The 57,671-nt window shown below is 73.4% G+C and carries 48 protein-coding genes, 1 pseudogene and 1 riboswitch (1 of these 50 only partly in view); of the genes and pseudogenes, 17 read left to right on the forward strand and 32 right to left on the reverse strand.

What is annotated here, in order from left to right:
• From BN344_RS20400 to BN344_RS16245, 4 genes and pseudogenes are all read right to left on the reverse strand, one after another.
• Positions 1-236, reverse strand: a pseudogene (locus tag BN344_RS20400) (lytic transglycosylase domain-containing protein); the annotation flags it as partial.
• 75 nt (positions 237-311) lie between these two features.
• A riboswitch (cyclic di-AMP (ydaO/yuaA leader) is annotated at positions 312-464 on the reverse strand.
• A gap of 126 nt (positions 465-590) precedes the next feature.
• The gene (locus tag BN344_RS16235; protein ID WP_231486929.1) at positions 591-1,241 is read right to left on the reverse strand and encodes a class I SAM-dependent methyltransferase; all 651 of its coding nucleotides are present in this window, start codon (positions 1,239-1,241) and stop codon (positions 591-593) included.
• A gap of 5 nt (positions 1,242-1,246) precedes the next feature.
• Positions 1,247-2,092, reverse strand: a complete 846-nt coding sequence (locus BN344_RS16240) for an SDR family NAD(P)-dependent oxidoreductase (protein ID WP_081788699.1) — start codon at positions 2,090-2,092, stop codon at positions 1,247-1,249.
• On the reverse strand, positions 2,092-3,573 hold the full coding sequence (locus BN344_RS16245) for a flavin-containing monooxygenase (protein WP_040339580.1): 1,482 nt from the start codon (positions 3,571-3,573) through the stop codon (positions 2,092-2,094). The genes BN344_RS16240 and BN344_RS16245 overlap by 1 nt, the downstream gene beginning before the upstream one ends.
• A gap of 160 nt (positions 3,574-3,733) precedes the next feature.
• Here BN344_RS16245 and BN344_RS16250 point away from each other — a divergent pair, with 160 nt between their 5' ends.
• Positions 3,734-4,384, forward strand: a complete 651-nt coding sequence (locus BN344_RS16250) for a TetR/AcrR family transcriptional regulator (protein ID WP_040339581.1) — start codon at positions 3,734-3,736, stop codon at positions 4,382-4,384.
• A gap of 10 nt (positions 4,385-4,394) precedes the next feature.
• On the opposite strand, the gene BN344_RS16255 is transcribed toward BN344_RS16250, so the two are convergent.
• On the reverse strand, positions 4,395-4,904 hold the full coding sequence (locus BN344_RS16255; RefSeq protein WP_040339582.1) for a universal stress protein: 510 nt from the start codon (positions 4,902-4,904) through the stop codon (positions 4,395-4,397).
• Between the two features lie 108 nt (positions 4,905-5,012).
• Positions 5,013-5,888: a DivIVA domain-containing protein gene (locus tag BN344_RS16260; RefSeq protein WP_040339583.1), complete on the reverse strand. Its 876-nt coding sequence runs from the start codon at positions 5,886-5,888 to the stop codon at positions 5,013-5,015.
• 296 nt (positions 5,889-6,184) lie between these two features.
• Between BN344_RS16260 and BN344_RS16265 the strand changes: the two genes are divergently transcribed.
• Complete coding sequence (locus BN344_RS16265; RefSeq protein ID WP_040339584.1) at positions 6,185-7,309, forward strand: LLM class flavin-dependent oxidoreductase; 1,125 nt, start codon at positions 6,185-6,187, stop codon at positions 7,307-7,309.
• Positions 7,306-7,923, forward strand: a complete 618-nt coding sequence (locus BN344_RS16270; RefSeq protein WP_040339585.1) for an FMN reductase — start codon at positions 7,306-7,308, stop codon at positions 7,921-7,923. The genes BN344_RS16265 and BN344_RS16270 overlap by 4 nt, the downstream gene beginning before the upstream one ends.
• Here BN344_RS16270 and BN344_RS16275 read toward each other — a convergent pair.
• The 7 genes from BN344_RS16275 to BN344_RS16310 form a co-directional block, all read right to left on the reverse strand.
• Positions 7,920-9,494, reverse strand: coding sequence for an FMN-binding glutamate synthase family protein (locus tag BN344_RS16275; protein ID WP_040339586.1), 1,575 nt, complete (start codon positions 9,492-9,494; stop codon positions 7,920-7,922). The two genes, BN344_RS16270 and BN344_RS16275, sit on opposite strands and share 4 nt — an antisense overlap.
• A gap of 29 nt (positions 9,495-9,523) precedes the next feature.
• A complete protein-coding gene (locus BN344_RS16280; protein WP_040339587.1) occupies positions 9,524-11,014 on the reverse strand; it encodes a GntP family permease in 1,491 nt (496 codons plus the stop codon).
• A 101-nt stretch (positions 11,015-11,115) separates the two neighbouring features.
• Positions 11,116-12,477: an MFS transporter gene (locus tag BN344_RS16285; protein WP_231486931.1), complete on the reverse strand. Its 1,362-nt coding sequence runs from the start codon at positions 12,475-12,477 to the stop codon at positions 11,116-11,118.
• Between the two features lie 30 nt (positions 12,478-12,507).
• Positions 12,508-13,731 carry a DUF4185 domain-containing protein gene (locus tag BN344_RS16290; RefSeq protein ID WP_166518261.1) on the reverse strand — a complete coding sequence of 408 codons (1,224 nt, stop codon included), beginning with the start codon at positions 13,729-13,731 and terminating at the stop codon, positions 12,508-12,510.
• Positions 13,732-13,759: 28 nt separating this feature from the next.
• A complete protein-coding gene (locus BN344_RS16295; protein WP_051516033.1) occupies positions 13,760-18,067 on the reverse strand; it encodes an alpha-(1->3)-arabinofuranosyltransferase in 4,308 nt (1,435 codons plus the stop codon).
• A gap of 24 nt (positions 18,068-18,091) precedes the next feature.
• A complete protein-coding gene (locus BN344_RS19220) occupies positions 18,092-19,060 on the reverse strand; it encodes a PorA family protein (RefSeq protein WP_051516034.1) in 969 nt (322 codons plus the stop codon).
• A 261-nt stretch (positions 19,061-19,321) separates the two neighbouring features.
• The gene (locus BN344_RS16310; RefSeq protein WP_040339591.1) at positions 19,322-20,050 is read right to left on the reverse strand and encodes a class I SAM-dependent methyltransferase; all 729 of its coding nucleotides are present in this window, start codon (positions 20,048-20,050) and stop codon (positions 19,322-19,324) included.
• A gap of 75 nt (positions 20,051-20,125) precedes the next feature.
• Between BN344_RS16310 and BN344_RS16315 the strand changes: the two genes are divergently transcribed.
• Together BN344_RS16315 and BN344_RS16320 are read left to right on the forward strand one after the other, a co-directional pair.
• Entirely contained in the window at positions 20,126-21,394 is a 1,269-nt protein-coding gene (locus BN344_RS16315) for a glycosyltransferase family 4 protein (RefSeq protein WP_197022357.1), read from the forward strand.
• Between the two features lie 67 nt (positions 21,395-21,461).
• Entirely contained in the window at positions 21,462-22,742 is a 1,281-nt protein-coding gene (locus tag BN344_RS16320) for a lipopolysaccharide biosynthesis protein (RefSeq protein WP_051516035.1), read from the forward strand.
• Between the two features lie 58 nt (positions 22,743-22,800).
• On the opposite strand, the gene BN344_RS16325 is transcribed toward BN344_RS16320, so the two are convergent.
• A complete protein-coding gene (locus tag BN344_RS16325; RefSeq protein ID WP_197022358.1) occupies positions 22,801-23,532 on the reverse strand; it encodes a class I SAM-dependent methyltransferase in 732 nt (243 codons plus the stop codon).
• A gap of 243 nt (positions 23,533-23,775) precedes the next feature.
• Here BN344_RS16325 and BN344_RS16330 point away from each other — a divergent pair, with 243 nt between their 5' ends.
• Positions 23,776-24,180, forward strand: coding sequence for a cupin domain-containing protein (locus tag BN344_RS16330; RefSeq protein ID WP_040339592.1), 405 nt, complete (start codon positions 23,776-23,778; stop codon positions 24,178-24,180).
• A gap of 61 nt (positions 24,181-24,241) precedes the next feature.
• Here BN344_RS16330 and BN344_RS16335 read toward each other — a convergent pair whose 3' ends face one another.
• The 3 genes from BN344_RS16335 to BN344_RS16345 all read right to left on the reverse strand — a co-directional run bounded on the left by BN344_RS16335 (position 24,242) and on the right by BN344_RS16345 (position 28,785).
• Positions 24,242-25,183 carry a universal stress protein gene (locus BN344_RS16335; protein ID WP_166518262.1) on the reverse strand — a complete coding sequence of 314 codons (942 nt, stop codon included), beginning with the start codon at positions 25,181-25,183 and terminating at the stop codon, positions 24,242-24,244.
• A gap of 69 nt (positions 25,184-25,252) precedes the next feature.
• Positions 25,253-26,350 carry an acetate/propionate family kinase gene (locus BN344_RS16340; protein WP_040340039.1) on the reverse strand — a complete coding sequence of 366 codons (1,098 nt, stop codon included), beginning with the start codon at positions 26,348-26,350 and terminating at the stop codon, positions 25,253-25,255.
• Positions 26,347-28,785 carry a phosphoketolase family protein gene (locus BN344_RS16345; protein ID WP_051516037.1) on the reverse strand — a complete coding sequence of 813 codons (2,439 nt, stop codon included), beginning with the start codon at positions 28,783-28,785 and terminating at the stop codon, positions 26,347-26,349. Before BN344_RS16345 ends, BN344_RS16340 begins: the two co-directional genes overlap by 4 nt.
• A 122-nt stretch (positions 28,786-28,907) precedes the next feature.
• Between BN344_RS16345 and BN344_RS16350 the strand changes: the two genes are divergently transcribed.
• The 3 genes from BN344_RS16350 (at position 28,908) to BN344_RS16360 (ending at position 35,456) form a co-directional block, all read left to right on the forward strand.
• A complete protein-coding gene (locus tag BN344_RS16350) occupies positions 28,908-31,619 on the forward strand; it encodes a cation-translocating P-type ATPase (RefSeq protein ID WP_051516038.1) in 2,712 nt (903 codons plus the stop codon).
• Positions 31,620-31,645: 26 nt separating this feature from the next.
• A complete protein-coding gene (locus BN344_RS16355; protein ID WP_040339593.1) occupies positions 31,646-32,506 on the forward strand; it encodes a universal stress protein in 861 nt (286 codons plus the stop codon).
• An 88-nt stretch (positions 32,507-32,594) separates the two neighbouring features.
• On the forward strand, positions 32,595-35,456 hold the full coding sequence (locus BN344_RS16360) for an FAD-binding and (Fe-S)-binding domain-containing protein (RefSeq protein WP_051516039.1): 2,862 nt from the start codon (positions 32,595-32,597) through the stop codon (positions 35,454-35,456).
• A 3-nt stretch (positions 35,457-35,459) separates the two neighbouring features.
• Here the strand turns inward: BN344_RS16360 and BN344_RS16365 are convergent, their stop codons facing one another.
• From BN344_RS16365 to BN344_RS16380, 4 genes are all read right to left on the reverse strand, one after another.
• Entirely contained in the window at positions 35,460-36,080 is a 621-nt protein-coding gene (locus BN344_RS16365; RefSeq protein WP_040340043.1) for an SGNH/GDSL hydrolase family protein, read from the reverse strand.
• A gap of 49 nt (positions 36,081-36,129) precedes the next feature.
• The gene (gene fabG, locus BN344_RS16370) at positions 36,130-36,894 is read right to left on the reverse strand and encodes a 3-oxoacyl-ACP reductase FabG (protein WP_040339594.1); all 765 of its coding nucleotides are present in this window, start codon (positions 36,892-36,894) and stop codon (positions 36,130-36,132) included.
• A gap of 123 nt (positions 36,895-37,017) precedes the next feature.
• A complete protein-coding gene (locus tag BN344_RS16375) occupies positions 37,018-37,437 on the reverse strand; it encodes a DUF350 domain-containing protein (protein WP_040339595.1) in 420 nt (139 codons plus the stop codon).
• A 42-nt stretch (positions 37,438-37,479) separates the two neighbouring features.
• Positions 37,480-38,922 carry an AI-2E family transporter gene (locus BN344_RS16380; protein WP_081788703.1) on the reverse strand — a complete coding sequence of 481 codons (1,443 nt, stop codon included), beginning with the start codon at positions 38,920-38,922 and terminating at the stop codon, positions 37,480-37,482.
• A gap of 242 nt (positions 38,923-39,164) precedes the next feature.
• Here BN344_RS16380 and BN344_RS16385 point away from each other — a divergent pair, with 242 nt between their 5' ends.
• Entirely contained in the window at positions 39,165-40,787 is a 1,623-nt protein-coding gene (locus BN344_RS16385) for an HNH endonuclease signature motif containing protein (RefSeq protein ID WP_040339596.1), read from the forward strand.
• 87 nt (positions 40,788-40,874) lie between these two features.
• Here the strand turns inward: BN344_RS16385 and BN344_RS16390 are convergent, their stop codons facing one another.
• Genes BN344_RS16390 through BN344_RS16405 form a run of 4 tightly spaced genes read right to left on the reverse strand, consistent with a single transcriptional unit; the run spans position 40,875 to position 43,144 of the window.
• Complete coding sequence (locus BN344_RS16390) at positions 40,875-41,273, reverse strand: ankyrin repeat domain-containing protein (RefSeq protein WP_040340045.1); 399 nt, start codon at positions 41,271-41,273, stop codon at positions 40,875-40,877.
• 40 nt (positions 41,274-41,313) lie between these two features.
• Positions 41,314-41,712: an ankyrin repeat domain-containing protein gene (locus tag BN344_RS16395; protein ID WP_040340046.1), complete on the reverse strand. Its 399-nt coding sequence runs from the start codon at positions 41,710-41,712 to the stop codon at positions 41,314-41,316.
• Positions 41,713-41,722: 10 nt separating this feature from the next.
• Entirely contained in the window at positions 41,723-42,220 is a 498-nt protein-coding gene (locus tag BN344_RS16400; RefSeq protein WP_231486933.1) for a GNAT family N-acetyltransferase, read from the reverse strand.
• 6 nt (positions 42,221-42,226) lie between these two features.
• On the reverse strand, positions 42,227-43,144 hold the full coding sequence (locus BN344_RS16405) for an SDR family oxidoreductase (protein WP_040339597.1): 918 nt from the start codon (positions 43,142-43,144) through the stop codon (positions 42,227-42,229).
• Positions 43,145-43,245: 101 nt separating this feature from the next.
• On the opposite strand from BN344_RS16405, the gene BN344_RS16410 reads away from it, so the two are divergent.
• Positions 43,246-44,829, forward strand: a complete 1,584-nt coding sequence (locus tag BN344_RS16410) for a DHA2 family efflux MFS transporter permease subunit (RefSeq protein WP_197022359.1) — start codon at positions 43,246-43,248, stop codon at positions 44,827-44,829.
• Here the strand turns inward: BN344_RS16410 and BN344_RS16415 are convergent.
• Positions 44,795-45,412, reverse strand: coding sequence for a TetR/AcrR family transcriptional regulator (locus BN344_RS16415; RefSeq protein WP_040339598.1), 618 nt, complete (start codon positions 45,410-45,412; stop codon positions 44,795-44,797). The two genes, BN344_RS16410 and BN344_RS16415, sit on opposite strands and share 35 nt — an antisense overlap.
• A 124-nt stretch (positions 45,413-45,536) precedes the next feature.
• Here BN344_RS16415 and BN344_RS16420 point away from each other — a divergent pair, with 124 nt between their 5' ends.
• From BN344_RS16420 to BN344_RS16445, 6 genes are all read left to right on the forward strand, one after another.
• Positions 45,537-45,977, forward strand: a complete 441-nt coding sequence (locus tag BN344_RS16420; protein ID WP_051516040.1) for a PaaI family thioesterase — start codon at positions 45,537-45,539, stop codon at positions 45,975-45,977.
• 49 nt (positions 45,978-46,026) lie between these two features.
• A complete protein-coding gene (locus tag BN344_RS16425; protein WP_051516041.1) occupies positions 46,027-46,518 on the forward strand; it encodes a MarR family winged helix-turn-helix transcriptional regulator in 492 nt (163 codons plus the stop codon).
• A gap of 5 nt (positions 46,519-46,523) precedes the next feature.
• On the forward strand, positions 46,524-48,128 hold the full coding sequence (locus tag BN344_RS16430) for an AMP-binding protein (protein ID WP_051516137.1): 1,605 nt from the start codon (positions 46,524-46,526) through the stop codon (positions 48,126-48,128).
• Positions 48,129-48,169: 41 nt separating this feature from the next.
• Entirely contained in the window at positions 48,170-49,432 is a 1,263-nt protein-coding gene (locus tag BN344_RS16435) for an acyl-CoA dehydrogenase family protein (protein ID WP_040339599.1), read from the forward strand.
• An 82-nt stretch (positions 49,433-49,514) separates the two neighbouring features.
• Positions 49,515-50,621, forward strand: coding sequence for an acyl-CoA dehydrogenase family protein (locus BN344_RS16440; protein ID WP_081788789.1), 1,107 nt, complete (start codon positions 49,515-49,517; stop codon positions 50,619-50,621).
• Positions 50,622-50,737: 116 nt separating this feature from the next.
• Positions 50,738-51,490, forward strand: a complete 753-nt coding sequence (locus BN344_RS16445) for a dienelactone hydrolase family protein (protein ID WP_040339601.1) — start codon at positions 50,738-50,740, stop codon at positions 51,488-51,490.
• Positions 51,491-51,568: 78 nt separating this feature from the next.
• On the opposite strand, the gene BN344_RS16450 is transcribed toward BN344_RS16445, so the two are convergent.
• The 6 genes from BN344_RS16450 to BN344_RS16475 form a co-directional block, all read right to left on the reverse strand.
• Positions 51,569-52,594 carry an ABC transporter ATP-binding protein gene (locus BN344_RS16450; RefSeq protein ID WP_051516042.1) on the reverse strand — a complete coding sequence of 342 codons (1,026 nt, stop codon included), beginning with the start codon at positions 52,592-52,594 and terminating at the stop codon, positions 51,569-51,571.
• On the reverse strand, positions 52,594-53,694 hold the full coding sequence (locus tag BN344_RS16455) for an ABC transporter ATP-binding protein (RefSeq protein WP_040339602.1): 1,101 nt from the start codon (positions 53,692-53,694) through the stop codon (positions 52,594-52,596). Before BN344_RS16455 ends, BN344_RS16450 begins: the two co-directional genes overlap by 1 nt.
• On the reverse strand, positions 53,691-54,620 hold the full coding sequence (locus tag BN344_RS16460; protein ID WP_051516043.1) for an ABC transporter permease: 930 nt from the start codon (positions 54,618-54,620) through the stop codon (positions 53,691-53,693). The genes BN344_RS16455 and BN344_RS16460 overlap by 4 nt, the downstream gene beginning before the upstream one ends.
• A gap of 42 nt (positions 54,621-54,662) precedes the next feature.
• Entirely contained in the window at positions 54,663-55,625 is a 963-nt protein-coding gene (locus BN344_RS16465; protein ID WP_040339603.1) for an ABC transporter permease, read from the reverse strand.
• Positions 55,626-55,630: 5 nt separating this feature from the next.
• Complete coding sequence (locus tag BN344_RS16470; RefSeq protein ID WP_040339604.1) at positions 55,631-57,241, reverse strand: ABC transporter substrate-binding protein; 1,611 nt, start codon at positions 57,239-57,241, stop codon at positions 55,631-55,633.
• A gap of 407 nt (positions 57,242-57,648) precedes the next feature.
• Positions 57,649-57,671 carry the end of an ABC transporter substrate-binding protein gene (locus BN344_RS16475; protein ID WP_040339605.1) on the reverse strand. Its footprint extends 1,627 nt past the window's final position, so the window shows 23 of its 1,650 coding nt (coding positions 1,628-1,650); its start codon lies beyond the right edge, outside the window — the gene reads right to left on this strand; the stop codon is at positions 57,649-57,651.

A 57,671-nucleotide genomic window follows, 5' to 3' on the forward strand; every position in this document is an offset into this window, starting at 1 on the left:
AGCGGTGCGACCACCGCGGCGTCGAGCGAGGCGGGCGCCTCCGCCGTGATGCCCAGCTGCTGCGCGACGCTCATCGGCTCGGGCTGCGCCTCGGCCTGCGCGGCGGGTTCGCCCGCGGTCAGGACGCCCAGCGTCAGGGCGCCGGCGGCGGCCGCCCCGACGAACAGGGCCGGACGGCGGGTGCCCACGGGCGGACGGCGGAGGAAGCGGCTGTTCACGGTGGTGCGCAGGTTCATGGGGAGGTGTGCTCCGGGTGTCAGGGCGCAGCGAAGCCGCCGCCCGCTCAGGGGCGACCGGCACTCCGGCTGTCCAGTTCTTCCGTGAGCCGCCTACCGAGTTAGCTGACGGGTTCGGGCGGGAAGCAGCCCTACCCGCCCCGGACTGGAGGTCCGGGGCCGGGATTCACCCCAGTACTGCGGTGGGTCCCCGGCTCGCCCCGCAGGACGACTCGGCGGCGTCCGGCGCGGCAGCTCTCGGTTGAGGCCGCCGCTCGCCGGACAGACCCAACGTACGGCCGTGACCTGTTCGTGACAAACCCCTGCGCGGGATTTCCGGCGTGATGCATGTCCCCTTGACGGACGAGGGAACCGTCAGGGCAGGCGCCACACGGTTGTGCGGCGGATCCGTGCGGGCCGGCCGGCCGAGGAGTCGGCGTCCGCGATGTCGTGGACCGCGGCCTCGACGAGCCGGTCGTGCGGCAGGTAGGGCCGGCCGGGGTCCCCGACGAGCACCTCCGCGCCGGCGGTCCGGGCGGCGTCGAGGAAGGGCAGCACCCGCTCGGTCATGATCCGGTCGTAGCAGACGTCACCGGCCAGGACGACGTCCACCGCGGGAGGCGGCTCCCCCAGCAGGTCGCCCACCGGCTCGATCCCGGAGACACCGTTGAGCGCGGCGTTCTCCGGGATGGCGGCCAGGCCGAAGGGGTCGATCTCGCTGGCCACCACCCGTTCCGCGCCGGCCAGGAGCGCCGCGACGGCCACCAGCCCGCTGCCGGCCCCGAGGTCCAGGACCGAACGACCGGCGACCACATCGGGGTGGTCGAGCACGTACCGGGCCAGCGCCTGCCCACCGGGCCAGGCGGCGGCCCAGAACGGCGGCTCCTCGTCGGTCCGGCCCTGCTCGACCGCCATCGCCTCCCAGAGCGCGACCACGTCCGCGGCGACCAGGAGCTGGATCTCCGGCACCAGCGGTGGCCGCTCCGGCCGGGTGTGGGCGCGGATGAACTCGGCGGGGACGGTCACCTGCGTCAGCCGCGCCCGCCCGCCGCCGCCCGACGGCCGACGACCCGGGCGATCGGCCGCCAGTACGTGCCCGGACGGAGGCGGACCAGCGCGTCGGGCACCTTGGCGCTCGCACCGATGAGCAACCGGGGCCGGCGCTTCTCGATCGCCGCCACGATCCGGGCGGCTGCCTTCTCCGGCGGGATGCGGAGCAGCTTGTCGAACTCCTCGCGCCCGGCCGCCATCTCGGGCGGCACGCCGGAGCCGATGCGCGCGCTCTCGGCGATCCGCGTCCTGATCCCACCCGGGTGGACGACCGTCAGGCCGACCTCGTCGTCGACCAGCTCGTGGCGCAGCGACTCGCTGAAGCCACGGACGGCGAACTTGCTGGCGGCGTAGGCGGCCTGCCCGGCCGGGGCGAAGATGCCGAAGATGCTGGAGACGTTGACCAGGTGCGACCCCGGATGGGCCTGGAGAGTCGGGAGCAGCGCCGCGGTCAGCCGCACCACCGCCCGGAAGTTGATCGCCATCACCCACTCGAACTCCTCGACCGTGACCTGGTCGAAGCGGCCGCCGAGGGCGACGCCGGCGTTGTTGACCAGCAGCGTCGTCTCCGGGTGGGCGGACGCGAGGGTGGCCCCGAGCTCGTCGGTGGCCCGCTCGTCGGCGAGGTCGACGACGTAGGTCCGGACGGCCAGCGCCGGGTGCGCGGTGCGGATGCCCTCGGCGACGGCGACCAGCCGCTCGGCGTCCCGGTCGACGAGCACCAGGTCGCTGCCGCGGTCGGCCAGCTGCCCCGCGAGCGCCTCGCCGATGCCGCTGGCCGCACCGGTGACGACGGCCGTTCCGCCGGCGAACTCGTAGGGGCCCATCAGGCGACCGCCCGCTCGGCGCGCACCGGGGCGGAGCTGAACCGGATGCCCTCGTCCTCGAGGGGACCCCGGCGCATCAGCCGGACGTCGCGGATGTAGTTCTGGTGCAGCTTCCACGGGGTGCGCCGGCCCTGCTTGGGCAGCGCGGCGAGGCTGCGTTGCACGTAGCCGGACGCGAGATCCAGGAAGGGCAGGTCCGCGCCCTCGGGCGGGGCGACCGGCGTGGCCACGGCCTGACCGCGCTCGTCCATGTGTCGCAGCAGCCGGCACACGTACCGGTTGACCAGGTCGGCCTTGAGCGTCCACGAGGCGTTCGTGTAGCCGATGACCATGGAGAAGTTCGGGACGCCGGAGAGCATCATCCCCTTGTAGGAGACCGTCTCGGAGACGTCGACCTGCTCGCCGTCGAGGCTGAGCGTCATCCCGCCCATCGGCAGCAGGTTCAGCCCGGTCGCGGTGATGATGACGTCGGCGTCGAGGTGCTGCCCGGACTCGAGCTGGATGCCCGTCTCGGTGAACGTGGCGATCCGGTCGGTCGCGATCGAGGCCGTGCCGTTGCGCAGGTGGCGGAACAGGTCGCCGTCGGGGACCAGGCACAGCCGCTGGTCCCACGGGTCGTAGGGCGGGTTGAAGTGCGTGTCCACGTCGATCGATGCCGGCAGTTGCTTCTCGGTGAGCCGGCGGAGCACCTTCTTCACCGCGCCGGGCCAGCGCCGGCTGGCCTGGAACAGCGCGGTGGTGGCCAGCACGTTCTTCCAGCGCACGATCGGATACGCGACGTTCGCGGGGAGCCGGCTGCGCAGGATCCGCGCCAGCGGGTCGGTGCCCGGCTGGGTCAGGATGTAGCTCGGCGTGCGCTGCAGCATGGTGACGTGCGCGGCGTCGTCGGCCAGGTTGGGCACCAGCGTGACGGCGGTGGCCCCGCTGCCGATGACGACGATCCGCTTGCCGGTGGCGTCGAAGTCCTCCGGCCAGTGCTGGGGGTGGATCACCTCGCCGGGGAACCGCTCCTCGCCGGGGAACTCGGGGCGGAAGCCCTCGTCGTAGCGGTAGTAGCCCGAGCACACCTGCAGCCACGAGCAGGTCAGCCGCACCGTCTCGCCGGTGTCGGTGCGCCGGGCGGTGACCGTCCAGCGGGCGTCGGCGCTCGACCAGTCCGCCGAGAGCACCTCGTGGTGGAAGCGGATCTTGTCCTCGACCCCGTACTCGCGCGCGGTGTCCTCGATGTACTCGCGGATCGAGTGCCCGTCGGCGATCGCCTTGGCGCCGGTCCACGGCCGGAACGCGTAGCCGAGCGTGAACATGTCGGAGTCCGACCGGATGCCCGGGTAGCGGAACAGGTCCCAGGTGCCGCCGATGGCGCCCCGGGACTCCAGGATCGCGTAGGTCTTGTCGGGGCACTCCACCTGCAGGTGGCAGGCGGCGCCGACACCCGACAGTCCGGCGCCGACGACGAGGACGTCCACGTGCTCCGAGCTCATGTCCACACTCCTGGAACGGGCCGGTGTTCACCGGGCTGCTGCGTCGGCGCTGCCGCGGAACTCAACTTCTCAGATGCAGGCACCGCCGACGCTATCGACGCACTGTTGAACGAGTCAACGCCGTGTCGAGAAACGGATGCGCGCCGGTAATCTGCGAGGCATGTCGGAGGGCGCGGAGCAGTCGCCGGTGCGCGCGCGCGGCCGGCGTGCCGCGCGGACGTCCGGCGACGACCGCGAGCAGGCCATCCTGGCGACGGCCGAACGCCTGCTCGACGAGAAGTCGCTGGGGGCGATCTCCGTGGACGACCTGGCCCGCGGGGCCGGGATCTCGCGGCCGACGTTCTACTTCTACTTCCCGTCCAAGGACGCCGTCCTGCTCACCCTCCTCGACCGCGTGGTCGCGGAGGCCGACGAGGCGATGCGCACGGTCTTCGAGGCGCCGGCGGCCGGCCCGCGCGAGGGATGGCAGCGGGCCCTCGCCGCCTACCACGACACCTTCCGCTCGCACCGGGCGCTGACCGTCGCCTGGGCCGAGGCACGCTCCACCAGTGCGGCGGTGCGCTCGCTGTGGGCCGAGGTGTTCGAGCGCTGGGTGCAGCGGTGCGCCGCTGCGATCGAGGCCGAGCGGGCGCGGGGCGCCGCGCCCGCCGGCGTCCCGGCCCGCAACCTGGCGGTGGCGCTGACCTCGATGAACGAACGGGTCATCTACGCCTCGCTCAGCGGTGACGGGCCGGCGCTGGCCGAGTCCGACGTCGTCCCCGTGCTGCTGCAGGTGTGGCTCACCGCCGTCTACGGGAGAGCCCCGGAGTGACCGGGGCCGGTCAGCCCGCGTCGAGGACGGTGCCCTGGGCGGCGGCGATCTCCTTGCCGGTCGCGCCGGTGCGGACCACGGTGACCGGGCAGGGCGCGTGGTGCACGAGCTGGTCGCTCACCGAGCCGAGCAGCAGACCCGCGAAGCCGCCCCGGCCGCGGGCACCCATGACCAGCAGGTGCGCGTTCTCCGCCGCCTGCATGAGCCCCGGCGCCGCCGGCCGGTGGACCACGTGGCAGGTCACCCGGACCTCCGGGTCCAGGCCCGCCGCGGCGACGTGCGCGGTCAGCTCGTCGTGGACGGCCTTCTCGAAGTCGGCCAGCGGGGGTACGTAGCCGTGCTCCCGGGTGGCGGGCTGCGGCGCCGTGGTCATCTGCCAGGCGCGGACGACGTGGACGTCGATGTCGGCCCGGGCGGCGAGCCTGCCCGCCCAGACGAGCGCCTCCTGCGCGCACTTGGACCCGTCGTGGCCGACGACGATCCCGCCGTCGATCCGGACCGTCTTCGCGACCTCGTCCACCGCTGACCTCCCATGTTCGCTCCGGCGGCGATCTACCCGCGCCCCCTGAAGCCTCTCACCAGAGGACGAACGGGAGCCGTCCGGAGTCCCCGTGTCCGCGCCGGACGGTCAGGAGGCGACCGTTTCCGGTTGCCGCACGAGCACGACGGCCTCCCCCGGGGCGGGGTCGTCCGGGACGTCGTCGGACGTCATCCCCTCGACCGCCACGTTCGTGCCGCTCATCGCGTCGGGAACCGTGGCCGCCACAGCCTGGAGGGCCTCGCCGATGCGACTGCTCAGCCCGCGGAGCGACTGGCGGGCCTGGTCGCGCTGCCGGCGCAGGTCGGCGACCTCCTCCTGCAGCTCCACCAGCCGCGCCGTGGCCGCGGCGGCGGCCTGCTCTCGTGCCTGCGCCGCCTCCGCGTCGAGCCGCTCCCGCTCCTCCGCCGCGGCCCGCAGCAGCTCGGCGGCCTCGCCCCGTGCCCGCTCGATCATCGCGGTGGCCTCGGCCTGCTGCCGGCGGGCGTGGTCGCGCAGCTCGTCGGCCGCGAGAACGGCCAACTCCTTGATCTCGTGCGCCTTGCGCAGCCGGGCATCGGCCTCGCTGCGGGCCTCCGCCACCAGGTGCTCGGCTTCCCGGGCGCCGGCGTCGGTGATCGCCGCGGCCTCCTCGACGGCCAGCCGGAGCATCTCCTCCACGCGGTCGGACACCGGGAAGACCCGGCCGCGGGGTGCATCGGCCAGCAGGCGCCGGGAGATCTCGAGCTCCGCGGAGCAGGCGCCGAACCGGCCCAGCAGGTCGTCGACCTGGCGCCGCACGGTGCGCAGCTCGGTCTCCGCCCAGCTGACGTACGTGTCGACCTCCAGCGGGTCGTAACCCCGGAGGCGGCTGCGGAAGACGGGTCCCGAGCCGAGCAACTGGTCCAACGCGCCCGTGAAGGCCGGCGGAGCCTTCGGGCCGCCCTCCGCCCGGTCGCCGGCCCCGGTCTCCGTCCGCACCGTCATCGAGCCACCCCTTCGCGCCCCGGTCGCCGACCGCACCCCGGCCTCCGGGATGTGGCGGGTCGATCGTTCCCCACTGGTTCCGATCCGGACAGTGCCAGAACGCCGCGCGCCGAGCCGCGCGCCGTGACCGGACCGTGAACTGCCACCGGCGTAGTTCGGCTGCCCGTGGCGAGTCGGCTACGCACCGGGGTCGGTCGGTACCGCTGGCCGCCGTGCACCGGGACCGGGAATGCTCGTGACCATCGGTAGGTTGAGCCGATCAGTAGTTGCACTCTCAACTAGCGACGGAGTCGGTCATGCAGTTCGGGATCTTCACGGTCAGCGACATCACTCCTGACCCCACCACCGGCCGGACGCCGACGGAGGCCGAGCGGATCAAGGCCGTCCTCGCGATTGCCCGCAAGGCCGAGGAGGTCGGCCTCGACGTCTTCGCGCTCGGCGAGCACCACAACCCGCCGTTCTTCTCCTCCTCCCCCACGACCACGCTCGCCTGGATCGCGGCGCAGACCTCGACGCTCCAGCTGTCCACCTCGACGACGCTGATCACCACCAACGACCCGGTGAAGATCGCCGAGGACTACGCGATGCTGCAGCACCTCGCCGACGGCCGGGTGGACCTCATGATGGGCCGCGGGAACACCGGCCCGGTCTACCCCTGGTTCGGGCAGGACATCCGCAACGGCATCGAGCTCGCCGTCGAGAACTACGCCCTGCTGCGCCGCCTCTGGACCGAGGACGTCGTCGACTGGCAGGGCAAGTTCCGCACGCCGCTCCAGGGCTTCACCTCGACGCCCCGTCCGCTGGACGGCGTCCCGCCGTTCGTGTGGCACGGCTCGATCCGCTCCCCGCAGATCGCCGAGCAGGCCGCGTACTACGGCGACGGTTTCTTCCACAACCACATCTTCTGGCCGCCGGAGCACACCCAGAAGATGGTCGAGTTCTACCGTCGCCGCTTCGAGCACTACGGCCACGGCAGCGCCGACCAGGCGATCGTGGGCCTCGGTGGGCAGGTGTTCATGCGCAAGAACAGCCAGGACGCGGTGGACGAGTTCCGGCCCTACTTCGACAACGCGCCGGTCTACGGCCACGGCCCCTCGCTCGAGGACTTCAGCACGCAGACTCCGCTGACCGTGGGCAGCCCGCAGCAGGTCATCGAGCGGACGCTGGGCTTCCGCGACTACGTGGGCGACTACCAGCGCCAGCTGTTCCTCATCGACCACGCCGGCCTCCCGTTGAAGACGGTGCTCGAGCAGCTCGATCTCCTCGGCGAGGAGGTCGTCCCGGTGCTCCGCCGCGAGTTCGCCGCCCTGAAGCCCGCGCACGTGCCGGACGCGCCCACCCACGCCTCCCGGGTGACGGCCCGGGGTGCGAAGGACGCCACGGTGCACGCCCCGTCCCGCGAGGAGGTGCAGTCCCGATGAGCACCCGCACGCTCGCCGTCGTCAGCGCCGGGCTGAGCAACCCCAGTTCCACCCGGCTGCTGGCCGACCGGATGACCGCGGCCACCGTCGCGGCCCTGGCCGGGCGCGGCATCCCGACCACCGTCGAGACGGTCGAGCTGCGCGAGCACGCCCGCGACCTCGCCGACAACCTGCTCACCGGATTCCCGAACGAGCCGCTGCGGCGGGCCGTCGGCACCGTGACCGGCGCCGACGCGGTCATCGCGGTGACGCCGATCTTCTCGGCGTCCTACAGCGGTCTGTTCAAGACGTTCTTCGACGTGCTGGACAAGGACGCGCTGGTGGGCACACCCGTGCTCATGGGCGCGACGGCGGGCACGGCTCGGCACTCGCTGGCACTGGAGCACGCGATGCGCCCGCTGTTCGCCTACCTGCGGGCCACCGTCGTCCCCACCGCGGTCTTCGCCGCCTCGGAGGACTGGTCCGGCGGCTCCGAGGCCGGCACCGGGCTGGCCCACCGGGTCGACCGCGCCGCGGCCGAACTGGCCGACGTCGTCGCGGGGAGGGCCCCGGCGGCGCCGGTGGACCCGTTCGCCGACCCGGCGAGCTCCTTCGAGGACCTCCTCCGCGGTTAGTCGGCGGCCGTGGCGGACGGCGGTGCGCTGCCGCCCTGCTCGGACTCCGGCAGCATGATCCGGCCGATCTCGGCGCGGTCGTCCGCGGAGGGCAGGCCCCACCCGGGCTCGTACCCGTAGACCTCGTGCAGCGGCCGTGACTCGCTCCGGCCGGTGAGCACCTCCACCGAACCCGAGTCGATGAGCCCGGGGTGCTCGACCCCGCAGGCCTCGGCCACCTTGAGCAGGTCTCGCCGCAGCGTGCGCACGTAGTTGGCCGTCCGCACCGACTTCAGCGCCGGATCCAGCCCGCGGGTCAGCCACGGGTTCTGCGTCGCGACGCCGGTGGGGCAGGTGTCGGTGTGGCACTTCTGCGCCTGGATGCAGCCGATCGCCAGCATCGCCTCGCGGGCCACGTTGATCAGGTCGCAGCCCAGCGCGAACGCCACGACCGCGTTGTCCGGCAGCCCGAGCTTGCCGCCGCCGATGAAGACGACGTCCTCCTGCAGGCCCTTGCGGGCGAAGGTGGCGTAGACGCGGGCGAAGCCGAGCTGGAAGGGCAGCGACACCGAGTCGGTGAAGATCAGCGGTGCCGCGCCGGTGCCGCCCTCGCCTCCGTCGATGGTCACGAAGTCGACCCCGCGGCCGGTCGCAGCCATGAGGTCGGTCAGCTCCTCCCAGAAGGCCATGTCGCCGACGGCGGCCTTGATGCCCACCGGCAGCCCGGTCTCCTCCGCCAGCAGCTCCACCCAGTCGAGCAGGCTGTCGGCATCGGAGAACTCGGCGTGCCGCGACGGGCTGATGCAGTCGACCCCGACCGGGATCCCCCGGGTCTCGGCGATGTCGTCCGAGACCTTCGCGGCGGGCAGCACGCCGCCGAGGCCGGGCTTCGCGCCCTGGCTCAGCTTGATCTCCAGCGCCCGCACCGGAGCGCCGGCGACCAGGGCCTTCAGCCGCTCCAGGTCGAACCGGCCGTGCTCGTCGCGACAGCCGAAGTAGGCCGTCCCGAGCTGGAACACCAGCTCACCGCCGTGCCGGTGGTGCCTCGACAGCCCTCCCTCGCCGGTGTTGTGCAGGCAGCCGGCCAGCGCCGATCCGCGATTGAGCGCCTCGACCGCGGCCCCGGAGAGCGAGCCGTAGCTCATGGCCGAGACGTTGACGACCGAGGCGGGCCGGAAGGCCTGCCGGCGTCCCCGGGCCGCGCCGAGCACCTTGGCCGACGGCAGCGCGACATCCTGCCCCGCGTGCACGTTCGTCGCCGGCACGGCCCGGCCGAACGTCCGGTGGTTGATGATCGGGTAGCCGGCGGTGAACTCGAGGTCGTTGTCGGTGCCGAAGCCGAAGTAATTGTTCTCGCCCTTCGCCGAGGCGTACACCCAGCGCCGCTGGTCGCGGGTGAAGGGCCGCTCCTCGTTGTTGCCGGCCACCAGGTACTGGCGCAGCTCGGGGCCGATGGACTCCAGCAGGTAGCGCGCGTGCCCGATCACCGGGAAGTTGCGCAGCAGCGAGTGCTCCCGTTGCAGCAGGTCACGGGCAGCGACGGCCATCAGCGCCGTCAGTCCGGCTCCCGCCGCGCGTCCCATGCGTGCCATGCCGACTCCTCCGGTCGTCCAGGGGGTGGTCAGAGGACGAGGCTGAGCAGCAGCGCCAGCACGAAGCCGATCGTGCCCAGGAGCGTCTCCATGACCGTCCAGGTCTTGAGCGTCGTCTTCTCGTCCATCTTGAAGAAGCGGCTGACCAGCCAGAAGCCGGAGTCGTTCACGTGCGAGAGCACCGTCGCCCCGGCCGCGATGGCGATGACCACGAGCGCGAGGTCGACGCTGGAGAGGCCGTCGCTCGCCTCGACGACCGGCGCCATGAGGCCGGCCGCCGTCGTGAGGGCCACCGTCGCCGAGCCCTGCGCGACCCGGAGCAGGACCGAGATGACGAACGCGGCCACGATGACCGGCAGGCCGATGTCGCCGAGCACGTCGGCGAGCGCCTCGCCGATGCCGCTGGCCCGCAGCACGCCGCCGAACATGCCGCCGGCGCCGGTGATCAGGATGATCGCGCAGACCGGTCCCAGTGCGCTGTTCACGACCGACTCGATCTCGGTCGCCGAGCTGTCGCGGTGCCGGCCGAGCACGACCATCGCCACGAGCACGGTGATCAGGAGTGCGATCGGCGTCGCGCCGATCAGTTGGGCCACGCGCACCACGGTCGACTCCTCGTCGACCGTGCCCGCCGTGGCCAAGGTGCTCATGCCGGTGTTCAGGAAGATGAGCAGCAGGGGCAGCAGCAGCAGGCCCAGCACGGTGCCGAACGAGGGGGGTCCGGGCGCCGTCGACGCCGGATCGGTGGCCACGGCGGTGTCGCCGTAGCCGCCGGCGGGTGCCGGCGACGTGCCGGCGACCGGCGTCGCCCCCTCCGGGCCTCCGGCCGGCACCGCACCCTCGACCGGTTCGCCGCCGGAGAGGATGTCCGGCACGGCGACGTCGTAGCGGCGGCCGGCCCACAGCCCGAACAGGTAACCCCCCAGGAACCACGTCGGCAGCCCGATCAGCAGCCCGAAGACCAGCACCAGGCCGATGTCGGCACCGACGAGCTCGGCGGCCGCGACCGGCCCGGGGTGGGGCGGGACGAAGGCGTGCATGACGGCGAACGCCCCGGCCACCGGCAGCCCGTACGTGAGCAGGGAGCCCCCGAGACGGAGCGCGACGGTGAACACGATCGGCAGGAAGACGACCAGCCCGGCGTCGAAGAAGATCGGGAAGCCGAAGAGCAGCGCCGCGACGCCCAGCGCCAGGGGTGCCCGCTGCTCGCCGAACCGGTTGATCAGCACGTCGGCGAGCACCTGCGCTCCCCCGCTGAACTCCAGCAACCGGCCCAGCATGGCGCCGAGGCCGACCAGCAGTGCCACGCTGGCCAGGGTGCTGCCGAAGCCGCCGGTGAGCGTGGTGACGACGTCCTCCAGCGGCACACGCGCGGCCAGCGCGACGAGGAGGCTGACCAGGATCAGCGCCACGAAGGCGTGCAGCTTGAAGCGGATGATCAGCAGGAGCAGCAGCAGCACGCCCGCGGCGGCGATGAGCAGCAACGGCCCCGCCCCGAGGGTGGGCTCGACCTCGGTCATGGCATCTCCCCAGGCTGTGGTGGGCCGGCGGTGTCGCGGTGCCGATCACGCTCGGCCCGGCCGCGCCCGGCGACCCGAGCGCCGTACCCGGCGCTCCGGCGTCAGCGGTAGGCCGAGTCGCCGCGGAGCCGGGCGCGGACGGCGGTGTGCAGCGGGGCCAGCACCACGCCGTCGCGGGCCAGCCGGGCGCGCAGTTCCCGGCGGTGCCGGAGCACCCCCGCCAGGCCGATCGCCCAGAACAGGTACTGGACGGCGAACGCGGCCCGGAAGGCGCCCAGGTCGTAGTCGGTCGACGCACCGGGCGTGAGCAGGTCCAGCACGGCGCCGATGGCCAGGATGGTCAGCAGCGAGGCGACGAAGCCACCCACGTTCACCGCCCCGCTCGCGCTGCCCAGCCGCTCGGCCGGGTTCTCGGTGCGGGCGTAGTCGAACCCGATCATCGAGCCGGGGCCGTTGGTGCCGAGCACCATGACCAGGACGACGAGCAGGGGCAGGGGCGCGCGGCCGGGCCATGCCAGCACGACCGTCCACACGGTGGCGGTGGCGCCGAGGATGGTGAAGACCAGCACCGAGCGGCGCAGCGGCCAGCGGCCGCACAGCCGCCCGAGCAGCGGGCCCACCGCCATGCCCACCAGCACGAGCAGGGTGAGCAGCCCGGCCGCCGTCGACGGCGAGAGGCCCTGGCCGACCACCAGGAAGGGATAGCCCCACAGCAGGGCGAACACCGTGCCGGAGAACTGGGTGACCAGGTGCGTGTACAGGCCGATCCGCGTGCCCGGTTCCCGCCAGGTGTCCGCGAGGGTGCGCCGCAGCTCGGCCAGGCCGGCGGCCGGGCCGCGCACCGCCCCGCCCGGGGCGTCCCGCAGCGCGACCAGCACCAGGACCGCCACCAGCAGCCCGGTGGCCGCGGCACCCAGGAATGTCGCCTCCCAGGAGGTGCTGTGCAGCAGCGCCACGAGCGGATAGGCCGCGAGCACCGACCCCAGCTGCCCGAGGATCCCGGTGAGCTGGGTGAGCAGCGGGACGACGGAGCCCGGGAACCAGAACGACACCACGCGCAGCACGCTGATGAACGTCATCGCGTCACCGGCCCCGACCAGGACCCGCGCGGCCACGGCGGTCGGGACGTCGCCGGCCAGCGCGAGCAGCAGCTGCCCGGTCGCCATCGTCACCGCCCCCGCGAGGATCAGCCGGCGGGAGCCGAACCGGTCCAGCGCCACGCCCACCGGGACCTGCAGGCCCGCGTACACGGCCAGCTGGAGGACGAGGAACAGCGAGACGGCCGAGGCGCCGGCGGAGAACCGCTCCTGCGCGTCGACGGCCGCCACGCCCAGCGACGACCTATGGAACACCGCGACGACGTAGGAGAGCAGCGCCACCACCCACACCGCGTAGGCCCGGGCGGGTGGCGGCGCGGTCATACCGAGTCCGACGCCGGGCACGCCGCCGATCTTCCGGGACACGCGGTGACCTCGCTCACCGCGCCGCGCGGGTCAGACGAGCGGGACCTCGTGGAAGAGCACCCGGCCGGACTGCGGCCGGTCGTAGAGCTCCTCGATGTCGGTGGTGTTCCGGGAGACCGAGACCAGGAGCGAGCCCGACGCCGTGCGGATGTCGGGATGCGAGAGCGGCGTGTAGGTGAGGTGGTCGACGTCGTCGGGGTCGTCGTCGTGGCCGCCCGGCGAGGAGACCACGTCGATCGCGGTGTCCTCGAACGGTCCGGTGGGCGAGTCGGCGGTCCACATGGTGATCCAGTCGGCCAGGTCACCGCCCCGCTTGGAGATGATCACCCACCGTTCGCCGATCTTGTCCACCGAGAGCGTCTGCGACGTGCCGTTCTCCGCTTCGATGATCGGTGCGGCCGCGGTCTCCCTGTCCTGCCACTGGCTGCCGTCCCAGAACTGCCTGGCCTTGGCGTTCGTGGGGTCGTCGATCGGCAGCCGCGACACGTAGAGCTCGCGGCCGGTGATGAACGCCTCGTTGGTGTACCGGGTGCCGTAGAGGTACAGCCACTCGCCGTCGGGCGCCACCGCGGCGCCCCAGTTGATCTGGTCGAAGTCCGCGCTGTCGGAGGTCAGCTCGACCGTCCGGTCCAGGCGGGGGACGCCGTCCGCGCCGACCAGGACGACGGCGACCGACGTGCCGCGGAACAGGAAGTCCCACTGCCGGTCACCGCGCTGGATGCGCGAGAGGTAGACGATGACCTTGTCGCGAATGCCCTCGCCGTCCGCGGCGGTGGGCTCGAGCCGCACCACGGTCATGGGCCAGTGGGTGAGCTCCTTCGGGTCCCGGGGGAAGAACTCGCTCTCCCCGTCGGTGAGCACCTGCGAGACGCAGGCGCCCGAGGTGACCCAGACGGAGTTGTCGATCAGGCGCGGGTCGTAGTCCTTCGTGCGGCCGGTGTCACCCCAGGCCCAGAAGACGCGACCGTCGCTGAGCATCGCGCTGGCCCCGAGGTCGGCCGACTGCCAGGTCGGGAAGTCGACCCGGTCCATCATCCGGTTGAACTGGGCGGCCGTCACGGTGCCCTCCGGGTCCGGCGCGGGGCAGGACGGCTCCAGGCGCGCCGTGGCGGCGTCGGCGTCGGGGGCGGTGGACACCAGCGCCGGCTCGCCGTCACGGGGAGGACCCGGCTCGGGGGCCGGCGCCGAGAGCCGGACGCACCCGGTCAGCAGCAGGAGAACTGCCGGGAGCAGCACGGCGGATCGACGGAGCACACCCCCATGGTGACTCATGGGTGCCACCTCACCCGCCAGCCGTCGCCGTGCGGGGCGGGCGGGGCGTCCGGCGGAGCAGCAGGCGTCGCACCGGCACCACCGGCAGGATGCCGGCGACGACCGCGGAGAGCGCCACGACGGCCAGCAGCTGACCGGGAGTCGAGCCGTCCGGCTCGGACACCAGGGTGGCCCCGGCGGCGAGGAGCGCGCCGGTCGCCACCGCGCCGAGCACGGCCGGGCCCCACCGCCCGGTGATCTGGCGCAGCAGCCACAGGACGGCGAGCGCCGCGAGGCCGGCCAGCCCGCCGACGAGGGCGGTGCCGAACAGGGCGGACCCCACCACGAACGCGGTTCCGAAGACCGCGGACAGAGCCGCGGCCACGCGGGGCGCCCGTCGCGGACGGTCCCGCAGGGGCCGCGCCGGCCACGCCGCCACCAGCACGAGCAGGAGCACCGCGCCGGCGCCCACGGCCAGCGCCGTGCGGTAGGCCGGGCCCGGCGTGAAGTCCAGCTGGACGGTCCCGGCCGATCCGGCCGGCACGATGTAGCCCTGCTGCCACCCGTCGATGGTGACCGGGGTGAGCGTCTGACCGTCGAGGGTCGCCGTCCAGCCCGGGTTGATGTTCTCGGGGATGACGAGCAGGGTGTCGCCGTCGCCGGCGTCGACCTCCACGGCACGGTGCTCGGCGTCCCAGCGGCTGATCCCGGCCGCGGTCCGGATGCCCGGGTCGATGTCGCTCGGCGAGCCGGCCCGCTGGAGGGTGACCGAGTCCGTGCCAAGGATCTCGCTGCTCCGGGCCAGCAGGCGGTGCTCCCCGCCGGGGATGAGCATCGAGGGCACCGCGTCGCAGAACTCGAGGGTCGTCGGGCGGAGCGTCTCCAGCGTCCCGACGGTGGGCCGGGCGCGGGTGAGCATCACCGCTCCGTCGACCTGCACGTCCGGGCCGGAGCCGCAGGCGAGCTCGCCGGTCTCCGGGTCGAAGAGCTCGGCGGTGTCCGGGTCGCGGAACGCGTTGCCCGGCTCGACCCGGACGGGGGTGTCCGACGGGGTGACCGGGTTCGGCCCGCCGACCTCCAGCTCGCTCACGCCGACGCCCAGCCGCTGGTCCCAGCGGGTGAAGGGGTCGAGGGACTCCAGCTCCTCGGGCAGCTCGAAGGTGACCGCCAGCCGATCGGTGACGACCGGCGCGAACTGCACGCTGCCGTCCTCGGTGAGCCGCAGGCTGCGCGGCAGGCCACCGGCGTCGATGGTGACGGCGGTCGGCCTCGCGGCGACCAGCCCGGGGTCGGTGACCACGCGCAGCGAGTCCACCGTGCGGGGCTCGGGCCAGGTGAGCGTCAGCGTCGGGCGGCGGTCGTCGCCCGCGGCCAGCCAGGCGGTGTTCGGGTCGCCGTCGACCGCGGCGATGGCGCTGCCCCGCGGATCGGACACCGGCGAGCTGGAGGCCTCGACCAGGGGGGTTCCCCGCGCCTCGGTGAGCAGGGCGTCCAGCGCCAGTCCGGGACGCGCCACCGCGGTCCCGAAGATGTCGTAGTCGCTCCAGCCGGGCACGGAGAACGTCCGGTCCAGCCAGACCGCCTCCTCGGAGCCGGTGATGAGCGCGGGGGTGCAGAGGGGGGTCCCCTCGCTGCCGGTCACGCAGCCCGACCGCCCGCGCTCGGCGTCGAAGGAGAACACGGTGGCGCCGTGCTCGGGCACCGGCGTGACGGCCGACCGGTGCACGTTGATGCCCAGCACGCGCACCTCGGCGAGCGCGAGGGCCGGTGCGTCCGGATCGTTGGCCGGAACGGTCGAGCTGATGGTCAGCTGCGAGGTGTAGCCCTGGGGAATCGGCAGGACCTGCTCCTCGCCGGTGTCGGCCACCGGCACCACGAGCTCACCGGCGTCGGTCGTGATCTTCAGCTCGCTGGGCCGGGCGACACCGGGCTCCTCGCCCAGCGAGACGACGATCTCGCGGCCCAGGAACTGCCGCTCGGTGGTCAGCCGCCACCAGGGCGGCTCGGAGCTCTCGTCCCAGGGCGCCGGCCGCCAGGCGGTCATCGGGTCGACGTCCACGGCGGACCAGGGCTGGGTGTCCATCCGCGTGCCGTTGAAGCCGTCCGGGTCCGACGCGGAACTGGACGCGCTCGGGGTGCCGCCGATGTAGCGGATCACGCTCTCGGCGAGGGCGAGGTTGGGCAGGACGTAGTCGCGCACCGGGGCGTCCAGTCGCAGCGGGTCGTCCTCCGACAGCCCGCCCGAGGCGGCGTCGGCCAGGCGGCCGAACGTGCGCTCCCGGCGCAGCAGCGCGTCGGTGACCATCGCCGGGTCGGTGGGCGCCGCGGTGGAGCCGGCCATCATCGCGGGCCGGTCGGTGATGACGCCCCGGTCCTCCAGCGGCAGCAGCGCCTCCGGCCCGCCGTGGACGCCGACCGCCGAGGACATCGGCGTCGTCCACGCCCGGGGCGCGGGGTCCGCGACCGCGTAGATCTCGATGGGCGGAGCCGGCTCGTCGAGACCGGAGTCGAGCACCCGGCCGTCGGAGAGCCCGTCGGCCTCCGACACCGGGCCGAAGGAACCCACCGGGGAGATGCCCGGCGAGTCCCGGAGCGCCTGGCGCACGAGCACGGAGCGGGTCGCTCCGGTCGCACCGGTGTCGACGTCGTTGCGGAGCACCAGGTGCGAGATGCCGGCCCGCGCCAGGTACCGGGACAGGCCCGCGGCCCCCTCCCCCTGCTCCAGCCGGGACTCGACCGCGTCCAGCATGCGGATGTGGCCCTCGGGGGTCAGCGGGATCGCGTTCCGCACGTCCCACGGCGAGTCGGCCAGCGCCTGCAGCGGCTCGTCGGTGGGCGAACCCCACTCGTAGGTGGGGAACGAGGAGCCGGGCAGCACCAGCGCCCGGCCGCTGGGCTGCTGGTCCTCGAGGAACGCGGCGGTCTGCCGCCAGTACCCCGGGATCTCGGTGAAGCCGTTGGGGGGCGCGAGCCGCCCGGCGAGCGCCGGGACGATCCCGGCCACCAGCGCCAGGACCAGCAGGCCGAGCGTCGCGCGGGAGCCGATCCGCGCGGCGCTGCGCAGCCGCCCCGAATCGGGCTGCCCGGCCCGTCCGCGGCGGGCCCGCGCCAGCAGGACGGCGCCGAGGTGGGCCAGGCCCAGCACGAGGGGCAGCCGGAGGACCGGGTCGAACTTGTGCACGTTGCGCAGCGGGGCGAGGAAGTCGTCGAGCCCGTCGTGGAGCCGGTCGGCCCAGAGCCCCTGGACCTCGGCGAGGTGCCCGAGGGAGACCAGGCCGACGCCGGCCAGGACGCCCAGGACCAGCCAGGTGCGCTCCGGCAGGTCGCGCCGGCACAGCGCCGCGAGTCCGGCCGCCGCGAGGAGCACCGTGCCGGCCACCGGGACGACGTCGTGGACGAGGGACCACCCGGCGGGCCAGGTCGGGCCCGACGGCGAGGCCAGCGTCGCCACCCAGTGCGACGTCCCCCGCAGGACGCTGAGGACGTCGGTCGGCCCGGTCGTGGCGTCGGCGTTCTCGATGTAGAAGAGGAACGGGGGGCTGAACCGGCCCAGGAGCACCAGCGGGCCGGCCCACCAGACGCTGGCCAGGCCGACGCAGATGCCCCACCAGACGACCAGGCGGCGCCGGAAGGGGCCCGCGGGCCGGGTGAGCAGGTACAGCACGGCCAGCGGGAGGACGGCGGCGGTCGCCACGGCGTTGACGCCGCCGACGCAGAACACCGCCAGCCCGGACAGCGCCGCGGCCCGGCGTGCGGAACCGCGCTCCTCGGCACCGACCAGCGGGATGAGCACCCAGGGCGCGAGCGCCATCGGGATCAGCTCGACCGAGGTGGTGCCGATGGCGGTGAGCATCCGCGGCGCCAGCGCGTAGGCGATCCCGGCGACGAGGGCAGTGGCCGGGGTGCCGATCCGCAGCCGGCGGGCCAGCACGACGACCCCGAGGAAGGCGACGCTCATCAGCGCCGCCCACCAGAGCCGCTGCACCACCCAGACGGGCAGCCCGGCGAGCTGACCGAGGGCGAAGAACGGCCCCATCGGGAAGAAGTAGCCGTACGCCTGGTTCTGCAGCTGCCCGGCGGCCCCGACCGGCTCCCAGAGCGTGAGGGCCCGGCCGAGGAAGGACAGGGGGTCGACCGCCAGGTCGAGCTTGGTGTCGCCGATGATCCGGCCCGGCTGCTGCAGCAGCGCCAGCACCAGGAAGCCCGAGCAGACCAGCGCCAGCCGGAGGCGCACGAGCACCCCGACCACGCGCGCCCTCAACGGCTCGCGCGGCCCCGTGGACGCCGGCACGTCCGCGGAGGACGGCGCGGCGGAGGTGCCGGTGACCATCGTCGCCATGTGCTGCCTTCCCCGCCCGTCGACTCAGGCGCTCGGGACGGGAACCCGTGCGGGCTCGTCCTGCGCGTGGTCGGGCCGGGCCGGGCGACGGCGGGCGGCGAGGAGCGCACCGGCGGCGAGCAGCGCGGTACCCGCGCCGATCCCGGTCCACCGCACGAGGGGCCGCAGTTCCGCGCGCTCGTCCCGGATGTCCTCGGCCCGGGCGACGGCGTCCTCGACGGTCTCGTCCGACCAGCCGAACGTGCCGGCCAGCAGGACCGCGCCCGCGGCGCCGTCGGGGCCGCGCAGCTCGGTCAGCGGGCTCTCCTCGACGGAGACGATGACGCCGCTGAGGGGCTCGACGAGCAGCGACCTGGAGTTGCTGTGCACGACCTCGGCGGGGAACTCGGCCTCGGACGAGCCGACCAGGGTGCCGGGCACGGGGACCGTTCGGATCACCTGTGCGGGGACCTCCTGCTCGAAGCGGTACACCGGCAGCCCGTCGAGGCGCTCGCTGCCCACGAAGCGGGCGGGGAGCGACTGCCTCACCGTGGTGTCCCAGAGATCGTAGTCGCGCTGCTCGGTGTCGGACGGGAAGCGCACGGTGAGCCCCTGGATGTCGGTGCGCTCTCCGTCGACGGACTCCGCGACGCAGTCCACGGCCTCGGCGCTCCGGCGGTCCAGGCACGCGACGGCGCTGCTGGTGCCGACGAGGGTGCCGTTCGCGTCGTCGATGGTGGCCAGGTACTCCCAGACCGCGGTGTCGTCCCCCGCGTCCCCGGCGTCCTCGTCGCCGCGGACCCGGACCGACACCGACACGTCCTCGCTCGTCACCGGCGCGACCGGGACCGGGTCGAGGTAGCTGACCTGCGCGCCGAGGGCCACGGTCTCGAAGGACTCGTCGAGGCGCAGCTCCACCGCCGACAGCGGGACCCAGCCGTCCGCGGTGATGCCGGCGGCGAGGACGAGACCCCCCAGACCGATGACGGCCAGCCCGACGACACGCGCCCGCATGCAGCTCCTCCTCGCCGCAGCGGCTCGCGCGGCACAGGGTGCGACGGTACGTGATGTCCAGGGCTCGGAGGCGTCGACGCCCCGGCGTCCGCCACAGGGATCCGCGGACCCGCCGGACGCCGCCGCGACACGCCCGGGAGGCCCCGGGGGTGGACGGGTCGGAAGATTTTTCCGAGCCCGGCGGGCCGGTCGTGCCCGCCGGGCCGGACGGGTCGCACGATGCCTGGTGGGACGGGTGTGAGGGAACCGTGCGGCGCCGGCTCAGGCCTTCCGGCGGAGCACCAGGACGAAGTTCCAGCTGGCGAACTCCCGGAGCCCGGGCACCCGTGCGACCCAGGCGGCCCACCACGGGTGGTAACGGGGCAGCACGGCGAGCAGGTCGGCGTCCGGGCAGTTCCGGGCCCAGCGTGCGGCTGCTCCGGCGGAGGTGGCGAAGAGCGACTCGCCGAACTTGTTCTTGGGCTCCGCGCCGGTGCGGCGGCGGTAGCGACGCCGGGCCCGGTGGCCGCCGAGGTAGTGCCAGGGCGCCGTCTCGTGCCCGCCCCACGGGGAGAGCCAGGGGGTGAAGGAGAGGTAGACGATGCCGCCGGGTTTGGTCACACGCACCATCTCGTCGGCCATCGCCCAGGGCCGGCGGACGTGCTCGAGCACGTTCGACGAGTAGCAGACGTCCAGCACGCCACTGCGGATCGGCAGCTCCTCGCCGCTGCCGCGCAGCGTCCCGGGCTCGGGCTCCCCGCGGGCGGTCATCTCGCCGGCGTCCGGCTCGAGGCCGATGTAGGTCGATCCGGCGCCGCGGAAGGCGTCGGCGAAGTAGCCCGCGCCGCCCCCCACGTCCAGCACCGTCGCCCCCTGCAGGTCCGCCCACCGGGCCAGTTGCGCGACCGAGTCGGCAGCGAGGACGCTGTAGAAGCCCTCGGGATCGTCCTGTTCGTGGAGGAAGGCCCGGAAGAGCCTGACCGACCGGGAAAGGGTGGCCGATCGGTTCATCTGTGTGCACTCCAAAGGGGTCGTGGATCACATCGCCGGTCGAAGCGGCTGCTCGGGTGCATTAGTGTGCCGCTGGTGTTGCAACGAATGACGGACATCGACGTTCTCTTCGTCAACTGGCGAGACGTCAGCCACCCCGAGGGCGGCGGATCCGAACGGTACGTGCAGCGGATCGCCGAGGGACTGGCCGCCGCCGGTCTACAGGTGACCCTGCTGTGCGCCGAGCACGGCCGGGCTCCCGCCGAGGAGGTCGTCAACGGTGTCCGCATCATCCGGCGCGGTCGCCGGCTGAGCGTCTACCCCCGCGCGTTCGCGTTCGTGCGCCGTCACCGCCCCCGCCTCGTCATCGACGTGCAGAACGGGATCCCCTTCTGCAGCACGCTGGCCACCGAGGCCCCCGTCACCACCGTCGTGCACCACGTGCACAAGGAGCAGTGGCCGATGGTCTTCGGCCGCATCGGCGGGCGCATCGGCTGGTGGCTGGAGTCGAAGGTGGCTCCGAAGGTCTACCGGCGGGTGCCCTACGTGACGATCTCCGAGGCGACCAGGACCGAGATGACCGGTCTGGGCATCGCCGCCGACCGGATCACGCTGGTCCCCGTCGGCACCGAGCCGATCGTCCCCGTCGAGACCCCCCGCTCCCCCAGCCCGCGCCTGGTCGTCCTGGGCCGGCTCGTACCGCACAAGCAGGTGGAGCACGCCCTGGAGATCCTGGCGCGGCTCAGCGACCGCTGGCCCGACCTCTCCCTCGCCGTGGTCGGCGAGGGCTGGTGGGAGGAGCAGCTGCGGGCCGAGGCCGAGCGCCTGGGCGTGGCCGACCGGGTCGAGTTCACCGGCTTCGTCGACGAGCGGGCCAAGCACGAGCAGCTGGCCGCATCGTGGGTCCACGTGTGCCCGTCGGTGAAGGAGGGCTGGGGCATGGTGGTGATCGAGGCCGGCGGCCACGGCGTTCCCACCGTCGGCTACCACGCCTCCGGCGGCCTGCAGGAGTCGGTCGTCGACGGCGTCAGCGGTGTCCTCGTCGACGATCTCGACGGGATGACCGCGGCTGTCGCCCGCCTGCTCGAGGACGAGGGGACCCGCCGGGCCATGGGCGAGGCCGCCACGCGGCACGCGGCGACCTTCGAGTGGTCGGCGAGCGTCGCGACCTTCGCCGGGGTCCTGACGAAGGCGCTGCACGACCAGACCACGGAGGAGTTCCGCTCCGGCGAGCAGGGCCGCGCGCTCGTCGCACTGCTCGAGCGCGCCCGCACCAGGACCGGCCGCGACGAGTCGATCACCCTGCGGCCCCTGCCGATCGCTGCGGCACCGGCGCGCCAGCCGGCCGCCTCAGGTCTGGCATGAGCGGCGGCGGCCACCCGGGTTCCCAGCGGCGGGGGGCCCGCCAGGGCTCTCCGCGCGGGGTGCGCGGATGACCGCCCTCGGAGCACCGCCGGCCCCCAGCGTGCTGCGCCGACGGCGGGAGGCCGCCGTGCCGGCGGCCCTCGTGTCGCTGGCCCTGCTCGGCGTCAACGCGCTGGCCTACGTCTTCACGGTGGGCGCCGCCCGCCTGCTCGCGCCGGAGGCCTACGGCGAACTGGCCGCCCTGCTCGGCGTCATGTTCATCGGCGTCGTCCCGGCGACCGGTCTGCAGACCGCGGCCGCGCTGAAGCTCGGCAAGTCGCTCCCCGAGGAGCGCCCGCTGCTCCTGGCCCGGCTGCACGCCGCCACGTGGGTGGGCGCCGGCGCCGTCGGCGTCCTCGGCCTGCTCGCCGTCGGCCCCCTCGTCTCCCTGCTGCACCTGTCCGGCCCGGCGACCGTGCTCTGGCTGATCGCGGTCCTCGTCCCGCACACGCTCGTCGGCGGCTACGACGGGCTGCTGCAGGGCACCCGCCGGTACGGCCGGCTGGCCTTCGTCAACAGCACGTTCGGCGTGCTCAAGTCCGGGGGCGGTATCGCCGGCCTGCTCATCGGCGGCACTCCGGAGGCCGCGCTCATCGGCATGGCGCTGGGCTGCGTCGCCAGCGCGGCCGTGGGCTGGCTGGTCTCCGGGCGGCCGGGCATGGCCCGGGGCATGCGCACCCACATGCTGGGTGCCGCGCGGGCCTCCAGCGCCCTGCTGGGCCTCGTGCTGCTGGTCAACCTCGACCTGCTGCTCGCCCGCCACCACCTGTCCCCCGAACTGGCCGGCGAGTACGCAGTGGCGTCGATCTTCGCCAAGGTGGCGTTCTGGCTCCCGCAGGGGGTCAGCGTCGTCCTGCTGCCCCGGCTGGCGTACCAGCGAGCGCGGCGGCGGGTGCTTCCCGTGGCCGTCGCCCTCGTCGCCTTCGTCGGTGCCGTGCTCACCGCCATCACGGCGGTGCTCGGCGCGCGTGCCCTCACCCTCGTCGGGGGCGCCGAGTACGGGACCGCGCTGGGCGGCGCGACGTGGGCGTTCGCGATGCTGGGCACCCTCTTCGCCCTGGCCCAGCTGCTGCTCTACTCGGGGATCGCCGCCGCCGACCGGATCGCCGCGGTGGCAGTCTGGTGCGCGGTCGCCCTGGAGGCCATCGCCGTCGAGGTGCTCGCCGCCGGCGCCGGGCTGACCGTGCTCACGGTGGCCTGGATCGCGCTGGGCACCAGCATCCTGCTGGTGGGAACGGGGCTGCTACGGCTCTGGCTCGCCCACAAGGGCGACGTCGTGCTCGAGCCGGCCGGCAGCCCAGCCCGCTAGCCGCAAAATCCACCGGCCGCGCGGTGGGCCGGCTGCCCGGCCCACCGCGCGGCGCGGATCAGTACGGGTCGTACGGGGAGTCGTGCTTGAACACGATCTTGGCCACGGGGCGCAGCCGGAGGCGCAGCAGGACCTTGACGAGGACGTTGCGGATCCACCACGGCATCTCGGCCAGGATCCGCATGCGGTCGGCGCGGGTCGGCTTGCCCACCCGGAACAGGGCCATCGACCCGGCGCGGCGCTCGTAGCGGAGGTCCTTGGCCGGCAGCACGTGCAGCAGGGTGCCGAGGGTGACGCCGATCGACGAGAAGCAGTCGTGCACCAGGACCGGGGCGCCCTCGGGCAGGTGCACCCGCCACTTGAGGTCGTCGGAGTAGGTCCAGTAGTCGTGCTTGCCGTCGATGTAGAGCATCTGGAACGGCCGGTCCCACGACGTGCGGATCTTGGTGGAGTAGTCGCACACGAGCTCCACGGTGTCGGTGACCCCGGCCTCGGCGATGTGCGCCTCGAAGGAGTCCCGGGTCTTGCGGCCACCGAAGAGCTTGCCGTCGATGAACGGGTCGACCGCGTAGACGCGGCCACCCTTCGCCTGCATGACGCGGCCGATCATCACCGTCGAGCGGCCCTGGTGGGAGCCGATCTCGAGCACCGCGGAGCCGTCGGGCAGGCGGCGGGCTTGCTCGTCGAGCATCTCGGCCTGGGCCTTCGTCATCCATCCGGGGATCCGGTCCGCGACCGCCCACACCTCGTCGAACGACTGGCCCGAGGGCGTCAGGGAAGACTCCGGCACCGTACCTCCATCACAGGGCAATCACGATCGCGGGAACGGTACATGGCCGAGGGAGCCGGGTCGCACCCCGACCGGCGTGTCGGCCCCCCGGGGAACGACGGCGCGACCGGCCGGCGCGCGCCGCCATCAGCTGTCCGGGGGACCGCAGGACTACTCGGCGGGCTGCGGGGGCAGGAGGAGCGCAGCCGCCCGCCCGGTCACCCGGCGGGTCCCGAGTCAGCCGAGACGAGAGGAGCGCCGTCCATGGCGTCCGTCATCCACTACACGATCGAGACCGAGGCCGAGAAGAGCCCGGACTTCCGCCGGGTGCTCTGGACCGGCACGAAGACCCAGCTGGTGGTCATGACGATCCCGCCGGGTGGCGAGATCGGCGAGGAGACGCACGAGGACATCGACCAGATCCTGACCTTCGTCAGCGGCACCGGGAAGGCGATCGTCTCCGGCTCGGAGAAGAACGTCGCCTCCGGTGACCTGGTGGTCGTGCCGGCCGGCTCGAAGCACAACTTCGTCAACACCGGCCCCAACCCGCTGATCCTCTACACGGTCTACGGCCCCCCGGAGCACGCCGACGGCGCGGTGCACGCGACGAAGGAGGAGGCCGACCGGCTCGAGGAGGAGGGCAAGGACGAGCCCCCCACGTCCGACTGAGCCGCCTGCAGGAGGGGCCGCCGTCCGTCGACGGCGGCCTCTCCGCGCGTCGGGGGTCCGGTCAGCCGTCGGCGGAGTGCCGCCCGGTCTCGCCCGCCTCCGGGACGACCATGACGGGGCACCGCCCGGCGAGCACGCAGTGCAGCGCGACCGAGCCCATCAGCAGGCCGCGCACGGCGCCCTGGCCGTGTCCGCCGACCACCAGCAGCCGGGCACCCGCCGCCGCCTCCACCAGCACGTCGCCGGCCGGGCCCTCCAGGCACTCGACGCGGACGCTCAGCCCGTCGGGAATCCGTGCGGCCGCCACCTGCTGCTCGGCGCCTGCCCGCACCTCGCCGGCGAGCTGCTCCGGCGGCGGGAGGGCGACGGCGTAGGCGTCGCTCCAGTAGGCGGCCGCCGAGTACGCCGCCACGGCCACGAGCTCGGCTCCCAGCAGCTGGGCCTCGCGGGCCGCGCGCTCCAGCGCGATACCCGACGCCGCCGATCCGTCGAGGCCGACGACCACCCGGAGGGGCTCGGTCCCGGCACCGGCCCCTTCGCCGTCGTCGGCTCCCGCGTGGACGACGACGACCGGCACGCGGGCGTGGGTCACGGAGCTGAGCGCGACCGAGCCGAGGACGAGGCTGCGCACGGCGCCACGCCCCCGGCTCCCGACGACGAGCATCCCGGCGTCCTCCGAGGCGGCGAGCAGCATCGGCGCCGGCGGTCCGGCCACCGCCAGGACGTCGACCGGCACCTCGGTGTGCCCCGTCTCCGCGCGCACCTGCTCGACCTGGGCCCTCGCCCGCTCCAGGGTGTCGGCGCGCACCGCCTCCAGCTGCCCCTCGTCGAGCAGGAACGGGTCGGAGAGGTGCAGCTCGACGGGGAAGCTGCTGACGGCCTCCAGCGGCACGCCGCGCCGGGCGGCGTCGGCCAGCGCCCACGCCAGCGCCTCGCGCGCCCCGGGTGAGCCGTCCACCCCGACCACGGTCCGCTCTGCCCTGCCCTGCCCTGCGTCCGCCACGACCTGCTCCTCCGCTCGGTGACCGGAGAGCCGAGGCTGCCCCGTGCGCGGCCGGGGCACAAGGGCCGGTCAGCCGTCGAGGAGCTCCAGGACCTGCCGGCGGATCTCCAGGTCCTCGCGGGAGGTGACCACCACGGTCCGGGCGGCCGCACCGTCGGCGCTGATGTCGGCGTCGCCGGCGGCTGCCGCGTTGCGTCCGGGGTCCACCCCCAGTCCCAGGTGGCCCAGCGCGGCCCCCACGCCGGCGCGCACGGGCACCGAGTGCTCCCCCACTCCCCCGGTCATCACCAGCAGGTCCAGGCCACCGGTGGCGGCGGTCATCGCCGCGATCTCCCGGACCAGCCGGTGGAGGTAGACGTCGGCGGCCAGGGCGCAGTCGGCGTCGCCGTCGTCCCGGCGGGCCAGCACCTCGCGCAGGTCGCCCGACGTGCCCGAGAGCCCCTTCAGCCCGGCGTGGTGCTCCAGCACGTCACCGAGCTCGGCGATCGGCACGGAACCGTGCTCCAGCAGCCACAGCAGCAGCCCCGGGTCGAGGGTGCCGGGCCGGGTGTTCATCACCAGGCCCGCCAGCGGGGTGAAGCCCATCGTGGTGTCGACGGAGACGCCGCCGCGCACCGCCGCCAGCGAGGCGCCCGCGCCGAGGTGGCAGGAGACGATGCGCAGCTCCTCGACCGGCCGGCCGACCAGCTCGGCCCCCCGCCGGGCCGCCCAGGCGTGCGAGAGCCCGTGGAAGCCGTACCGGCGCAGACCCCAGCGCTCGTTCCACTCCCGCGGGACGGCGTAGGTGGCCGCGGCGGCGGGGAGGGTGACGTGGAACGCGGTGTCGAAGCAGGCCACCGCGGGGGTCCCCGGGAGCAGCTCGCCCACGGCCCGGATGCCGGCCAGCGACCGTGGGTTGTGCAGCGGAGCGAGGTGGCTGATCGACCAGAGGTGGGCGACGAGCATGTCGTCGACCTCGGCCGGCCCGGTGTGCCGGGGACCGCCGTGCACCACCCGGTGCCCCACGGCGTCGACCGGCCCGCAGTGGGCCAGGAACTCCACCAGCGGCTCGAGGTGGCCCTCCCCCAGCCAGTTCTCGACCGTCGTGCCGGCGACCGGCCCGCCGTCGTCGTCGAGCAGCGAGAGCTTGAGACTGCTGGACCCGGCGTTGACGACGAGCAGCCTCACGCCTCCGGCTCCCGCAGCGGGTCGCCGCCGGACGTGGCCGGCCCCGCCGCCGGGGACCACTGCCAGTCCCGGATCTCGGGGAGGTCGATGCCCTCGGCACGCACGTACCGCCGGTGCTCGATGAGCTTCCCGACCAACGCCTCCCGTGCGTGCGCGGCGGCGCCGCGCAGCCCGGGGATCCGGTCGATCGCCGAGATCGCCAGGCTGAAGCGGTCGATCCGGTTCATGACGCAGATGTCGAAGGGCGTCGTCGTCGTGCCCTCCTCGACGTAACCGCGCACGTGGAAGTTCTCGTGGTTGGTCCGCCGGTAGGTCAGCCGGTGGATCAGCCACGGATAGCCGTGGTACGCGAAGATCACCGGCTTGTCGGTGGTGAACAGGGCGTCGAACGCGGCACCGGAGAGGCCGTGCGGGTGCTCGGTCTCGTCCTGCAGCCGCATCAGGTCGACCACGTTGACCACCCGCACGCGCAGGTCCGGGAACCAGCCGCGCAGCAGCTCGACGGCGGCCAGCGTCTCCATGGTCGGGACGTCGCCGGCGCAGGCCATGACCACGTCCGGCTCCTCCCCGGCGTCGCTGCTGGCCCAGTCCCAGATGCCGATGCCCTTCGTGGCGTGCACGACCGCGGCGTCGGCGTCGAGGTACTGCAGCGCGGGCTGCTTGCCCGCGACGATCACGTTGACGTACTGCTTGCTGCGCAGGCAGTGGTCGGCCACCGACAGCAGGGTGTTGGCATCCGGCGGCAGGTAGACCCGGATGACGTCGGCCTTCTTGTTGACGACGTGGTCGATGAAGCCCGGGTCCTGGTGGGAGAAGCCGTTGTGGTCCTGCCGCCACACGTGCGAGGTGAGCAGGTAGTTCAGCGACGCGATGGGCCGCCGCCAGGGGATGTCGTTCGTCGTCTTCAGCCACTTGGCGTGCTGGTTGAACATCGAGTCGACGATGTGGATGAACGCCTCGTAGCAGGAGAAGAACCCGTGCCGGCCGGTGAGCAGGTAGCCCTCGAGCCAGCCCTGGCAGGTGTGCTCGGACAGGATCTCCATGACCCGGCCACCGGGGGCCAGGGAGTCGTCACCGGGCAGCAGCTCGGCCATCCAGGCCCGGTCGGTCGCCTCGAGGACGGCGCCGAGCCGGTTGCTGTTGTTCTCGTCGGGGGCGAACACCCGGAAGTTGGTCATGTTGGCCCGCATGACGTCGCGCAGGAACTCACCCAGCACGCGCGTGGACTCCACGGCGCCGGTCCCGGGCGCGGGGACGTCGACGGCGTAGTCGCGGAAGTCCGGCATGCGCAGCGGGACGAGCAGCTCTCCCCCGTTCGCGTGCGGGTTCGCGCTCATCCGGCGTCCCCCCGCCGGGTGCAGCCCCCGCACCCCGGGCACGGGCGCGCCCGCCTCGTCGAACAGCTCCTCGGGCCGGTAGCTGCGCAGCCACTCCTCCAGCACGACCCGGTGGGCGTCGTGCTCTCGGGCGTTCTTGAACGGCACCTGGTGGGACCGCCACGTGCCCTCCACCTGGAGCCCGTCGACCTCGGCCGGGCCGGTCCACCCCTTGGGCGAGGCGAGCACGATCATCGGCCACCGCGGCCGCTCCACCGGCCCGCCCGAGCGGGCCCGGCGCTGGATGTCGGCGATCTCGTCGAGGCAGCGGTCGAGGGTCGCGGCGAACTGCTGGTGCATCGTCTCCGGGTCGTCGCCCTCCACGAGGTACGGCGTGTGGCCGTAGCCGCGCATGAGCTCGAGCAGCTCCTCGCGCGGGATGCGGGCCAGCAGCGTCGGGTTGGCGATCTTGTACCCGTTGAGGTGGAGGATCGGCAGCACGGCGCCGTCGGTCACCGGATCGGCGAACTTGTTGGCGTGCCAGCTCGCCGCCAGCGGCCCGGTCTCGGCCTCGCCGTCGCCGATGACCGCCGCGACGACGAGGTCGGGGTTGTCGAAGGCGGCGCCGTAGGCGTGCGAGAGGGCGTAGCCGAGTTCGCCGCCCTCGTGGATGGACCCGGGCGTCTCCGGCGCGACGTGGCTCGGGATCCCGCCGGGGAAGGAGAACTGGGTGAACAGCCGCCGCATCCCCTCGGCGTCCTGGGAGATCTCCGGGTAGACCTCGGTGTACGTGCCCTCCAGCCAGGCGGCCGCGACCGGCCCGGGCCCCCCGTGTCCCGGGCCCATCACGTAGATCATGTCGAGGTCGCGCGCCGTGATGGCCCGGTTGAGGTGGGCGTAGACGAAGTTCAGGCCGGGTGTGGTGCCCCAGTGCCCCAGCAGCCGGGGCTTGACGTGCTCGGCCCGCAGCGGCTCGCGCAGCAGGGGGTTGCCCATCAGGTAGATCTGCCCCACCGACAGGTAGTTCGCGGCCCGCCACCACGCGTCCAGGGCGGCGAGCTCCTCGGCCGGGAGGGGGCGGTCCGGGGCGTCGGGCTGGGCTTCCACGAGGGCGTCCATCGGCTGATCCCATCGGATGCGGGTGCCCTGGGGCAACCCCGGGAGGAAACCCCGGCATCACTAGGGTGGGCCGGGAGCCAGGACGATCCCCGACGGCACCGGAGCGGTGGACAGGAGCGCCCATGACGACTGCCGCCCAGGACCTCACCGATCCGGTCGCGACCGGCCGGTGGCACGTCCTCTCCCGGCAGGACGTCCTCGGCTGGCTGGACGCCACCCCGCACGGGCTGACCGGCTCCGAGGCGGCCCGCCGGGCGGAGGCGCACGGCCGCAACGAGCTGCCGGTCACCGAGACGACGCCGGCCTGGCGGGTCCTGCTCCGGCAGTTCGTCAGCCCGCTCATCGGGATCCTGCTCCTGACCTTCGCCATCACCGTCGTCCAGCGGCACTGGGTGGACGCCGGCGCGATCGGCCTGGTGCTGCTGGTCAACGCCGGCATCGGGTTCTGGCAGGAGCGGAAGGCGGAGGTCGCGGTCCGCGCCCTGCAGCAGCTGTCCGCGCCCGTCTGCCGGGTGCTGCGCGACGGGCACGAGCGGGAGCTGCCGGCCGCGGAGCTCGTCCGCGGCGACGTCGTCCTCCTGGAGAGCGGGGAGCGGGTACCGGCCGACCTGCGGCTGCTGGACACCAACGGCCTGCAGGTCGACGAGTCGATGCTCACCGGCGAGGTGCTGCCGGTGACCAAGCAGGTCAGCCGGCTGCCACCGCACACCCCGGCCGCCGACCGCACGAACCTGGTCTTCAGCGGGACCCTGGTCACCACCGGCCGTGGTCGCGGCATCGTCGTGGGCATCGGCACCGGCACCGAGCTCGGCATGATCAACGAGCTGGTCCAGGGCCCCGCCGGGCAGTCCCCGCTGCAGGTGCTCACCCACACCCTGGAGCGGCGGATCGGCGTCGCCGTCGCCGCGGCGGCGGCCGCCGTCTTCGTCGCCGGCCTCGTCCTGGGCTACGGAGCCTCGGAGATGTTCCGGACCGCGGTCGCCCTGGCGGTCGCGTCGATCCCGGAGTCGTTGCCGATCGTGCTGACCGTGGCCATGAGCCTCGGCGTCGCACGCATGGCACGTCACCACGCGATCGTCCGCTCGCTGCCGGCCGTGGAGACGCTCGGCTCGACGACGGTGATCGGCTCGGACAAGACCGGCACGCTCACCCGCAACGAGATGACCGTCGAGGTCGTCTGGACCGCGAGCGGCACGCTCGACCTGCGCGACGGGGCGGACCCCGGGCCGATGGGCCGGGCGGCACGCGATGCGCTGCGGGCCGGGGCGCTCACCAACGAGGCGGTGCGCGCTCCCGAGGGCACGCTGACCACTGCCGGGGACGCGCTGGACTTCACCGGTGACGCCGTCGACGTCGCGATGCTGCGGGCCGCCGTGCGCCTGGGCGCCGCGACCACGGCGGAGCGGGACGGGCAGTGGCTGGCCCACACCCCCTACGAGCCCGAGAACCGGCTGTCGCAGACGGTCCGGGCCACGCCCGACGGCGCGCGCGTGCTCTACGTGAAGGGCTCCCCCGACGTCCTCGCCCGCCTGTCGATCGCCCAGGCCACCGACGACGGCGACCGGCCGATCGACCGGGACGCGGTCGAGGCGGCCAATGCGCTGCTGGCCGGGCAGGGCATGCGCGTGCTCGCCACGGCGATGCGCGTGCTCGATCCGGGCGAGCCCGTGGAGCGGCCGCTGCCACCGCCGTCGGGGCTGACCTTTCTCGGGCTGGAGGGCATGGAGGACCCGCCCCGCCCGGGCGTCGCCGAGGCCGTCGCCGACTGCCGGCGAGCCGGCATCACCGTCGTCATGATCACCGGCGATCACCCGGCCACCGCCGCGTCCATCGCGGCACGGCTGGGCCTGGGCAGCGGCCTCGGCCCGGTCACGGGGGCCGAGATGGCGGACACCGACGACCACGTGCTCGCCGCCCGGCTGCGCAGGAGCGGAGTGGCGGCCCGCGTCTCCCCGCAGGACAAGCTGCGGATCGTCCGGATCCTGCAGGCCGAGGACGAGGTGGTCGCCGTCACCGGTGACGGCGTCAACGACGCACCCGCGCTCCGGGCCGCCTCCATCGGCGTGGCGATGGGCCGGTCGGGCACGGCCGTCGCGCGGGAGGCCGCCGACATCGTGCTCACCGACGACAACTTCGTGACGATCGTGGACGCGGTGAAGCAGGGCCGGGTCACCTTCAACGCCATCCGCAAGGCCACGTTCTTCCTGCTGGCGACCGGGCTCGCCTCGCTGCTGTCGGTGTCGGCGGCCCTCCTCGCCGACCTGCCGCTGCTGTTCCTGCCGGTCCAGCTGTTGTTCATCAACGTGGTGACCAACGGGCTGCAGGACATCGCGCTGGCCTTCGAACCGCCCGAGGGCGACGAACTCACCCGCCCGCCCCGGTCCCACCGGGAAGGTCTGCTGTCCGGCACGCTGTGGCTGCGCACGGCGCTCGCCGGCGTGTGGATGGCCGGCATCATCCTGGTCTCGTTCCGCTGGGCTCTGGGCGAGGGCTACGCCGAGGAGCACGCCCGCACCATCGCGCTGACGCTGTTCGTGATGCTCAACTTCTGGCTCGTGCTCAGCGCCCGCGCGGAGAACCGGTCACTGTTCACGATGAACCCGTTCGGGAACCGGCTGCTCCTGGGCAGCGCCCTCGGGGCGCTGGCCCTCTATGCCGTCGCGACGCAGTGGTCGGCCACCGACGACCTGCTCGGGCTCGTTCCGCTCACGGCGTCGGAATGGCTGATCTGCTGGATCCTCGGGGCCTCGGTCCTGGTCATCGTCGAGATCGACAAGCTCATGCACCGGATGTCGCGGAACCGTGCGGCCCGCCTGCAGCCCACCGCCGCGTGAGCCGACCCCGACGAAGAGACGAGGACATGCCCGAGGAGACGAGCCGGCTGCCCGTGGTCGCGGGATTGGACGGATCCCAGGTGTCCGTCCGCGCGGCCCGGTTCGCGGCGGAGACCGCCCGGCGCCGCGGAGTGGCCCTGCGGCTGGTGCACGCATCCCTCGACGTCGCGGAGCTCCTGGGCACCCGGGCCGACCTCACCCTGCAGTCGGTCGCCGCCTCGCTCATGGCCACGTGCTCGCCGGTGCGGGTCGACTGGACCGTCGAGCAGGGCGACCCGGTCGACGTCCTCCGCTCGGCGTCCGCCCGCGCCTCGCTGGTGGTGGTCGGCGGTCAGGGGGCCGGTGGGCGAACTGCTCCCCGCGTCGGGTCGACGGCCGGCGCCCTCGCTTCCTCGGCCGAGGCTCCCGTCATCGTGCTCCCCGACAACACCACCTCGATCGTGGTCCGCGGGCGCCGCTCCGTGGTCGTCGGCGTGGACGGCCACCCCAGCGCGGACGCCGTCCTCGCCTTCGCGTTCGCGGAGGCGGCCGCCCGGCGCACGGACCTCGTCGCCGTGCACACCTGGCGGGACATCTCCCCCGCCCGGTTCGAGACCGACGGCCCGGTCATCGACTGGGCCGCCGCGCGCGCCGACGAGGAGAGGCTCCTCAGCGACAGCCTGCACGGATGGGAGCAGGCCTGGCCCGACGTGGTGGTCCGCGAGGTGATCGCCCGCGGCCGCGCGGCGAGCAGCCTGCTGGCCGCAGGGCTGACGGCCGAGCTGCTCGTCATCGGGCACCGCCGGCGCGGCCCCTTCGCGACGCTGCGGTCCACGACCCGTGCCGTCCTGCGCCAGGCCACCGGCCCGGTCGCCGTCGTGCCGATCCGACCCGGCGGGCAGACGTGACGCCCTCCCCGAGCGGCCCTTCGCCTTCCCCGCCTGCCCCTGGCCACCGACCCGACCCAGCCATTCCCCTCTTCGACGGAGACCCCTCATGACCGCGACCACGACGATCGGCGGCCGGACGGATGCGCCCGGCCTGCTGGACGCACTCCACCGCGCCGGGCTCCGCGACGTCGACGACTCCGGGCTGGCCCGCGCGCTCTACTCCTCGGACGCCTCGCTCTACCGGGTCCTCCCCCGCGCCGTCGTCCGCCCCCGCGACGTCGACGAGGTGCTCGCGACGCTGTCGGTCTGCCGCGAGCTGGGGGTGCCGCTGACCGCACGCGGCGCGGGCACCTCGATCGCCGGCAACGCCGTCGGCCCGGGCGTGGTGCTCGACACCAGCCGGTACCTCGACCGGGTGCTGGAGATCGATCCGGACGCACGGACGGCGACGGTGCAGCCGGGTGTCGTCCAGGCGGCGCTGCAGACTGCGGCCCGCCCGCACGGTCTGCGGTTCGGCCCCGACCCGAGCACGCACAACCGCTGCACGGTCGGAGGGATGATCGGCAACAACGCCTGCGGCTCGCGGGCCCTGGGGTACGGGCGCACCTCGGACAACGTCGTCGGCCTCGACGTCGTCACCGGTGGGGGCACCCGGCTCGCGCTGGGGCCCGGCACCGCGCCCGCCCCGGGCGTGCTCGCCGACCTGCACGCGCTCGTCGCCGCGGACCTCGCCACCATCCGCACCGAGTTCGGCCGGTTCGGCCGTCAGGTGTCGGGCTACTCGCTGGAGCACCTGCTCCCCGAGCGCGGTTTCGACGTCGCCCGCGCCCTCGTGGGCAGCGAGGGGACCCTCGGCCTGGTCCTCGGCGCGACGGTGCGGCTGGTGGCCGACTCCCCGTTCCGCGGGCTGGTCGTGCTCGGCTACCCGAGCATGGCCGAGGCCGCCGACGCCACCCCCGGTCTCCTCCCCCACGAGCCCACCGCGGTCGAGGGGCTCGACCAGCGGATCGTGCAGCGGCTGCGGGACGTCCCCGCCGCCATCGTCCCGGACCTGCCGCGCGGGAACGGGTGGCTGATCGTGGAGCTGACCGGCGACACCGAGGCCGAGGTGCGGGACAAGGCGCGGGGCGTGCTGGCCGACGCCGCGGCGGTCGACTCGATGGTCGTCACCGACCCGGGGCACGCCGCCGCGATCTGGCGGATCCGCGAGGACGGCGCGGGGCTGGCGAACCGGACCTCCGACGGCCGGCCGGCGCACGCGGGCTGGGAGGACGCCGCCGTCCCGGTCGAGCGGCTGGGCGCCTACCTGCGCGGCTTCGAGGCGCTGCTGGACGGCCACGGCCTGCAGGGGGTGCCCTACGGGCACTTCGGTGACGGCTGCGTGCACGGCCGCATCGACTTCCCCTTCGGTGCCGACGGCGAGCCGGACCGGGGCCGGTCGCGGTACCGCGCCTTCGTGGAGGACGCCGCGCGGCTCGTGGCCGGCTACGGCGGGTCGCTGTCCGGGGAGCACGGTGACGGCCGGGCCCGCGGCGAGCTGCTCCCCCTCATGTACTCCCCCGCCGTGCTGGACCTGTTCGAGCGGGTCAAGGCGGTGTTCGACCCCGCCGACGTGCTGAACCCCGGCGTGCTGGTCCGCCCGGCCCGTCTCGACGACGACATCCGCATGGCGGCCGCGCCGGTCGTCAGCCGCGACACCCGGCCCACCCTCGCCCTGGCCTACCGGCACGACGGCGGCGACTTCTCCGCCGCCGTGCACCGCTGCACCGGCGTCGGCAAGTGCCGCGCGGACCTGCAGTCCGCCGGCGGGGTCATGTGCCCCTCGTGGCCGGCGACCCGGGAGGAGAAGGACACCACCCGTGGCCGCGCGCGCGTGCTGCAGGAGATGCTCGCGCCGGGCGGCCCGGTGCGGAACTGGCGCTCCCGCGAGGTGCACGAGGCGCTGGACCTCTGCCTGTCCTGCAAGGGCTGCTCGTCGGACTGCCCGACCGGCGTCGACATGGCCTCCTACAAGGCGGAGGTCCTGCACCAGTCCTACCGGCGGCGGCTGCGCCCCCGCCCGCACTACACGCTGGGGTGGCTGCCGCGGTGGGCCGACCTCGCCGCACGGGCCCCCCGGCTGGTCAACGCCGTCCTCGGCTCGCGGGTGGGCGCCCGCCTGGCGAAGTGGGGCGCGGGGATGGACCAGCGCCGCGACGTGCCGGCGTTCGCCGTCCGCACCTTCCGGCAGCAGTGGCAGGACCGGCCCGCGCCGCCCGGGGACGGTCCGCCGGTGGCGCTGTGGGTGGACTCCTTCACCGACCACTTCGACCCGGACGTCGCCATGGCCGCCGCGGAGGTGCTGGAGGCCGCGGGCTACCGGGTGCAGGTACCCGGCGCGGACACCTGCTGCGGGCTGACCTGGATCACCACCGGCCAGCTCGACGCCGCCCGCCGCATCCTCGGGCACACCGTGGCCGCGCTCGCCCCCGTCGTCGCCGCCGGGATCCCCGTCGTGGGGGTCGAGCCCTCGTGCACCGCGGTGCTCCGGACCGAGGCGCTCGAGGTGGTGGGCGGCGTGGACGCCGAGCGGGTGGCCGCCGGCACCCGCACCCTGGCCGAGCAGCTGGCAGCCACCCCGGAGTGGCAGCCGCCCTCGCTCGCCGGGCTGCGGATCGTGGCCCAGCCGCACTGCCACCACGCCTCGGTGCTGGGCTGGTCCGCGGACGCCGAGCTGCTGCGCAGCGCCGGCGCCGAGGTGACCCGCCTCGGCGGCTGCTGCGGACTGGCCGGCAACTGGGGGGTCGAGCGGGGCCACCACGACGTGTCCGTGACCATCGCCGGCCAGCAGCTCCTGCCGGCCGTCGAGACGCTTCCGGACGACGCCGTCGTCCTGGCCGACGGGTTCTCCTGCCGGACCCAGCTCGACCAGCTCGCGGACCGGCGCGGCCTGCACCTGGCGCAGCTCCTGGCCGGCCGGCGGGCCTGAGAGTCAGGCCGCCAAGCCCTCCCGGCGGGCGCGGGCGGCGGCGAGCACCGCGGGACGCAGCGCTGCGGCGATGAGCGCGTAGCCCGCCGACGACGGGTGGAAGCGGTCGGCGGCGAACAGCGTCGGATCGGTGCCGAACACCCGGTTCACCGCGTCGACCGCCGCGACCGTGGCCCCGGCCGCCGAAGCGACGGCGGCCTGCCGGTTCCGCAGCTGCGCGCAGGCCATCTGGACCAGTGGGCGGAACGCCGGCGGCACGACGGGCACGTGCGACATGTCCGGTGCCGGTACGAGCACGACGTCGGTTCCGGCGGTGCGCAGCGCGCGCAACGCCTCGTCCAGGGACGCCGCGGCCTGCTCGGGCGGGACGAGATGGGTCAGGTCGTTGGCCCCGATGACGACGAGCGCGAGGTCCGCGTCCAGCGGGGCCGCGGCACGGACCTGGCGCGGGAGGTCGGCGGACGCCGCGCCGGGAGCGGCGCGCACGTGCAGCTCGACGTCGATCCCGTCGCCGGACAGCGCGGCGGCCAGCCGCCGGCCGAGGGTGTCCTCGGGGCGCGATGCGCCGGTGCCGTGGGCGATCGAGTCGCCGAGGACCAGGAGGCGGAGAGCAGAACGGGCCACGGACGGCACAACGCCGTCCGTGGCCCGCCGATTTCGTGCGGTGCTGCTGTCAGGCCTTCGGGCCACCCGCGGCGTAGACGACCTGCCCGGAGACGAAGCCGGCGCCCTCGCTGATGAAGAACGACGCCAGGTGGGCGATGTCCTCGGGCTGGCCGACGCGGGCCACCGGGATCTGCGATCCGGCGCCCTTGATGAAGTCGTCGAAGGGGATGCCCATGCGGTCGGCGGTCGCCTTGGTCATCTCCGTCTGGATGAAGCCGGGGGCGATGGCGTTGGCGGTGACGCCGAACTTGCCGAGCTCGATGGCGAGGGTCTTCGTGAAGCCCTGCAGACCGGCCTTGGCCGTCGAGTAGTTGGCCTGGCCGCGGTTGCCCAGCGCCGAGGTGCTGGACAGGTTCACGATCCGGCCCCACTTGGCCTCGATCATGTGCTTCTGGGCCGCGCGGGTCATGAGGAAGGCGCCACGCAGGTGCACGTTCATGACGATGTCCCAGTCGGAGTCGGACATCTTGAACAGCATGTTGTCGCGCAGCACGCCGGCGTTGTTCACCAGCACGACCGGCGGGCCGAGCTCCGCGGCGATGCGGTCGACGGCGGCCTGGACCTGCTCGGCGTCGCTGACGTCGGCGCCGACGGCGAGAGCGCGCCCACCGGCGGCCTCGATGGCCTCGACGGTGCCCTTGGCCGAGCCCTCGTCGAGGTCGAGGACCGCGACGGCGAACCCGTCCTTGGCAAGCCGCTGGGCCACCGCGGCGCCGATGCCACGGGCCGCGCCGGTCACGATGGCCACCCGGCCGGAAACTGCCTCGCTCATGGAATTTCCTCTTCTCTGGTCGTCACTGGCTGCCTGGTCCCGGACGAGCTGGGGACGGGCAGGCTGCCCGACACGTTACGGCCGGGCCCTGCGACCGCCGTCACAAGGTGTCCGACGGGCCGGTCAGGGCCAGATCGAGGCCACGATGATCGCCGCCACGGCCAGCTGGCTCGCGGCGCTGACCAGGCTCGCCGGGTGGAACCGCACCTGGGTGAGGGCGTCGCCGAGGCGGCCGGGGGTGACCAGGTTGAGCACGAGGAAGGCGACCGCCTGCAGCAGCACGCCCAGGACTCCGAACACGACCGTCCACCACAGGGCGCGGCCGAACCCGTCGGTCGCGTTGGTCCAGATGGTGGTGAACGCGATCGCGCCCTGCCCGAGGAAGCCGGCGGCGAGCACGATGCCGGCGTTGACCGACCGCTCCTGGTAGATGTGCCGGCCGAGGTGCCCGGGGGTGAGCAGGTCGAGCGCCAGGAACCCGAGCATCAGCAGTGCGATGCCGACACCCGTGTACGCGACGGCATAGCCGATGCTGGCGAGCACGGGGACGACCTCCGGGGTCCGGGTGGGAACGGCCTGCCGTGTCTACCGCACCTCCGGTCCGGGCGCACCCAGCGGCCCCGGCTCGTCGACGGCCCGCGGCCCCGGCTCGTCGACGGCCCGCGGCGCCGGCTCGTCGACGGCAGGCGGCGCCGGTGCACGACGGGGGCGGTGCAGCCGCTGGACCGCGACCCGCGCCGCCTGCCGCGCGTGCAGCCGCTCCCGGGCCCGCGACGTCCGCGGTGGGCGTGGCTCCTCGCGGAGGAACGCGTCCAGCCAGTGCCCGCGCGGGTCGACGTCGACCAGCAACGCCTTGACCAGCAGGGTGAGCGGGATGGCGAGGAAGGCGCCGAGCGCGCCGAGCACCCACCCCCAGAAGAGGACGGCGACGAAGGTGACCGTCGTCGACAGACCCACCGAGTCGCCGACGAAGCGCGGCTGGATCAGCGTCTGGACGACGAAGTTGAGCCCCGCGTAGACCGCCACGATGGCGCCGAGCTGTCCCCAGCCGCCCTCGAGCAGGCCCAGCAGCGCGGGCGGCAGCAGGCCGAGGACGAAGCCGATGTTCGGGATGTAGTTCGTGACGAACGCCAGGAGGCCCCACAGCACCGGCAGGGGGACGCCGAGCATCCACAGCGCGAGGCCGTCGCCGACGGCCACGATCGCGCCGAACAGGGTGCTCACCCACAGGTAGCTGCGGGTGCCGCGGACGAACAGGCCGAGCGCGATGCGCAGGTGCGGCCGCTCGTCGGCCACCAGCCGCAACCGCGTGCCGAACCCGCCGGACTCGATCACGAGGAAGACCAGCGCCAGCAGGAGCAGGAGCAACGTGCTGCCGGCGTCGGTGAGGGCGGCGAACAGGCCGGTCGCGATGCTCACGACCTGCCCGTAGTCGATCTGGTCGACCAGGTCGGAGACCTGGCCGGAGACGATGCCGGCGTCGTTGAGGTCGGTGACCACGCCGTCGATCAGCGACTCGGCCTGGTCGGCGTAGGCCGGCAGCCGGTCCGCGAGCTGACCGACCGAGACGATCAGCAGCACCACGAAGCCGAGCAGGACCCCCCAGACGAGGACCAGCAGGATGGTGGCCGCCAGCCAGCGCGGCACGCCGGCGCGGCGCAGCCAGCTCTGCACCGGGGTCAGCGCGAGGACCACCACGAAGGCCAGCAGCAGCGGCGCGATCAGCCACGACAGGGCGCGGATGCCGGCGATCGCGACGGTCGCCGCGGCCAGTCCACCCACCAGCAGCAGCCAGCGCGGGATGCCGGCCGACGCCCCGGCCAGGACGTCGGTCACGGGGGCCGCCCCGCCGGCGGGCGGGGAGGACGGCGGCGGGCCGGTGGTCGCGGCGCCGGCGACCGGCTCGGCGGCGCTGTCGGGCGCGTCGGACAGATCGGGAGCCGCTGTGCCGTTGCCCGCTGCTAGTTCGGCAGACCGCAGCGCGGGCGGCAGATCACCACCGCTACCCGTCAGCTCCGGCCGCACCATCCCGCCTGCTCCTCCCTGGTCCGCGCGCCTCGTACCCCCCAACATCCACCCGAACCCGAGTCCTGAGCGACACGAGCAGCAGCTCGGCCGCGTCGCTGCGAACGGGAGGGGTCTCCAAGGGACCGCCCGATCAACGGCCTGCGAGGCATCTTCGGGGAGGGTGGTCGAGTCCCCGGTCGAACGCCACCCACGACTCGCCTCGCCCACCCGGAACTGTCGTAGGTCGAACGTATGTTCGGCGTATGGATCGGGTGGCGGGCACCTCCGTGGTGGAGGGGATGCTCATCGACTGGGTCTACCCACAGCGCGAGCCGGAGCCGCGCCCGCCGGTGGCGTGGCTGGACGCGGGCCACGTCGCCCGCGAGCTCGAGCAGATCCAGCGCGAGCGGGCGCGGCAGACCGCTCGCGAGGCGGAGCTGATCCTGCGGCTGGCCGAGCTGCGGCCCGACCACGACGATCCACCGCCCGGCACGGCCGGGGGCCGGCGGCGGAGTTGGCGGAAAACGGATCCGCAGTTCCCCGGGGTGAGCGAGTTCTTCCCCGACGAGCTGGCGCACGCGATCAACCTGGGCCGCGGGACCGCCGCGTTCCGGGCCCGGCGAGCGTTCACGTGGCGGGACAACCTGCCGGCGACGTTCGCCGCGCTGCGCCGGGAAGAGATCGACGAGCGCCGAGCCGGCGTGCTGGCCGGCGCGCTGCAGCACGCGGCGCCGGAGCTGTCCCGGGCGGTGGAGGACCAGGTGCTGCCCGAGGCGTGCGACCTGTCGCCGTCCCGGCTGGAAGCCCGGGCGCTGGAGGTGCTGGCGGAGCTGGATGCCGCGGCGATCGACGAGCGGCGCAAGGAGGCCGAGCAGGCGACCGACGTGCGCGTGTATCCGACCGGCGACGGCAGGGCGGCCCTGACCGCCGAGATGAGCGCCGAGGACGCGGCGGCCTGCTACGACGTGATCGACCAGCTCGCGGCGATGGCGAAGGCCGAGGGTGATCCGCGGCCGATCGGGGCGATCCGCACGGCGATGCACACGATGCTCCTCCTGCGCCCGGCCGACCATGGCCTGGGCGGAGTGACGGTGCGCCTGACCGTCACCGCCGCCCTGGACGGACTCGAGGGTGCCAGTGCACGGGGTGGTGAGGTGAACGGGTTCCCCATCACCGCGCCCCACCTGCGCGAGCTGCTGGCCCGGATCGGCTCGCTCGGCCTGACCACCCCGGCCGGGGGGACGATGACGTTCGCGATCACCGACCAGGACGGGCGGCTGCTGGCCACCGTCACCGCCGCCGACCTCGCCCGCCGCGCGGTGTCGGGATGCCCCGACCACCCCGACACCGACCACCCCGACACCGGGCCGCCGGGCGCGGAGAAGACGGACGAGGAGAAGACGGACGCGGAGAAGACGAACGCGGACGCGGGCGCGTCGGGAGGCGGCCAGGAAAGAGCCGAGCAGGAGGGCGGCGAGCAGGAGGGCGGCGAACAGCCGGCGCCGTGCGACTGTCCGGTTCTCGGCATGCCGGCCGACACCGACGCTTATGAACCACGGGCCGCCCAGCGGCGGTTCGTCACCACCCGCGACCGCCGGTGCCGGATCCCCAACTGCGGGCAGCGGGTCGGGATGGCCGACCTCGATCACGTCGTCGCGCACGCGGCCGGCGGGAAGACGTCGTGCGTCAACCTGTGCTGCACCTGCCGGTCCCACCACCGCCTGAAGACCTTCGCTCGTGGCTGGTCGTTCCGCATGGACCCGGACGGCACCCTGCACGTGACCAGCCCGTCGGGCATCACCCGGACCACCCGCCCACCCGGCCTCCGACTTCGCGACCCCGAACGGCCACCGCCGGACCGAGTGGACGACACACCACCCTTCTGACCCCCGAGTCAACGCTCGAACTCGTCTCGAGCACGCGGGCAGTCCGGCCGGAGCGCGAGCACCGGAGTGCCGCTGGGAGAGCTGCGGTCAGCTCCGCCCGTCGAGCAGTTCGGCCATCTCGGTGAGACCGAAGAACTGGGCGGTCATCCGCGCGTTCATGTCGCCGAGGTCGGGGTCAGCACCCGCAGCCAGCAGGTGTCGCACGACGTCGGTGGCCTGCTTGAACACGCCAGCGGCCAGTGCCGTCTGCCCCTTGTCGTTGACCCGGGCATGGTCGGCGCCCCGGGCGAGGAGCGCGGCGACGGTGTCGGCGTGGGCGTAGTAGGAAGCCAGCACCAGCAACGTGTCCCCGGCGGTGTTCGTGAGGTCCACCGGGACGCCGGCGTCGACGTAGGCCGCCAGCTCCTCGGTGGCGCCGTTGCGCGCCAGGTCGAACAGATGCCCGGCTGGGACGGTGCCGGTGGACGCACTGTCTTCGCTGCTCATGATCAGCACCCTAGGAGGAGTCGCCGTGGGAACGCACGGGTCAGCGTGAGCGGTCGAGCAGTTCGCTCATCGCGGTGAGGCCGAAGAACTGCGCCGTCGTCCGCGCGCTCTGGCCACCCAGGTCCGGATCGGCACCGGCCGCGAGCAGGTGCTCGACGGTCTCCACCGACTGCTTGAACACCGCCGCCGCCAGCGCCGTCTGCCCCTTGTCGTTCACCCTCCCGTGATCGGCGCCACGCGCGAGCAGCTCCGCCACTGTGCCGGCGTGGCCGTAGTAGGCCGCGAGCAGCAGCAACGTGTCGCCCTTGTCGTTGGTCAGATTGACCGGAGCGCCGGCCTCGACGTAGGCCATCAGCTCCTCGGTGTGTCCGAAGCGGGCCAGGTCGAACAGCCGGCCGGCCAGCTCGATCACGTCGGGATCGATCGGGCCGCTCGTCACGCCCTTCACCCTAGGAGCCGTCGACCACCAGTTTGTAGCCGACGTGCGACGGCCGGAAGCCGAGCCCCTCGTAGAAGCGGTGCGCCTCGGGGCGGCTGCGGTCCGTGGTCAGCTGGATGAGCGCGCAGCCGCGCCGCCCGGCCTCCGCGAGTGCCCAGCGCACCAGCGCCTCTCCCAGACCACCGCCCCGGCGGTCGGCCCGGATCCGCACGCCCTCGATCTGCGCCCGCTGCGCGCCCCGTCGTGACAGCCCCGGCAGAAAGGACAGCTGCAGCGTGCCGACCACGTCGTCCACGTCCTGCACGGCCACGAGCAGGTGTGCGGGATCGGCGTCGACGAGGGCGAAGGCGCGCGCGTAGGGCTCCAGCCCCTCACCCGCGGACTCCCGCGCACCCCCGAGCGGGTCGTCGGCGAGCAGCGCGACCAGTTCCGGCAGGTCGGAGGCCGTCGCCCGGCGCACCGTCACGCCCACGAAGCCGGGCAGCGGCCCCCAGGCGACGACCTCCACGCCGGCTCAGCCCGCGGTCGGGCGGATGCCGCGCTGGTCTGCGTTGAGCGCCGCCTGCGCCACCAGGCCGGGAAGCACGTCGTCGAGCTCCTCGACCGTCCAGCGCTCGCCCTTGTCCACGCCCGGGCCGGCCTGCCAGCCCTCGGCCACGCTGATCGCACCGCCGCGGACGTTGAACACCCGGCCGGTGACCTCCTTCGCCGCGGGTCCGGCGAGCCAGACCACCAGCGGCGCGATGTTGTCCGGCGCGGACGGGTCGAACTGCGACGGGTCCGGCTTCTCGCGATCGGGACGCAGGTTCTCGGTCATCCGCGTCAGCGCGGCCGGTGCCACTGCGTTGACGGTGATGCCGTACCGCGAGAGCTCCATCGCGGTGATCACGGTGAACGCCGCGATCCCCGCCTTGGCCGCCCCGTAGTTCGACTGCCCCTGGTTGCCGTAGATCCCCGACGACGACGTGGTGTTGATGACCCGGGCATCCACCGGGCGGCCGGCCTTGTGCTCCTCGCGCCAGTAGGCGGCCGCGTGCCGCGTCGGGGCGAACGTGCCGCGGAGGTGGACCCGGATGACCGAGTCCCACTCCTCCACCGACATGTTCACCAGCATCCGGTCCCGCAGGATGCCGGCGTTGTTGACCAGCACGTCCAGTCGGCCGAAGTGCTCCAGCGCCGCGCCCACGAGGCGTTCGGCGCCGGCGAAGTCCGAGACGTCGTCGCCGTTCGCGACGGCCTGGCCGCCCATGCCCCGGATCTCGTCGACCACCTCACCCGCCGGACCCGTCGACCCGCCGCTGCCATCCACCTCGGCCCCGAGGTCGTTCACGACGACGGCGTAGCCCTGCCGGGCGAACTCGAGCGCGTGCCCGCGGCCGATCCCCCTGGCCGCACCCGTCACGATGACCACGCGTTGCTCGTCCGACTGCATCTGGCAGCCTCCTTCCGTCGGGAGCCCTAGAATCGGGTTCTGGGATTTCGACGTCAACCAGGCCGAGCGCCGCGTCGGACCGGTCGACCAACGGGAGAGCAGTGACTGCGGACGCGCGGACCGGCGCAGGCGACACGGCCGCCGCGCCCCGCGAGACGGTCGACGAGACCCGCCGGCAGGCGGAGGAGCCGGCCCCCGGGAGCGCGGCCGAGCGCGCCCAGATGCGCGAGGCCTGGCGGGCGCTGTCGGTCGTCAGCCTGGCCAGCATCTTCTCCGGGATGGCCGGGAGCGCGCTCAACGTCGCCCTGCCCACGGTCGTCCGGCACTTCGACGCCAGCGCCACGGCGGCCAGCTGGATCCTGCTCGCGTTCATGCTGGCCAACACCGTCCTGATGATCTTCTTCGGCCGGCTGGCCGACATGTTCGGGCGCCGCTCGATGTACCTGATGGGGCTGGCGACCTTCACGCTCGCCAGCTTCCTGAGCGGCCTGGCCCCGAACGCCTGGACCCTCGTGGGGCTGCGCGTGCTGCAGGCCGCGGGCGCGGCGATGCTGCTCACCAACAGCGCCGCCATCGTCACCGCCGCCTTCCCGCGGCACCGGCTGGGTCAGGGCATGGGCATCTACCTGGCCTCGTTCTCCGTCGCCCAGCTCCTCGGCCCCACCGTCGGCGGCGTGCTCGCCGAGCACGCCGGCTGGCGCTGGGTGTTCTGGTACAACGTGCCGATCGGGCTGATCTGCCTGGCCTGGGGCGCCTGGGCCCTCCCCCGCGTCGCACGCACCGGGCAGCGCCAGGGCATCGACATCCCCGGCAACCTGCTGGTCCTGGTCGCGCTCGGCAGCGGGCTGGCGGCGCTCTCCCAGGCGACGACGCTGGGCTGGACCAGCTGGCTGGTCATCGGTGGCCTCGTCGTCTTCGTCCTGGGCATGCCCCTGTTCGTGCTCTTCGAGCGCCGGGTGGCCCATCCCCTGGTCGACATGACGCTGTTCCGCAGCCGGCCGTTCGCCCTCGGCCTGCTCGCCTCCTTCCTCAACGCGACGTCAGCGGCGGGGGTGCTGCTGCTCTTCTCGCTCTACTTCCAGGCCGTCAAGGGCGAGGACGCGTTCTCGGCCGGCATGCGCGTCCTGCCGCTGGCGGTGGCGACGCTGCTCTTCTCGTCCACCTCGGGGCTGCTCCAGCGCCGTATCTCACCGCGCGGGCTGGCCGTGGTGGGCAACCTCTGCACCGGCGCCGGGCTGGTCGTCCTGGGCTGGGCGGTGGCCGCGGACGCCGGTTACGTCGCGATCGCCTCGGGCCTGGTGCTGGCCGGCGCCGGGTCGGGGTTGTTCATGCCGTCGAACACCACCGCGCTGATGGGCGAGATCCCGCACGAGCGCCTGGGCATCGCCAACGCGATGCGCCTGATGCTGCAGCAGAGCGGCTTCGTCGTGGGCACGGCCATCGTGCTCTCCGTCCTCACCGCCCCGCTGGTCCCCGAACTGCGGCAGTACGCGTTCGCCGGCACGTTGTCCGACATCTCGGGCTCCGGCCTGGACGACCTGCTGCTCGGCTACCGGTGGACCCTGCTCACCATGCTCACGCTCAGCCTGGCGACCACGGTGACCTCGCTGGCCGCGCGGCACGCGACCATCAAGCGCTTCCGCGCCGAGGTCAGCCCGCCTGGGGGTCCGGCATCCGGCGGATGATCGCCAGCGCGCTCTCGGTGACCGCGGCGGCCTCCACCTCGGACTCGCAGCCGATGATCTGCCGGCCGGCCTCCCCCATCGCCGCGGTGAGGAGGGAGACGAGCAGCCGGTCGGTCGGCCCGGTGCCGACGGCGAGGAGCACGGCGTTCTGCCGCACCCAGTCGTTGCGCCGCCGGCTGCGCACCAGGAAGAACCCCGGCGGCCCGTCGCCGTCCAGGAACAGCCGCGCCAGTTGCCGGCGCTCCCACGTCGTCTCCAGGTAGGCCCGGGCGCCCACGACGAAGAGCTCCTGCGGGGTGACCGTGCCCGCGCGGCGGGCATCCGCCACCGCCGTCGCCGCCCGCTCCTCGTAGGCCGCCTGGTGGTCCTCCCAGACGGCGAGGAAGAGCTCCGACTTGCCGCCGTAGTGGTGGTACAGGCTGCCGACGCCCAGCCCGGCGCGCTCGACGACGTCAGCGACGCTGCACTCGGCGAAGCCCTTCTGGGCGAACACCTCGCCGGCGGCGGCGATGAGGGTGCGGCGCGTCTCGGCGGTTCGGCTCCACTGCCAGGCATGGGCCTGCGGCTGCCTGCTCGCGCCCACCGGCCCCCACCCCTCGACCCGACGACCCCGTCGTCCGCGGGTGACACTACTGACGGCGGGGCGGACTGCCCAGCCTCGAGAACGGAGCACCTGCGGCCACGGGTCGCCGAGGCCGGGAGGCGCGATGCGGGACATGGAGCGGTGGCTGGGCGACGGCGGGATGCCCCTGCTGGGCACCCTCGGCGTGCGGTTCGACCGGTACGGGGCGACCGAGGAGCCGGTCACCGGCTGGGCCGAGGCGAGCTGGACGCCGGTCCCCCTGGCCGGGAACCCGCACGGCCTGGTGCAGGGCGGCGTGCACTCCGTCGTCATGGACGCCGCCATGAACTTCGCCGTCAACGCGGCGCTGACCGGCCGCGACCGCACCCAGGCGTCGCTGGAGATGAAGACGGAGTGGATGCGCCCCGCCCGCCCGGGTGACGTGCTGACCGTCCGCGGAGACCTGGTCCGGCTGGCGCGGCAGGTGGCCTTCGCCGAGGGCCGGGTGCTCTCGGCCGACGGCACGCTGCTGAGCCGGGCCACCTCGACCTTCCTCCTGCACCGGGAGCAGCCCCGCTCCGCCTGACTCGGGCGAGCCCCTTGCAAAAGAACTTCGAAGCCTGAATTGTTAGGCTGTGATCGAAGCCACCCCGACCGGAGCGCGGACGGTCGCCCGTCTGGCCCGGCACGTCGAGGTGGCGCTGGCCGGCTGCGAGCTCACCGTGCCCCAGTACCGGCTGCTGGCCCTCCTCTCCGAGGGCTCGGTGAACGCATCGACGCTCGCCCAGCGGCTCGTGGTGAGCCGGCCGAGCGTCACCGCGCTCGTCGACGGCCTGGTCGCCCGCGGCATGGTCGAGCGGGGCACCGATCCGGCCGACCGCCGGCACGTCACCCACCTGGTGACCGAGCGCGGTCAGGCCGTGCTCGACCAGGCCGACCACACCGCGGCCGCCCGCCTGGCCGACCTCTCCACCCACCTCTCCCCCGACGACGTGCCCGCCGCCCGCGCGGGCCTCGCCGCGTGGGAACGGGCGCTCGACTCGTACCGGGACACGGCCGCCCGCACTCCGCACTGGCCCCGCGCCGGGGACGCGCGCACGCCGCAGGAATCGGAGGTCGCCCCGTGACGACGATGGATCCGGACCCGGCGGTCGCCGACCGCCAGGCGCTCGTCGAGCGCGCCGCGGCCACCGGCATGCTGATCGCCCTCTGGGCCGCCCGGCAGCCGGAGGCGACCGCCATCCGCTCCGCGCAGGGTGACCTGACCTACGCCCAGCTCAACGCCCGGATCAACCAGCTGGCCCGCGCGTTGCGCGCCCGCGGCCTCACCGTCGGCGACTCGATCGCCCTGATCAGCTCCAACCGGCCCGAGTTCGTGGAGACCCTCTACGCCGCCCAGCGCACGGGGCTCCGCCTCACGCCGGTCAACTGGCACCTCACCGCCGATGAGATCAACTACATCCTGCGCGACTGCGGCGCCCGCGCCGTCGTCGTCGACGGCCGCTTCGCCGACACCGTCGGGCAGGCGCTGGACGGAGTGGACGCCCGCGCCCTGCTCGTCGTCGAGGGCTCCCAGGAGCGGTTCGAGGACTACGAGCAGGCGCTGTCCGCCGAGTCCGGCGAGAACATCGAGGACCCGGTGCTGGGCACCACCATGGCGTACACCTCGGGCACCACCGGGCGCCCGAAGGGCGTGCACCGCGCCGCCGCCGCGGCCGCGGGCGCCGCAGCATCGCAGCTGGCCACCCTCGTGGCCGAGGCCTCCGCCTACGTGCCCGGGCAGGACCTCAACCTGGTCACCGGCCCGCTCTACCACTCCGCGCCGCTGCTCTTCTCGCTCAGCATGCCGCTGTCCCGGGGCGCCGGCGTGGTGCTCATGGACAAGTGGGACGCCGAGGAGACGCTGCGGCTGATCGAGCAGCACCGGATCACGCACACCCACCTGGTGCCCACGATGTTCCACCGGATGATCTCGCTGCCGCAGGAGGTCAAGGACCGGTACGACCTGGGCAGCCTCCGCAACATCTGGCACGGAGCCGCCCCCTGCCCGGTTCCGGTCAAGCAGGCCCTCATGGACTGGCTCGGCCCGATCGCCTGGGAGTACTACGCGGCCACCGAGGGCTTCGGCTCGGTCGTCGGACCGCACGACTGGCTGCGCCGGCCCGGCACCGTCGGGCACCCGGAGCCCGGGCACATCCGCATCCTCGACGAGGCCGGCGAGGACCTGCCCGCCGGAGTGCCCGGCACCATCTACCTGCGGGCGCCGGAGTCCGGCCGGTTCGTCTACCTGGGCGACGAGGCCAAGACCTCGTCGTCCTACCGCGGCGACTACTACACCCTCGGCGACGTCGGCTACCTCGACGAGGACGGCTGGCTCTTCCTGACCGACCGCAGCGTCGACCTGATCATCTCCGGCGGCGTGAACGTCTACCCCGCCGAGGTGGAGGCCGTGCTCATCACGCACCCCTCGGTCGGCGACGTCGGCGTCATCGGCGTGCCCGATCCGGAGTGGGGTGAGTCGGTCAAGGCCGTCGTCGAGCTGCAGCCCGGGTACCAGCCCTCCGCGGCGCTCGCCGAAGAGCTCCTCGCCTGGACCCGCGACCGGCTGGCGCACTTCAAGTGCCCCCGGACGGTGGACTTCGTCCCCGAGCTGCCCCGCACCCCGTCCGGGAAGTTGTCCAAGCGCGTCCTGCGCGAGCAGTTCCGCCGGCAGGCCGCCGCCGGCACGGACGCCTGAGAGGCAGTGACACGAGAGACGATGACGTCGAAGGACTTGCCATGCCACTGACCGTCCGACCGATCCCCATGCTCGACGAGCGCATCAACGACATCCGCATGCGCACCGCCGAGATCGTCAACGACGAGATCCTCCCCCGGGAGCGCGAGCTCTGGCGCTCCGCGCGGGGTGGCGCCGTCGAGACGGAGCCCTCGGTCATCGAGGCCCGGGCGGCCCGCGAGGAGATCAAGCAGAAGGTCAAGCAGGCCGGGCTCTGGGCGCCGCACCTGCCCAAGGAGTACGGCGGCATGGGGCTGGACTTCCTCGCCCACGCCTACATGAACGAGGTGCTGGCCTACGCGATGGGCGCGGCCGCGCTGTTCGGCGTCGTCGCCCCGAACTCGGGCAACCAGAAGATCCTGCTCAAGTACGGCACCGACGAGCAGAAGGAGCAGTGGCTCCGGCCCCTCATCGAGGGCGAGATGGAGTCCGGCTTCTCCATGACCGAGCCCGAGAACGCGGGTTCGGACCCCCGCTCGCTCACCACCACCGCCGTCCGGGACGGCGACGACCTGGTCCTCAACGGGCACAAGTGGTTCACGTCCAACGGCATGGCCGCCGACTTCTTCATCGTCATGACCCGCGTCGTCGAGGCCGACCACGACCCCGCGTCGGGCAAGGGCCAGATGGCGCAGCTCATCGTCCCGACCGACACCCCCGGCGTGAACATCGTCCGCGGCGTCGGCATCTGGGGCCGGCCGACGTCGGACCACGTCGAGGTGCGCTACGAGAACGTGCGGGTGCCGGCGAGCAACCTGCTCGGCGCCGTCGGCCAGGGCCACCAGGCCGCACAGGACCGCCTCGGCGCCGGCCGGGTGTTCCACTGCATGAACTCGATCGGCCAGATGTGGCGGGCCTTCGACCTCATGGTCGAGCGGGCCAGCACCCGTCAGGTCCACGGTGGGCCGCTCAAGGACAAGCAGTTCGTCCAGGGCTTCATCGCCGACAGCTACATGGACATCTCCGCCGCCCGGCTGATGACCATCCAGGCCGCCGAGCGCGTCGAGCGGGGCGACCGGGGCGCACGCACCGACATCTCGTCGATCAAGGTCTTCGTTCCCGCGGCCTACCACCGCGTCGTCGACCGGGCCATCCAGGTGTGGGGCGCCGCTGGCGTCTCCAGCGATCTCCCGCTCTCCGGCATGTACCTGGGCGCCCGCACGCTCCGCCTGGCCGACGGGCCGGACGAGGTGCACAAGGTGCTCATCGCCAAGCACGTCCTCGACCGGTACGCCAACGAGGGCGGATGGGACTTCGGCAACTGATGAACGACTCCACGAAACCGGGCGAGCCTTCGCCCACCCCCACTCCTGTCCACCCGACTTCTGAGAGGTTGTTCCCGTGCTGATGCAGTTCGACAAGGAGCAGGAGGAGCTGCGGCGGACGCTGCGGCGCTTCCTCGAGACCAAGTCCTCATCCGAGGAGGTCCGCCGCCTCATGGAGACCGAGGAGGGCTACGACCCGGCCGTCTGGTCCCAGATGGCCGAGCAGCTGGGCCTGCAGGGTCTGGCCATCCCCGAGGAGTACGGCGGCTCGGGCTTCAGCATCCTCGAGACGGCGCTCGTGGCCGAGGAGATGGGCCGCGCGCTGCTGCCCGCCCCCTACCTGGCCACCGTCCTCGCCGCCAACCTGCTCCAGCTCTCCACCGACGAGCAGGCCAAGGCCGACCTCCTGCCCGGCATCGCCGAGGGCACGACCATCGCCACCGTCGCGCTCGCCGAGGCCGGCGGACAGTGGACCGCCGAGAACCTGCAGACCCGCGCCAGCGGCTCCGGCGACGCCTGGACGCTGGACGGCCAGAAGTCCTTCGTCCTCGACGGGCACACCGCCGGCCTGCTGCTCGTCGTCGCCCAGGCCCCCGGCGGCCCGAGCGTCTTCGCGGTGGAGGGCTCGGCCACCGGCCTGGACCGCCGGGCGCTCCAGACGCTCGACATGACCCGCAAGCTCGCCGAGGTCACCTTCGCCGGCACCCCCGCCCGGCTCGTCGGCTCGGAGGGCGACGCCACCGCGCTGGTGCCGAAGCTGATGCGCATCGCCACGGTGGTCCTCGCCGCCGAGCAGGTCGGCGGCGCCCAGCGCTGCCTGGAGCGCACTGTCGAGTACGTCAACCTGCGCTACCAGTTCGGCCGCCCCGTCGGCAGCTTCCAGGCGGTCAAGCACCGCTGCGCCGACATGCTGCTCGAGGTGGAGTCGGCACGATCCGCGGCCTACTACGCGCTGTGGGCACTGGCCGAGGACGCCGACGACGCCGCGATCTCGGCGGACCTGGCCAAGGCCTTCTGCTCGGAGGCCTATTGGCTCGCAGCCTCGGACTCGATCCAGCTGCACGGCGGCATCGCCTTCACCTGGGAGCACGACGCGCACCTGTACTACCGGCGCGCCAAGTCCACCGGGCTGCTCTTCGGTACCCCGACCGAGCACTGGGACGCGGTGGCCGAGCACCTGCTCGCCTGATCCGGGCACGGCGACGACCCCCGTACCGGTCCCGGCGGACCGGCACGGGGGTCGTCGCACGTCCGGGCCCGGACGGCCGCCGGGCACCGACCGGCGCGAGCGGCTAGAACGGGTGCATGTGCCATGACCACGACAGCCGCCCGCCCGCCCCACCGCGTCGTGGGGACGTCGCCGAGCGGGCCGCCCTGACCCTCACCGCCGCAGACGGGACGCGCTTCGCCGCCGCGTACGCCGCGCCGGAGAGCACACCCGGCGCCGGCGTCGTCGTGCTGCCGGACATCCGCGGCCTGCACCCGTACTACGTGGCCCTGGCCGAGCGGTTCGCCGAGGCCGGCCTCGCCGCGGTGGCGATCGACTGGTTCGGCCGCACCGCGGGCCTGCCGAAGGCGGGCACGCGCGAGGAGGCCTTCGCCTGGCAGGACCACATCCCGCGGACGACGCCGGCCGGCATCGACGCGGACGTCGTCGCCGCCATGGCGGCGCTCCGGGAGCGGCACGGCGCGGACCTGCCGGTCGTCACGGTGGGCTTCTGCTTCGGCGGCAGCCACTCCTGGCGCCTGTCGGGCGCCGACCTCGGCCTCGCCGGATGCGCAGGCTTCTACGGCCGGCCGTCGCTGGTGGGCGACGCCGCGGACCGCGCTCACCTGCCCACGGTGATGCTGATCGCCGGCGCCGACGCGGCGACACCGGTCGAGGAGCAGCTCGCGCTCGCCGAGCGGATGCGCAGCGCCGGCGCCGAGGTCGACGCCCCGGTCTACGAGGGCGCCCCGCACTCCTTCTTCGATCGCTCCTACGGCGACTGGGCCGACGCCTGCCGGGACGCCTGGGAGCACGTGCTGGCGCTCACCGACCGGGTCGCGCGCGCCTGAGGGCTACGAACGCCCGCGGCCGAGCGGACCGGACGAACCGGCCCGCTCGGCCGCGGGGCGTGCATGACGAGCCGGGGGTCAGATGGCCGATGCCCCTCGGGACTCGCCGGTGGCCTGCTCCCCCACCAGCGGGAAATGGCAGGCGACGAACTGCGCCGTCGCCACCTCCCGCATCTGGGGCTCCTCGGCCGCGCAGAGATCCGCGGCCCGCGGGCACCGGGTGCGGAACCGGCAGCCGCTCGGCGGGTCGACCGGAGAGGGCAGCTCCCCCGACAGCCCGGCGTCGTCGTGCTTGGCGTCCGGATCCGGCTGCGGGATGGAGGCCAGCAGCGCGGCCGTGTACGGGTGCGCCGGGTGCGCGTAGAGCGTGTCCGACGGTGCCACCTCGCAGATCTTGCCGAGGTACATGACGGCGACCCGGTCGCTGATGTTCTTCACCACGGCCAGGTCGTGGGCGATGAAGACCATGGTCAGGTGGAACTCGGCCTTGAGGTCCTCGAGCAGGTTGAGGATCTGGGCCTGCACCGAGACGTCCAGCGCGGACACCGGCTCGTCGCAGATCAGCACCTCCGGCCGCATGATCAGCGAGCGGGCGATGGACACCCGCTGGCACTGACCACCGGACAGCTCGTGCGGACGTCGACCACCGGCGCGCTCGGGGTCGAGACCGACCTCGGCCAGGAGCTCGTCGACCCGCGGGTCGTCGGCGCCCTTGTTCTCCCAGATGGACAGGCCCTCCGCGACGATGTCCCGCACCCGGCGGCGCGGGTTCAGCGAGGAGATCGGGTCCTGGTAGATCATCTGGAGCTTCGTCCGGCTGCGGCGGAGCTCGTCCGAGGACAGGCTGCTCAGGTCCTTGTCACCGAAGATCACCTTGCCGCCCGTGGGACGGGGCGCCTGCATGATCGCCCGCCCGGTCGTGGACTTGCCACAGCCGGACTCCCCCACCAGGCCCAGGGTCTCGCCCTTCGCGATGTCGAAGCTGATCCCCGACACGGCGTGGACCTTCTGCCCGCGCTCCAGCGGGAACTCCACGACGAGTCCCTCGACGCGCAGGACGATGTCGTCGGAGTCCCGCAGGTGCGCGGTACCGGTGCCGGCCATCAGGCGGCCCCTGCCGCTGCGATGGCGGCCGCGTCCAGCGGCGTCCCGGCCGCGGTGCGTCCCGCGGCCAGGTTGCGCTCGAGCGCCTCCTTTCCGGCGGCGGTGCCGACCGGGAAGTGGCAGGCTGCCTCGTGCCCGGGGGCATGGGGCGCCAGGGGCGGCGTCTCCGTCAAGCATCGCTCCTGTGCGTAGTTGCACCGCGGGGCGAACGCGCACCCCGCGGGCGGGTCGACAAGGTCCGGCGGGCGGCCCGGGATGGCGGCCAGCCTGGTGTGGCTCGGCTGGTGCAGCCGCGGGATGGACCGCAGCAGACCCTCCGTGTACGGCATGCGGTACCGCGCGAACAGCTCGCGCGTCGGCGCCCGCTCGACGATCCGGCCGGCGTACATGACGGCGATCTCGTCGGCCCGACCGGCGACCACGCCGAGGTCGTGCGTGATGATGATCATGCCCATGTTGCGCTCGGCCTGCTGCTGGGCGAGCAGGTCGAGGATCTGCCGCTGGACGGTCACGTCGAGGGCTGTCGTCGGCTCGTCGGCGACGAGCAGCTTCGGACCGCAGGCCAGCGCGATCGCGATGGTGACGCGCTGACGCATGCCGCCCGACAGCTGGTGCGGGTACTCCCCCAGCCGCCGCTCCGCCGCGGGGATCCCCACGGAACGGAGCAGCTCCACGGCGTGCGCCTTGGCGACCTTCCCCTTCTCGTCGAGGTGGATCCCCAGGGACTCGGTGATCTGGTCGCCGATCCGCGTGACCGGGTTCAGCGACGTCATCGGGTCCTGGAGGACCATCGCCATCTCCGCGCCCCAGATCCGGCGCATCTCCTTGTTCTTCATGGTCGTCAGCTCACGACCCTCGAAGCGCACCGAACCCTCGCGGATCGTGTTGTTCTTCGGCAGCAGGTTCATGATCGACCGGCTGAGCACGGTCTTCCCGGAACCGGACTCGCCCACGATGCCGAGCGTCCTGCCCCGGTCGACCCGGAGGGAGACGCCGTCCACCGCCTTCACCACGCCCCGCGGGGTGTCGAAGAAGGTGCGGAGGTCGTCCACCTCCAGGAGCGGCTCGCCGGCTCGGGCGTCCAGCTGCGCGGTGGTCACAGGTTGCTCCCTCGGACGTCGAACTTGCTGCGGAGCGAGTCGCCGACAAGGTTCAGCGACAGCACCGTGAGGAACATGGCCAGGGAGGGGATCAGCACGGCGTGCGGAGCCTCGTTGAGGTACCGCTTGCCGTCGAAGATCATCCCGCCCCAGGTCGGGGTCGGCTGCTCCACGCTGAGGCCGAGGAAGGCGAGCGTGCCCTCCAGGACGATCACGACGCCCATCGCGACGAGCCCGAAGGCGGCCACCGGCAGCACGACGTTGGGGAGGATCTCCCGGGCCAGGACCCGGGAGTTCTTGGCCCCCATCGTCCGGGCGGCACGCACGAACTCCCGTTCCGCGACCGCCAGCGTCGTGGCTCGCGCGACGCGGGTGTAGATCGGGATCGACAGGAAGCCGACGATCAGCGAGATGACGACCAGGCTGCGGCCGACGAAGGCCAGCAGGACCAGCAGCAGGATCAGGGCCGGGAAGGCCAGGATGATGTTGATGATCGTCATCAGGACGGTCTCGAGCTTCCCGCGGAAGAAGCCCGAGATGATCCCGAGGAAACCGCCGAGCACCATGCCGATGGTCACGGCCGTGACGCTGATGACCACCGAGACGCGGGCCCCGTGCACCAACCGCGCGAGCGTGTCACGCCCGAGGCCGTCGGTGCCCAGCAGTGCCTCGCTGTTCGGCAGGGCCAGCTTGTTGATCACGTCGGGCCGGAACGGGTCCTTGACCGGCAGGATGTCGGCGAAGACGGCGCAGATCAGCACCACGATCAGCCAGGTCGCCGCCAGCCAGAAGCCCCAGCCGAAGCCCTTGCGGCGCTTCTTGCCCGGGGCGGCCTCGGTGGACGTCGCCAGGTCGGCGTCCACCAGCCCGGCGCTGCTGGGTGCCCCCGGGTGCGGAGCACCCAGGTTCGGTGCCGGCGCGGTCATCTCTGCTCCTGAGCGGTGGACGTGGGCGTCGTGGGCGGGTGGTCAGACTCGTGCCGCAGAGCGTCCATGCGAGATCCTCGGGTCCAGGAATGAGTACAGGATGTCGACGGTGAAGTTCACGACGACGTAGCTGACGGCGATCACGAGCGCGACGCCCTGCACCATCACGAGATCGCGCTGCACCACCGAGTCGAAGAGGAGCCGCCCGACACCCGGGAGGGCGAACAGCGTCTCGATGACCACGGAGCCACCGATGATCGCTCCCACCTGGACGCCCGCGACGGTCATCAGCGAGAAGGACGACGGGCGCAGGGCGTGCCGGAACAGGATGCGCCGGTCCGACACCCCCTTCACCCGGGCCATGGTCACGAAGTCCTGCTGGAGGGTCGCGATCATGTCCGTCCGCAGCAGCCGCGTGTAGACCGCCATCTCGGCGATCGCCAGCGACAGGGCCGGCAGCAGCGCCGAGCGGAGGTTCTGCGCCGGGTTGTCGGTGAAGTTGACCCAACCCGTCGCCGGCAGCACGCCCAGCCAGACCGCGAACACGAAGATCAGCAGGATGGCGACCATGAAGTTCGGCACCGCCAGCAGGCCGAAGCTCGTCCCGCTGATCGCCCGGTCCGTGGCCTGGCCGGCCCGGTAGGCCGACAGCATGCCGAGCGGGATGGCGCAGATCAGCGCGATGAGGATGGCCAGGAGGCCGATCTCCGCCGTCACCGGCAGCCGCTCGAGGATCGCGTTCGCGACCGGCTCGTTCGTCCGGTACGACCGACCGAAGTCACCGGTCAGCGCGTCACCGAGCCAGTTGATGTACTGGATCGGCAGCGGATCGTCGAGGCCGAGGTCGGCACGGACGGTCCTGATCGCCTCGGGCGTCGCGTTCTCCGCGCCCAGGATCTGCAGCGCCGGGTCACCGGGCAGCAGGGTCGTGAGCAGGAACGTCAGCACCGACACCGCGAACAGCGTGGCCAGCAGCGAGGGGATCCGCTGGAGGACGTAGCGCATCGGCGTTACTCCACTCGCCAGACGTGGGCCCACATGGCCGTCGAGGCGTTGGCCCCGTTGCCCTTGGTGCCGTCGGGGAAGGTCCAGCCGTCCAGGTTGCGGATCGACTCGTCGGTGGCCAGCACCGTCAGTGTGCCGCCGCTGAAGGCGTTCGGCACGTTCTCGTTCAGGATCAGGCCGATCTCCTCGACGGCGGCCTTGCGGGCGTCGGTGTCCGTCGTCGTGCGCAAAATCTCGAGCTGCTCGTCGATGCCCTCGTCCTGGAACGCGGTCATGTTCAGCGGGCCGTCGGTGAAGGCGTCGTCGAAGACCAGGTACGGGTCACGGTCGGCGCCGACGCGGGTGCAGCCGGTGTCGTAGTCGCGAGCCAGCATGTCCTGGATCCAGGCCGCCTGCTCCGTCGGCTGCAGCTGGACCTGGGCACCCAGGTTGCTCCACAGCGCCTGGTAGAGCTGCGAGAGCTCGTTGAGGCTGGGGTCCGGCGGGCACTGGAAGGTGAACGAGAGGTTCTCGCCGACCGGCTTGCCGTCGCTGCGCTCCGGGTCGTTGATGTACTCGTCGTAGAGCTCCTGGGCCTTCTCCGGGTCGAAGCCCGGGTAGGTGTCGGCGACCTCCTCGGAGTACCAGGGGCTGTCCGGGCTCCAGAACTGGGTCTGGGGAGGCGTGACGCCGGAACCGCCGAGGACCTCGATCAGGCCCTCCTGGTCGACGGCGTGCACCAGGGCCTGACGCACCCGGACGTCGTCGAACGGCGGCCGGCTGGTGTTGAGCGTCAGACCGCCGGAGTTGCTGCCGAGGTGCTCGAAGTTGTTGACGTTGTCGAAGTCGCGCGCCTGGATGACGGTGCTCTGCCGCAGCGACTGCATGACGTCGATGTCACGGCTGCGCAGGCTCTGGAGGCGGGTGTCCTCGTCGGGGATCGGCCGGAAGGTGATCTGGTCGAGGTAGGGCATGCCCTCCTGCCAGTAGTCCTCGTTCTTCTCGACCACCAGGCGGCTGTCGCGCTGCCAGCTGACGAACCGGAAGGGCCCGGTACCCACCGGGTTGGCGCCCGCGTCGGGGCCGGCCGCGGCCGCGGCCGTGGGCGAGAACGGCCAGCCGGCCGCACCGACCAGCTGGTCGGGGAAGGCGGCGTTGGTCTGCGAGAGCGTGTACGTGGCGGTGAGCTCGTCGACGACGTCCAGCGAGGTCACTTCAGCGAGCTGGGCGGCCAGTCGCGAATCGGGCGCCTTGAGGTAGGTGTCGAAGACCGTCTTCAGCGCCTCGGCGTTGAGCGGGGTGCCGTCGTGGAAGGTCACGCCGGGACGCAGCGTCAGCGTCCACTCGGTGAGGTCCTCGTTGGGCTCCAGCGACTCGGCGAGGTAGGGCCGGACCTGACCGTCCTCCGCGCGCTGCATCAGCGGGTCGTAGATCGCGTACGCGACGTTGAGGCCGGGCTGGTTGAAGGTGCCCTCGCTGGGCAGCCAGCTGTTGGTCTCGGCCTCCAGCCCCACGGTGATGGAGCCACCCTCGACCGGGTCACCGGCCTCGACGGACTCGCTGACCGCGCCCGCTTCGGCGTCCTCCCCGTCCCCGCTGCCACCGCCACAGGCGGCGGTTCCCAGCAGGAGACCCACGAGCCCCGCGGACGCGAGCGCGCGCCTCCACGGGCCTCTCGTCGGGCGCCGATGTCCAAGCATGTGATTACTCCTTGACGAGTTGCGTACCGGCACAGCGACGGCATGCGGCAGGCAGGCGCGTTGATGTGCGAGCGCCCAGAGCGCGTGCTCGGAGTCTGTACTACGGCAGTGGGCTGCGTCACTAGGCGCCTTGCCACGGTCACCGGCCGCTGGACTATGCGGTGCGCACAACGCCCTTGTCAGCGCCCGGCGGGGGGCCTCCGGAGCAGCTCGGCGCCGTGCGCAGGAACCGCTCGGACCGGGCGGTTCCCGGGCGTGTCGCAGCGCCGTGGCCAGGGTCCGGGTGCGGGGGCACGACGGCCCGGGCGACGAGGTCGCCCGGGCCGTCGTGGTGCATCGAGGGACTAGCCGGTCACCCAGACGTGCG

Origin of the sequence: Candidatus Blastococcus massiliensis AP3 (assembly GCF_000582785.1) — a bacterium.
GTDB lineage: Bacteria > Actinomycetota > Actinomycetes > Mycobacteriales > Geodermatophilaceae > Blastococcus > Blastococcus massiliensis.

Coding starts and splice junctions, on each gene's coding strand:
- BN344_RS16450 (WP_051516042.1), bottom strand. CDS start 52,594: ATGGCCGGCACCGGTACCGCGCACCTGCGGGACTCCGACGACATCGTC.
- BN344_RS16265 (WP_040339584.1), top strand. CDS start 6,185: ATGCAGTTCGGGATCTTCACGGTCAGCGACATCACTCCTGACCCCACC.
- BN344_RS16350 (WP_051516038.1), top strand. CDS start 28,908: ATGACGACTGCCGCCCAGGACCTCACCGATCCGGTCGCGACCGGCCGG.
- BN344_RS16460 (WP_051516043.1), bottom strand. CDS start 54,620: ATGACCGCGCCGGCACCGAACCTGGGTGCTCCGCACCCGGGGGCACCC.
- BN344_RS16310 (WP_040339591.1), bottom strand. CDS start 20,050: ATGAACCGATCGGCCACCCTTTCCCGGTCGGTCAGGCTCTTCCGGGCC.
- BN344_RS16245 (WP_040339580.1), bottom strand. CDS start 3,573: ATGAGCTCGGAGCACGTGGACGTCCTCGTCGTCGGCGCCGGACTGTCG.
- BN344_RS16280 (WP_040339587.1), bottom strand. CDS start 11,014: ATGACCGAGGTCGAGCCCACCCTCGGGGCGGGGCCGTTGCTGCTCATC.
- BN344_RS16430 (WP_051516137.1), top strand. CDS start 46,524: ATGGATCCGGACCCGGCGGTCGCCGACCGCCAGGCGCTCGTCGAGCGC.
- BN344_RS16465 (WP_040339603.1), bottom strand. CDS start 55,625: ATGCGCTACGTCCTCCAGCGGATCCCCTCGCTGCTGGCCACGCTGTTC.
- BN344_RS16355 (WP_040339593.1), top strand. CDS start 31,646: ATGCCCGAGGAGACGAGCCGGCTGCCCGTGGTCGCGGGATTGGACGGA.
- BN344_RS16270 (WP_040339585.1), top strand. CDS start 7,306: ATGAGCACCCGCACGCTCGCCGTCGTCAGCGCCGGGCTGAGCAACCCC.
- BN344_RS16380 (WP_081788703.1), bottom strand. CDS start 38,922: ATGGTGCGGCCGGAGCTGACGGGTAGCGGTGGTGATCTGCCGCCCGCG.
- BN344_RS16420 (WP_051516040.1), top strand. CDS start 45,537: ATGCGGGACATGGAGCGGTGGCTGGGCGACGGCGGGATGCCCCTGCTG.
- BN344_RS16385 (WP_040339596.1), top strand. CDS start 39,165: ATGGATCGGGTGGCGGGCACCTCCGTGGTGGAGGGGATGCTCATCGAC.
- BN344_RS16345 (WP_051516037.1), bottom strand. CDS start 28,785: ATGGACGCCCTCGTGGAAGCCCAGCCCGACGCCCCGGACCGCCCCCTC.
- BN344_RS16330 (WP_040339592.1), top strand. CDS start 23,776: ATGGCGTCCGTCATCCACTACACGATCGAGACCGAGGCCGAGAAGAGC.
- BN344_RS16250 (WP_040339581.1), top strand. CDS start 3,734: ATGTCGGAGGGCGCGGAGCAGTCGCCGGTGCGCGCGCGCGGCCGGCGT.
- BN344_RS16275 (WP_040339586.1), bottom strand. CDS start 9,494: ATGGCACGCATGGGACGCGCGGCGGGAGCCGGACTGACGGCGCTGATG.
- BN344_RS19220 (WP_051516034.1), bottom strand. CDS start 19,060: ATGCGGGCGCGTGTCGTCGGGCTGGCCGTCATCGGTCTGGGGGGTCTC.
- fabG (WP_040339594.1), bottom strand. CDS start 36,894: ATGAGCGAGGCAGTTTCCGGCCGGGTGGCCATCGTGACCGGCGCGGCC.
- BN344_RS16440 (WP_081788789.1), top strand. CDS start 49,515: ATGCAGTTCGACAAGGAGCAGGAGGAGCTGCGGCGGACGCTGCGGCGC.
- BN344_RS16240 (WP_081788699.1), bottom strand. CDS start 2,092: ATGGGCCCCTACGAGTTCGCCGGCGGAACGGCCGTCGTCACCGGTGCG.
- BN344_RS16405 (WP_040339597.1), bottom strand. CDS start 43,144: ATGCAGTCGGACGAGCAACGCGTGGTCATCGTGACGGGTGCGGCCAGG.
- BN344_RS16445 (WP_040339601.1), top strand. CDS start 50,738: ATGTGCCATGACCACGACAGCCGCCCGCCCGCCCCACCGCGTCGTGGG.
- BN344_RS16435 (WP_040339599.1), top strand. CDS start 48,170: ATGCCACTGACCGTCCGACCGATCCCCATGCTCGACGAGCGCATCAAC.
- BN344_RS16260 (WP_040339583.1), bottom strand. CDS start 5,888: ATGACGGTGCGGACGGAGACCGGGGCCGGCGACCGGGCGGAGGGCGGC.
- BN344_RS16390 (WP_040340045.1), bottom strand. CDS start 41,273: ATGAGCAGCGAAGACAGTGCGTCCACCGGCACCGTCCCAGCCGGGCAT.
- BN344_RS16295 (WP_051516033.1), bottom strand. CDS start 18,067: ATGGCGACGATGGTCACCGGCACCTCCGCCGCGCCGTCCTCCGCGGAC.
- BN344_RS16360 (WP_051516039.1), top strand. CDS start 32,595: ATGACCGCGACCACGACGATCGGCGGCCGGACGGATGCGCCCGGCCTG.
- BN344_RS16320 (WP_051516035.1), top strand. CDS start 21,462: ATGACCGCCCTCGGAGCACCGCCGGCCCCCAGCGTGCTGCGCCGACGG.